Annotated in this window: 55 protein-coding genes (1 of these 55 only partly in view); 19 read left to right on the forward strand and 36 right to left on the reverse strand. The window is 71.1% G+C overall.

Features of this window, described 5'->3' with window-relative positions; all coding sequences use genetic code 11:
* The first annotated feature begins 158 nt into the window (after window positions 1-158).
* Together I4Q55_RS39125 and I4Q55_RS39130 are read left to right on the forward strand one after the other, a co-directional pair.
* Window positions 159-1,253, forward strand: coding sequence for a DNA glycosylase AlkZ-like family protein (locus I4Q55_RS39125; RefSeq protein ID WP_206795533.1), 1,095 nt, complete (start codon window positions 159-161; stop codon window positions 1,251-1,253).
* Between the two features lie 7 nt (window positions 1,254-1,260).
* Window positions 1,261-2,022 (forward strand): hypothetical protein, encoded by a 762-nt coding sequence (locus I4Q55_RS39130; RefSeq protein WP_206795535.1) that lies wholly within the window; start codon window positions 1,261-1,263, stop codon window positions 2,020-2,022.
* Between the two features lie 31 nt (window positions 2,023-2,053).
* On the opposite strand, the gene I4Q55_RS39135 is transcribed toward I4Q55_RS39130, so the two are convergent.
* The 12 genes from I4Q55_RS39135 to I4Q55_RS39190 form a co-directional block, all read right to left on the reverse strand.
* Window positions 2,054-2,716 (reverse strand): DUF4097 family beta strand repeat-containing protein, encoded by a 663-nt coding sequence (locus tag I4Q55_RS39135; RefSeq protein WP_206795537.1) that lies wholly within the window; start codon window positions 2,714-2,716, stop codon window positions 2,054-2,056.
* Window positions 2,717-2,827: 111 nt separating this feature from the next.
* Complete coding sequence (locus I4Q55_RS39140) at window positions 2,828-3,931, reverse strand: uroporphyrinogen-III synthase (RefSeq protein WP_206795538.1); 1,104 nt, start codon at window positions 3,929-3,931, stop codon at window positions 2,828-2,830.
* Entirely contained in the window at window positions 3,928-4,272 is a 345-nt protein-coding gene (gene nirD / locus I4Q55_RS39145; RefSeq protein WP_206795539.1) for a nitrite reductase small subunit NirD, read from the reverse strand. The genes I4Q55_RS39140 and nirD overlap by 4 nt, the downstream gene beginning before the upstream one ends.
* Window positions 4,269-6,776: a nitrite reductase large subunit NirB gene (gene nirB / locus I4Q55_RS39150; RefSeq protein ID WP_206795540.1), complete on the reverse strand. Its 2,508-nt coding sequence runs from the start codon at window positions 6,774-6,776 to the stop codon at window positions 4,269-4,271. The genes nirD and nirB overlap by 4 nt, the downstream gene beginning before the upstream one ends.
* Window position 6,777: 1 nt before the next feature.
* The gene (locus I4Q55_RS39155; protein ID WP_206795541.1) at window positions 6,778-8,172 is read right to left on the reverse strand and encodes a NarK/NasA family nitrate transporter; all 1,395 of its coding nucleotides are present in this window, start codon (window positions 8,170-8,172) and stop codon (window positions 6,778-6,780) included.
* Window positions 8,169-9,596 (reverse strand): FAD-dependent oxidoreductase, encoded by a 1,428-nt coding sequence (locus I4Q55_RS39160; protein WP_206795542.1) that lies wholly within the window; start codon window positions 9,594-9,596, stop codon window positions 8,169-8,171. Before I4Q55_RS39160 ends, I4Q55_RS39155 begins: the two co-directional genes overlap by 4 nt.
* Window positions 9,593-11,641, reverse strand: coding sequence for a molybdopterin oxidoreductase family protein (locus I4Q55_RS39165; protein WP_206795543.1), 2,049 nt, complete (start codon window positions 11,639-11,641; stop codon window positions 9,593-9,595). The genes I4Q55_RS39160 and I4Q55_RS39165 overlap by 4 nt, the downstream gene beginning before the upstream one ends.
* 195 nt (window positions 11,642-11,836) lie before the next feature.
* A complete protein-coding gene (locus I4Q55_RS39170) occupies window positions 11,837-12,166 on the reverse strand; it encodes a hypothetical protein (protein WP_206795544.1) in 330 nt (109 codons plus the stop codon).
* A gap of 307 nt (window positions 12,167-12,473) precedes the next feature.
* Window positions 12,474-13,271, reverse strand: coding sequence for a TIGR02569 family protein (locus I4Q55_RS39175; RefSeq protein ID WP_206795546.1), 798 nt, complete (start codon window positions 13,269-13,271; stop codon window positions 12,474-12,476).
* 85 nt (window positions 13,272-13,356) lie between these two features.
* Window positions 13,357-14,532, reverse strand: a complete 1,176-nt coding sequence (gene moeZ, locus I4Q55_RS39180; protein ID WP_206795548.1) for an adenylyltransferase/sulfurtransferase MoeZ — start codon at window positions 14,530-14,532, stop codon at window positions 13,357-13,359.
* A 95-nt stretch (window positions 14,533-14,627) separates the two neighbouring features.
* Window positions 14,628-15,785 (reverse strand): DUF3152 domain-containing protein, encoded by a 1,158-nt coding sequence (locus I4Q55_RS39185; protein ID WP_206795550.1) that lies wholly within the window; start codon window positions 15,783-15,785, stop codon window positions 14,628-14,630.
* An 81-nt stretch (window positions 15,786-15,866) separates the two neighbouring features.
* Window positions 15,867-16,781: an alpha/beta fold hydrolase gene (locus I4Q55_RS39190; protein ID WP_374194526.1), complete on the reverse strand. Its 915-nt coding sequence runs from the start codon at window positions 16,779-16,781 to the stop codon at window positions 15,867-15,869.
* 173 nt (window positions 16,782-16,954) lie between these two features.
* Here I4Q55_RS39190 and I4Q55_RS39195 point away from each other — a divergent pair, with 173 nt between their 5' ends.
* Window positions 16,955-17,581 carry a TetR/AcrR family transcriptional regulator gene (locus tag I4Q55_RS39195; protein ID WP_206795554.1) on the forward strand — a complete coding sequence of 209 codons (627 nt, stop codon included), beginning with the start codon at window positions 16,955-16,957 and terminating at the stop codon, window positions 17,579-17,581.
* A gap of 94 nt (window positions 17,582-17,675) precedes the next feature.
* Here the strand turns inward: I4Q55_RS39195 and I4Q55_RS39200 are convergent, their stop codons facing one another.
* Together I4Q55_RS39200 and I4Q55_RS39205 are read right to left on the reverse strand one after the other, a co-directional pair.
* Window positions 17,676-18,569 (reverse strand): alpha/beta fold hydrolase, encoded by an 894-nt coding sequence (locus I4Q55_RS39200; RefSeq protein ID WP_206795555.1) that lies wholly within the window; start codon window positions 18,567-18,569, stop codon window positions 17,676-17,678.
* The gene (locus tag I4Q55_RS39205) at window positions 18,566-19,474 is read right to left on the reverse strand and encodes a diiron oxygenase (protein ID WP_206795556.1); all 909 of its coding nucleotides are present in this window, start codon (window positions 19,472-19,474) and stop codon (window positions 18,566-18,568) included. The genes I4Q55_RS39200 and I4Q55_RS39205 overlap by 4 nt, the downstream gene beginning before the upstream one ends.
* A 55-nt stretch (window positions 19,475-19,529) precedes the next feature.
* Between I4Q55_RS39205 and I4Q55_RS39210 the strand changes: the two genes are divergently transcribed.
* Window positions 19,530-20,300 (forward strand): TetR/AcrR family transcriptional regulator, encoded by a 771-nt coding sequence (locus I4Q55_RS39210; RefSeq protein ID WP_091304344.1) that lies wholly within the window; start codon window positions 19,530-19,532, stop codon window positions 20,298-20,300.
* Window positions 20,297-20,614, forward strand: coding sequence for a DUF4873 domain-containing protein (locus I4Q55_RS39215; RefSeq protein ID WP_206795557.1), 318 nt, complete (start codon window positions 20,297-20,299; stop codon window positions 20,612-20,614). Before I4Q55_RS39210 ends, I4Q55_RS39215 begins: the two co-directional genes overlap by 4 nt.
* Before the next feature lie 104 nt (window positions 20,615-20,718).
* Here the strand turns inward: I4Q55_RS39215 and I4Q55_RS39220 are convergent, their stop codons facing one another.
* Window positions 20,719-20,949: a DUF3107 domain-containing protein gene (locus I4Q55_RS39220; RefSeq protein WP_013223016.1), complete on the reverse strand. Its 231-nt coding sequence runs from the start codon at window positions 20,947-20,949 to the stop codon at window positions 20,719-20,721.
* 119 nt (window positions 20,950-21,068) lie between these two features.
* The gene (locus I4Q55_RS39225; protein ID WP_206795558.1) at window positions 21,069-21,722 is read right to left on the reverse strand and encodes a ferritin-like fold-containing protein; all 654 of its coding nucleotides are present in this window, start codon (window positions 21,720-21,722) and stop codon (window positions 21,069-21,071) included.
* 554 nt (window positions 21,723-22,276) lie between these two features.
* Between I4Q55_RS39225 and I4Q55_RS39230 the strand changes: the two genes are divergently transcribed.
* Window positions 22,277-23,740 carry a DEAD/DEAH box helicase gene (locus tag I4Q55_RS39230; RefSeq protein ID WP_242547561.1) on the forward strand — a complete coding sequence of 488 codons (1,464 nt, stop codon included), beginning with the start codon at window positions 22,277-22,279 and terminating at the stop codon, window positions 23,738-23,740.
* A 25-nt stretch (window positions 23,741-23,765) separates the two neighbouring features.
* Complete coding sequence (locus I4Q55_RS39235; protein WP_206795559.1) at window positions 23,766-25,070, forward strand: hypothetical protein; 1,305 nt, start codon at window positions 23,766-23,768, stop codon at window positions 25,068-25,070.
* Window positions 25,071-25,242: 172 nt separating this feature from the next.
* Here I4Q55_RS39235 and I4Q55_RS39240 read toward each other — a convergent pair whose 3' ends face one another.
* The 7 genes from I4Q55_RS39240 to I4Q55_RS39270 form a co-directional block, all read right to left on the reverse strand.
* Complete coding sequence (locus I4Q55_RS39240) at window positions 25,243-25,758, reverse strand: hypothetical protein (RefSeq protein ID WP_206795560.1); 516 nt, start codon at window positions 25,756-25,758, stop codon at window positions 25,243-25,245.
* A 12-nt stretch (window positions 25,759-25,770) separates the two neighbouring features.
* Window positions 25,771-26,622, reverse strand: coding sequence for a PD-(D/E)XK nuclease family protein (locus I4Q55_RS39245; protein WP_206795705.1), 852 nt, complete (start codon window positions 26,620-26,622; stop codon window positions 25,771-25,773).
* An 83-nt stretch (window positions 26,623-26,705) separates the two neighbouring features.
* The gene (locus I4Q55_RS39250) at window positions 26,706-29,168 is read right to left on the reverse strand and encodes an alpha-L-rhamnosidase C-terminal domain-containing protein (RefSeq protein ID WP_206795561.1); all 2,463 of its coding nucleotides are present in this window, start codon (window positions 29,166-29,168) and stop codon (window positions 26,706-26,708) included.
* A 124-nt stretch (window positions 29,169-29,292) separates the two neighbouring features.
* Entirely contained in the window at window positions 29,293-29,922 is a 630-nt protein-coding gene (locus tag I4Q55_RS39255; RefSeq protein ID WP_206795563.1) for a MarC family protein, read from the reverse strand.
* A gap of 1 nt (window position 29,923) precedes the next feature.
* Complete coding sequence (locus I4Q55_RS39260; RefSeq protein WP_374194521.1) at window positions 29,924-30,787, reverse strand: PHP domain-containing protein; 864 nt, start codon at window positions 30,785-30,787, stop codon at window positions 29,924-29,926.
* Window positions 30,788-30,834: 47 nt separating this feature from the next.
* Complete coding sequence (locus tag I4Q55_RS39265; RefSeq protein ID WP_003095467.1) at window positions 30,835-31,395, reverse strand: PH domain-containing protein; 561 nt, start codon at window positions 31,393-31,395, stop codon at window positions 30,835-30,837.
* 21 nt (window positions 31,396-31,416) lie between these two features.
* Complete coding sequence (locus tag I4Q55_RS39270; RefSeq protein WP_162146229.1) at window positions 31,417-31,581, reverse strand: hypothetical protein; 165 nt, start codon at window positions 31,579-31,581, stop codon at window positions 31,417-31,419.
* A 186-nt stretch (window positions 31,582-31,767) separates the two neighbouring features.
* Here I4Q55_RS39270 and I4Q55_RS39275 point away from each other — a divergent pair, with 186 nt between their 5' ends.
* Window positions 31,768-32,181, forward strand: a complete 414-nt coding sequence (locus I4Q55_RS39275) for an NUDIX hydrolase (protein WP_206795567.1) — start codon at window positions 31,768-31,770, stop codon at window positions 32,179-32,181.
* 146 nt (window positions 32,182-32,327) lie between these two features.
* On the opposite strand, the gene I4Q55_RS39280 is transcribed toward I4Q55_RS39275, so the two are convergent.
* Together I4Q55_RS39280 and I4Q55_RS39285 are read right to left on the reverse strand one after the other, a co-directional pair.
* On the reverse strand, window positions 32,328-33,422 hold the full coding sequence (locus tag I4Q55_RS39280; protein ID WP_206795569.1) for a DUF2332 domain-containing protein: 1,095 nt from the start codon (window positions 33,420-33,422) through the stop codon (window positions 32,328-32,330).
* 7 nt (window positions 33,423-33,429) lie between these two features.
* Window positions 33,430-33,933: a MaoC family dehydratase gene (locus tag I4Q55_RS39285; RefSeq protein WP_206795571.1), complete on the reverse strand. Its 504-nt coding sequence runs from the start codon at window positions 33,931-33,933 to the stop codon at window positions 33,430-33,432.
* A 307-nt stretch (window positions 33,934-34,240) separates the two neighbouring features.
* On the opposite strand from I4Q55_RS39285, the gene corA reads away from it, so the two are divergent.
* The 3 genes from corA to I4Q55_RS39300 all read left to right on the forward strand — a co-directional run bounded on the left by corA (window position 34,241) and on the right by I4Q55_RS39300 (window position 36,990).
* Entirely contained in the window at window positions 34,241-35,323 is a 1,083-nt protein-coding gene (corA, locus tag I4Q55_RS39290; protein ID WP_206795573.1) for a magnesium/cobalt transporter CorA, read from the forward strand.
* 180 nt (window positions 35,324-35,503) lie between these two features.
* Entirely contained in the window at window positions 35,504-36,154 is a 651-nt protein-coding gene (locus tag I4Q55_RS39295; RefSeq protein WP_206795574.1) for a metallophosphoesterase, read from the forward strand.
* A complete protein-coding gene (locus I4Q55_RS39300; RefSeq protein ID WP_206795575.1) occupies window positions 36,151-36,990 on the forward strand; it encodes a chromosome partitioning protein ParB in 840 nt (279 codons plus the stop codon). The genes I4Q55_RS39295 and I4Q55_RS39300 overlap by 4 nt, the downstream gene beginning before the upstream one ends.
* On the opposite strand, the gene I4Q55_RS39305 is transcribed toward I4Q55_RS39300, so the two are convergent.
* Window positions 36,976-37,737 (reverse strand): helix-turn-helix transcriptional regulator, encoded by a 762-nt coding sequence (locus tag I4Q55_RS39305; protein ID WP_206795576.1) that lies wholly within the window; start codon window positions 37,735-37,737, stop codon window positions 36,976-36,978. The two genes, I4Q55_RS39300 and I4Q55_RS39305, sit on opposite strands and share 15 nt — an antisense overlap.
* Window positions 37,738-37,805: 68 nt before the next feature.
* On the opposite strand from I4Q55_RS39305, the gene I4Q55_RS39310 reads away from it, so the two are divergent.
* The 4 genes from I4Q55_RS39310 to I4Q55_RS39325 all read left to right on the forward strand — a co-directional run bounded on the left by I4Q55_RS39310 (window position 37,806) and on the right by I4Q55_RS39325 (window position 41,586).
* A complete protein-coding gene (locus I4Q55_RS39310) occupies window positions 37,806-38,852 on the forward strand; it encodes a zinc-binding dehydrogenase (protein ID WP_242547562.1) in 1,047 nt (348 codons plus the stop codon).
* Between the two features lie 141 nt (window positions 38,853-38,993).
* On the forward strand, window positions 38,994-39,824 hold the full coding sequence (locus I4Q55_RS39315; RefSeq protein WP_206795577.1) for a CPBP family intramembrane glutamic endopeptidase: 831 nt from the start codon (window positions 38,994-38,996) through the stop codon (window positions 39,822-39,824).
* Window positions 39,821-40,930, forward strand: a complete 1,110-nt coding sequence (locus tag I4Q55_RS39320; protein ID WP_206795578.1) for a sensor histidine kinase — start codon at window positions 39,821-39,823, stop codon at window positions 40,928-40,930. The genes I4Q55_RS39315 and I4Q55_RS39320 overlap by 4 nt, the downstream gene beginning before the upstream one ends.
* The gene (locus I4Q55_RS39325; RefSeq protein ID WP_206795579.1) at window positions 40,927-41,586 is read left to right on the forward strand and encodes a response regulator transcription factor; all 660 of its coding nucleotides are present in this window, start codon (window positions 40,927-40,929) and stop codon (window positions 41,584-41,586) included. Before I4Q55_RS39320 ends, I4Q55_RS39325 begins: the two co-directional genes overlap by 4 nt.
* A gap of 28 nt (window positions 41,587-41,614) precedes the next feature.
* Here I4Q55_RS39325 and I4Q55_RS39330 read toward each other — a convergent pair whose 3' ends face one another.
* On the reverse strand, window positions 41,615-43,114 hold the full coding sequence (locus tag I4Q55_RS39330) for an MFS transporter (RefSeq protein ID WP_206795581.1): 1,500 nt from the start codon (window positions 43,112-43,114) through the stop codon (window positions 41,615-41,617).
* 118 nt (window positions 43,115-43,232) lie between these two features.
* Between I4Q55_RS39330 and I4Q55_RS39335 the strand changes: the two genes are divergently transcribed.
* Window positions 43,233-43,898: a TetR/AcrR family transcriptional regulator gene (locus I4Q55_RS39335; RefSeq protein WP_206795583.1), complete on the forward strand. Its 666-nt coding sequence runs from the start codon at window positions 43,233-43,235 to the stop codon at window positions 43,896-43,898.
* A gap of 1 nt (window position 43,899) precedes the next feature.
* Here the strand turns inward: I4Q55_RS39335 and I4Q55_RS39340 are convergent, their stop codons facing one another.
* A complete protein-coding gene (locus tag I4Q55_RS39340) occupies window positions 43,900-45,759 on the reverse strand; it encodes a HEAT repeat domain-containing protein (RefSeq protein ID WP_206795585.1) in 1,860 nt (619 codons plus the stop codon).
* Between the two features lie 39 nt (window positions 45,760-45,798).
* Complete coding sequence (locus I4Q55_RS39345) at window positions 45,799-45,993, reverse strand: PspC domain-containing protein (RefSeq protein ID WP_206795587.1); 195 nt, start codon at window positions 45,991-45,993, stop codon at window positions 45,799-45,801.
* 286 nt (window positions 45,994-46,279) lie between these two features.
* Between I4Q55_RS39345 and I4Q55_RS39350 the strand changes: the two genes are divergently transcribed.
* Window positions 46,280-47,146, forward strand: a complete 867-nt coding sequence (locus I4Q55_RS39350) for a hypothetical protein (RefSeq protein ID WP_206795709.1) — start codon at window positions 46,280-46,282, stop codon at window positions 47,144-47,146.
* A gap of 52 nt (window positions 47,147-47,198) precedes the next feature.
* Here the strand turns inward: I4Q55_RS39350 and I4Q55_RS39355 are convergent, their stop codons facing one another.
* The 6 genes from I4Q55_RS39355 to I4Q55_RS39380 form a co-directional block, all read right to left on the reverse strand.
* Window positions 47,199-48,374 (reverse strand): ABC transporter ATP-binding protein, encoded by a 1,176-nt coding sequence (locus I4Q55_RS39355; RefSeq protein WP_206795589.1) that lies wholly within the window; start codon window positions 48,372-48,374, stop codon window positions 47,199-47,201.
* 4 nt (window positions 48,375-48,378) lie between these two features.
* A complete protein-coding gene (locus I4Q55_RS39360; RefSeq protein ID WP_206795591.1) occupies window positions 48,379-49,218 on the reverse strand; it encodes a carbohydrate ABC transporter permease in 840 nt (279 codons plus the stop codon).
* Window positions 49,218-50,180: a carbohydrate ABC transporter permease gene (locus tag I4Q55_RS39365; RefSeq protein WP_206795593.1), complete on the reverse strand. Its 963-nt coding sequence runs from the start codon at window positions 50,178-50,180 to the stop codon at window positions 49,218-49,220. The genes I4Q55_RS39360 and I4Q55_RS39365 overlap by 1 nt, the downstream gene beginning before the upstream one ends.
* Entirely contained in the window at window positions 50,177-51,499 is a 1,323-nt protein-coding gene (locus I4Q55_RS39370) for an ABC transporter substrate-binding protein (RefSeq protein ID WP_206795595.1), read from the reverse strand. The genes I4Q55_RS39365 and I4Q55_RS39370 overlap by 4 nt, the downstream gene beginning before the upstream one ends.
* 244 nt (window positions 51,500-51,743) lie before the next feature.
* Window positions 51,744-52,268 (reverse strand): general stress protein, encoded by a 525-nt coding sequence (locus I4Q55_RS39375; RefSeq protein WP_206795711.1) that lies wholly within the window; start codon window positions 52,266-52,268, stop codon window positions 51,744-51,746.
* A 111-nt stretch (window positions 52,269-52,379) separates the two neighbouring features.
* A complete protein-coding gene (locus I4Q55_RS39380) occupies window positions 52,380-53,576 on the reverse strand; it encodes an acyl-CoA dehydrogenase family protein (RefSeq protein ID WP_206795597.1) in 1,197 nt (398 codons plus the stop codon).
* Between the two features lie 140 nt (window positions 53,577-53,716).
* Here I4Q55_RS39380 and I4Q55_RS39385 point away from each other — a divergent pair, with 140 nt between their 5' ends.
* Together I4Q55_RS39385 and I4Q55_RS39390 are read left to right on the forward strand one after the other, a co-directional pair.
* Window positions 53,717-54,109 (forward strand): DUF4190 domain-containing protein, encoded by a 393-nt coding sequence (locus tag I4Q55_RS39385; protein ID WP_206795598.1) that lies wholly within the window; start codon window positions 53,717-53,719, stop codon window positions 54,107-54,109.
* A 109-nt stretch (window positions 54,110-54,218) separates the two neighbouring features.
* The gene (locus tag I4Q55_RS39390; RefSeq protein ID WP_206795599.1) at window positions 54,219-54,884 is read left to right on the forward strand and encodes a DUF4190 domain-containing protein; all 666 of its coding nucleotides are present in this window, start codon (window positions 54,219-54,221) and stop codon (window positions 54,882-54,884) included.
* Here I4Q55_RS39390 and I4Q55_RS39395 read toward each other — a convergent pair.
* Window positions 54,881-55,656: the 3' portion of a slipin family protein gene (locus I4Q55_RS39395; protein ID WP_206795600.1), read on the reverse strand. 91 nt of this gene lie beyond the right edge of the window; 776 of the gene's 867 nt are visible here — the last part of the coding sequence; its start codon lies off the right edge, out of view; its stop codon occupies window positions 54,881-54,883. The two genes, I4Q55_RS39390 and I4Q55_RS39395, sit on opposite strands and share 4 nt — an antisense overlap.

Here is a 55,656-nt window from a genome sequence, read left to right on the forward strand (position 1 = left end):
AGCGGCTGCGCCGGCCTGACCCTCTACGTGACCATCCGCGAACTGCAACTGCTCCTCGCGACCTGGACCGGCGTGTGCCTGACCTGCCACCAAACGGTGAAACCCTTACACCGCAACAACCGCCACCAAACATAACAAAGTACTACTAGGAGCCGCACGTGGACCGCCGTCAGGTACTCGCCTACCGCATCGCCGAGCACGGCCTGCACCGCTCGGCGCGGGACGTCGCCGACCTCGCCGTCGTCCGGGCCGGGCTGCAGGACAGCATGCGCGACACGGCGTTGCTCGCCCTGGCGGCCCGGCTCGACGGCCCGGTGTCCCTGGACGGGCTCGTGCTGGCCTGGACGCTGCGGGGCGCGCCGCACTACCACCTGCGTGCGGACCTGCCCTCGACGATCCGGGCCCTGGTGCCCTTGGACGACGCCGACGCGCTGGCCCGGATGTTGTGGCAGCGCAAGGAACTGGCCGCGACGGGCCTGGCCGCGTCCGAAGTGGTGTTCACGGCGGCGGCCGCGTTGCGCGAGGTGGTGAAGGCCCCGATGACGAAGGGCGCGGTGTCGACGGCGGTCACCAAGCGCCTGCCGCCGTCGTTCGCCCGCTGGTGCCGAGGTTGCCACGCCACGCACATCCACGAGCAGCTGATGCGCATCGCCGCCCCGCTCGGCGGCCTCCGCCTGGTGGCGGGGGCGTCCCCGGCGACCCTGGCGCCGCTGGAAGGCCGCGGCCGGCTGCGGACGAAGCCGGACCCGGCCGCGGCGACGGCGGTGCTCGAGCGGTACCTGCGGCTCAACGGCCCGGCGTCCCCGGGCGACGCGGCGGAGTTCGCGGGCACGGCCCGGGCGGTGGTCGACCGGACGTGGCCGGCCAACCTGACCGAGGTGCAGGTGGAGGGCAAGGTGAGGTACCTGCCGGAGGACAGGCTCTCCGCTTTGGAGAACCCGCCGGAGCCGGAACCGGTGCGGTTGCTGCCGCCGCTGGATCCGTTCATCCAGGCCCGCGACAAGGCGTTGCTGATCCCGGACCCGTTGCGGCGCAAGGAAGTCTGGAAGATGCTGGGCAACCCGGGCGTGCTGCTGGCCGATGGCGACATCGCGGGAACGTGGCGCACCAAGGGAAGCGGCGCGAAGCTGACGATCACGGTGACGGCATTCGACCCGCTGCGCCCGGCGGCCCGCGAGGAAGCGGAAGCCGAGGCGGCCCGGATGGCGGCGGTGCGGGGGTTCGAGAAGCACGCCGTCACTTGGGTAGGCTGACCGGCTCATGGCGATCACCGACGAGACGATCACGGGGCTGCGGACCGCCGCGGTGGCCGGCGATGCCGGCGCCGCCCTGGAGCTGGGGCGGCTGCTGTGCCTGACGGCAGCGGATCCGCAGGGATCCGGTGACCTGACCTGGCCCGAGGAGCGCTGGCTTCGCGCCGCTGTGGCGGCACGCCCCGACGACGTCGAGGCTTTGATGACGCTGGCCGGACGGCTGGCCCAGCGGATCTGGTACTGGCAGAGCGTGCGGGAAACGAATCCCGGCGCAATGGCGGAGCACGGGGTGGGCGAGGGCACCATCCGGCAGCTGCGGATCGAAGCCGAGGAGCTGTACGCCCGGATACGCGCCGCCGGTCCCTCCGGCGATGCGGAGCCGGGACTGGACGAGCTGGCTGTGGTGCTCGGGGTGAGCGACACGTCCCCCGCGGAGGACGTGTACAGCTTCCATGTGCTGGAGGACGAGGACGGGAGCGGATCCATGGTGTACCGCGTGACCGTCGTCGCGTCCGGCACCGACGAGATTCGCTGGGCCTGCGATGCGTGGCTCGCCCAGTCCGATGGCGGGTTCAGTGGTGCGCCCACCCTGACCACCTACGTGGACGGCGCCGAGGTCGGTTCGATCGATCTCGGTCGGTACATCGTCGACGGAGCTGTGTCCTGGGACGCGGTCGCCGTGCCCGAGCTGACCGGCCCGCGGCTGCCACCGGGGCTGCCCGCACCGGGCCTTGGGCTGTACTACGGCTTCTCCGCCGGAGCCGAGTGACAGGCCGCGAGCGGGCAACGCCCGGCCGGGCTCACAGGCTGCGGGCGTCGATGTCGCCGTAGGACGTGGTCGCGTGGATCGTCAGGTCCGGCGTGCCCTCGTTCTTCAGGGCGTTGCGGATCCGGCCGTACGTCGTCCCCGCGTCCAGCGACGCCGAGACGCCGGGCGCCGCGCCCACCGAAACGTCGCCCGCCTGGGTGCTCAGCACCAGCTTTCCGCTCGCTGCCTCGGCGATCCGGATGTCGCCCTTGCCCGTGGTGACTTCCGCCGGGCCCGTCAACCGGCCGACCGACACGTCACCCGCGTGGGCCGTCAGGCGCAGGCTCGCGGCCTCGTCGATGACCACCTCGCCGTGGGCGCCCTCGACGATCACGTCGCCGAGGCGGCCGACGCCCCGCAGCTCCACGCTGGCGGACTTGGCCTCGACCGACGACCCGGCGGGCAGCGAAACGACCACGTCGAGCGCGCCCGACGGGCCGAAGTACTGGTTCTTCGCCGCGAGCGAGACCCGCAGGACGCCGTCCTCGAACGAAACCGACGCCTGCGAAGCCGCCTTCACGTCGCGGCTCTTCGCCGGGTCGGCGGGGAGCACCTGAACGACCGTGTCGGAGCGGAGCGAGGCGTCGAACCGGACTCGGCCGGCCGGGATGTCGAGGACGGTGGCGATCGGGGCGGGGGTGGTGAAGTTCTGCATCGGATTCTCCTTGTCGAAGTGGGTGTGAAACCACCTTCGCCAAGCCCGCTGACACCGGACGGCCACCGCACTGACACGGCCGCTGACAAAGCTGACACAGCTGACACGCCGTCAGGCGTCCACCGCCAGCCGGTACCCGCGCTTCACCACCGTCTGGACCACCTTCCCGCCGCCCAGTGCCGTCCGCAGCCTTCCGATCGCCGTCTCCACCGCGTGCTCCTCGCCGCCCCCGGGCAACGCCGAAATCAGCTCGCGCCGGGACACCACCCGGCCCGGTGACGCCGCCAGTGCCCGCAACAGCGCCATCGGGGCCGGGGCCACTTCGCGCCACTCGCCGTCCACGATGGCCGCCTGGCCGCGGAGCTCGATCGACCGTCCGCCCGCGCGCAGGCGCGGCGAACGGTCCACCAGGGTCTCCGCCACCGTGCGGGCGAGCGCGCCGATCCGCGCACGGTGGGGCTGGACCGTCGGCACCCCCAAAGCCGCCAACGGTCCAGCCGTAATGGGTCCGACGCAGGCCGCCACCACCGGGCCGGACAGCGCCGTGACGAGCCCCGGCAGCCGGCCCGTGCGCCGGGCCAGGGCGATGAGCGACGCCGCCGCCGGCGCGCTGGTGAACGGCAGTGCGTGGATCGAGCCGTCCAGGACGCCGTCGAGCAGCCGGTCCACCGGGCCCGGGTCCACCGGGCCGACCCAGCGGTAGACCGGGATCTCGATGACCTCCGCGCCCGCCGCGCGCAGCGTGTCCACGAAGTACGGCAACGGCTCCCCGTGCAGCTGCACCGCGATCCGCAACCCGTCGACCCCCGACGAGAGCAGGTGCTGCAGCAGCTCGGCGTTGCTCTCCGAAGCCGGCGAGTACGACTCCGACAGCCCGGCCGCCCGCAGCGCGCCGGTGACCTTCGGCCCGCGGGCCAGCAGCGACGCCGACGAGAGCCGCGTCAGCAGTGAATCCCCCAGCCCCCAGCCCTCGGCCGCCTCCAGCCAGCCTCGGAAGCCGATGCCGGTGGTCGCGACGACCGCGTCCACCGGCGCTTCGAGCAGCCGCGACGTCGCCGCGTGCAGCTCCGTGTCGTCCGTCAGCGGCACGATCCGGATCGCCGGGCCGTAGCGGACGCTCGCCCCCTTGCGCACCAGCAGCGCGCCGAGCTCGTCAGCCCGGCGCGCCGCGGTGATGCCGATCACGAAACCGGCCAGTGGGAGCACATCGGTCACGGACTCTCCACTTCGACGAAGCCTTCCCGCACGCGCACCTCGTACACCGGCACCGAGACGTCCGGCGCGTCCAGGCACTGACCGCTGTCGAGCGCGAACCGCTCCTTGTAGACCGGCGAAGCGACCACCGGGACGCCGCCGGTGTCGCCGACGATGCCGCGCGACAGCACCGCCGCGCCGCTGCACGGGTCCCAGTTGGACAGGGCGTAGAACCGCTCGCCCGGCAGCCGGAAGATCGCCACCTGCACGCCGCCGTCGAGCAGCGCCGCCACCCCGGCGTACTCGGGCACCGCGCCGACGGGGCAGACCGCCGTCCAGGTTCGTTCGATCGACGTCGTCATCGCCGCACCTCCGGAACTCCCAGCATCACGGGCACTTTCTGCTCGCGCTCTTCGCGGAACGAGATGGCCGGGTCGGGGGCGCCCGGCGCGTTGACGAAGGAGGTGAAGCGGGCCAGCTTCTCCGGGTCCTCCAGGACGCCCTTCCACTCGTCGGCGTAGTTGTCGACGTGCTTGGCCATCGCCGCGTCGAGGTCTTCGCAGATGCCGAGGGAGTCGTCGACGATCACCGCGCGCAGGTGGTCGAGGCCGCCCTCCATCTCCTCGATCCACGGCGCGGTGCGCTGCAGCCGGTCGGCGGTGCGCACGTAGAACATGAGGAACCGGTCGATCGTGCGGATCAGCGTCGCGGTGTCCACGTCGGACACCAGCAGGTCGGCGTGCCGCGGGGTGGTGCCGCCGTTGCCGCCGACGTAGAGGTTCCAGCCGTTCTCCGTGGCGATGATGCCGAAGTCCTTGCTCCGCGCCTCGGCGCACTCCCGGGCGCACCCGGACACCGCCGACTTGAGCTTGTGCGGCGACCGCAGGCCGCGGTAGCGCAGCTCCAGCTCGATCGCCAGCCCGACGCTGTCCTGGACGCCGTAGCGGCACCACGTCGACCCGACGCACGACTTCACCGTCCGCAGCGCCTTGCCGTAGGCGTGCCCGGACTCGAACCCGGCGTCGACCAGCCGCCGCCAGATCAGCGGCAGCTGGTCCACCGTCGCCCCGAACAGGTCGATCCGCTGGCCGCCGGTGATCTTGGTGTACAGCCCGAAGTCGCGGGCCACCTCGCCGATCACGATCAGCTTGTCCGGCGTGATCTCGCCGCCGGGGATCCGCGGCACCACCGAGTACGTGCCGTTGCGCTGCAGGTTCGCCAGGTACCGGTCGTTGGTGTCCTGCAGGGTCATCTGCTCGCCGCCGAGCACGTGCCCGTTGCCGAGGGTGGCCAGGATGGACGCCACCGCCGGCTTGCAGATGGCGCAGCCGCTGCCCGAGCCGTAGCGGCCGATCAGCTCGCTGAACGTCGTGATCTGCGTCGCCTGGACGATCTCGAACAGCTCCGCGCGCGACTGCGGGAAGTGCTCGCAGACGGCCTTCGACTGCTCGACGCCGGCCGCGGTGAGCAGCCTGCCCAGCAGGGGGACGCACGAGCCGCACGCCGTGCCCGCGCGGGTGCACGCCTTCAGCTTCGGGACGCTGTCGCAGCCGTCCTCGTGGATGGCCTTCGTGATCGCGCCCTTGGTCACCGCGTTGCACGAGCAGATCTGCGCCGCGTCGGGCAGCGCGTCGACGCCGACCGCGGCCCCGCCGCCCGCCGGGGCGAGGATCGCGCCGGGTTCGGCCGGCAGCGGACGGCCGACCAGCGCGCGCAGGGTGTTGTACTCGGTCGCGTCGCCGACCAGCACGCCACCGAGCAGCGTCTTGCCGTCGTCGGTGACCACGAGCTTCTTGTACGTCCCGGCGACCGCGTCGTTGACGGCGACTTCCAGCGCGCCTTCGGTCGTCGCGTGCGCGTCGCCGAAGGAAGCGACGTCGACGCCCATCAGCTTCAGCTTCGTGGACGTGTCCGGCTCCGGGAACGTCCCCGAACCACCCGTGAGCTGCGCGGCGACGATCTCCGCCATCGCGTACCCGGGCGCCACGATGCCGTAGACCTTGCCCTCGACCGCGGCGCATTCGCCGATCGCGTAGATCGCCGGGTCGCTGGTGCGGCAGGACGCGTCGGTGAGGACGCCGCCGCGCGGGCCCAGCTCCAGGCCGGACTGCCGGGCGAGGTCGTCCCGCGGCCGGACGCCGGCGGAGAACACGACGAGGTCGACGTCGAGCTCGGTGCCGTTGCCCAGCTTGGCCAGCAGCCGCGAGCCGTCGGCCTCGATGGCGTCGGTGGACGTTCCCGTGTGGACGGTGACGTCCAGCGCCGTGATCATCCGGCGGAGCATCGACCCGCCGCCCTCGTCGACCTGCAGCGGCATCAGCCGCGGCGCCATCTCGACGACGTGCGGGGACAGGCCCATGTCCCGCAGCGCCTTCGCGGCCTCCAGGCCGAGCAGGCCACCGCCGATGACGACGGCCGAGCGGCGGCCGCGGCCCGGCTTGTCGACCGCGGCCGCGCGGATCGCGTCGAGGTCCTCGATGGTCCGGTAGACGAAGCAGCCGTCCAGGTCGTGCCCGGGCACCGGCGGCACGAACGGCCGCGAGCCGGTCGCCAGCACCAGGGCGTCGTAGGAAACCGAAGCACCGGACGCCGTGGTGACCGTCTTCGCGTCCCGGTCGACCGAGACGACCAGCTCACCGAGGCGGAGGTCGACGTGCGGGTCGTCCGCGTAGTCCGCGCCCGGCAGGGCCAGCGAAGCCGGGTCCCAGGTGTCCACATAGGACGTCAGTGCCACCCGGTCGTACGCCGGGCGCAGCTCCTCGGCCAGCACGACGACGCGCCAGGTTCCCTGTGGGTCTTCCGCGCGCACCGCCTCCACGAGCCGATGGGCGACCATGCCGTGTCCGGCGACGACCAAGGTGGGCATCTCAGACCTCCGCTCCCGCGAGCGCCAGACCGCGCTCACTCGTGGGCTGTTCGGCGGGCTTCCGCAGGTAGACCGCCCAGGTGACGGCGAAGCAGAGCCCGTAGAAGATCAGGAATCCGACGAAGGCGGGCACGCCGCTCTTGGCGTCGGCGAACGACTGCCGGAAGGCGAGGTTGATCAACAGGCCGCCTTCGGCCCCGATCGCTCCGGCCAGGCCGATCAGCGCGCCGGACAGCCGCCGGGACTTGAGCAGCTCGGCCGCCTCCTCGGCGCCGTTCGCGATGGCGATCTTGGCCTTGGCGCGGAAGATCGCGGGAATCATCTTGTACGTCGAGCCGTTGCCGATGCCGGCCAGCACGAACAGCACCACGAACGCGACCGTGAACAGCACCAGCGACTTCGACGTCGAGGCCAGGATCAGCACGACCGTGGCCGCCGCCATCCCGATGAAGGTGGCGAAGGTGATCTTGCCACCGCCGATCCGGTCGGACAGCCAGCCGCCCACCGGCCGGGAGAGCGAGCCGAGCAGCGGGCCGAGGAACGTCACCGCGGCCGCCTGCAGCGGGGTGCGGCCGAACTGGTTCTGCAGCACCAGGCCGAAGGCGAAGCTGTAGCCGATGAACGAGCCGAACGTGCCGATGTAGAGGAACGACATCACCCAGGTGTGCGGCTCCTTGACGACCTCGCGCATCGCCTTGGTGTCGCCCTTCATGCTGGCGAGGTTGTCCATGTAGAAGTACGCGAGCACGGCGGCGACCACGATCAGCGGGATGTAGATGTAGAGCACGAGCCGCGGCGCGGTCGCGCCCGCCGTGCCGATCACCAGCAGCCCGACCAGCTGGATCGCCGCGACGCCGAGGTTGCCGCCGCCGGCGTTGAGGCCGAGGGCCCAGCCCTTGTGCTTCTCGGGGTAGAAGGCGTTGATGTTCGTCATCGACGACGCGAAGTTGCCGCCGCCCACCCCGCCGAGGGCGGCGACGAGCAGGAAGGTGCCGAGCGACGTGCCCGGGTGCAGCACGACCGCGGCCAGCACGGCCGGGATCAGCAGCAGCACCGCGGAAACGACCGTCCAGTTGCGGCCGCCGAACTTCGCCACGGCGAAGGTGTAGGGCAGCCGCATCAGGCCGCCGATCAGCGTCGGCGTCGAGACGAGGAGGAACTTGTCGGCGGCGGAGAAGCCGTAGTCCTTGCCCATGAACAGGACGATGACCGACCAGAGGGTCCAGATCGAGAAGCCGATGTGCTCGGCGAAGACGGAGAACCAGAGGTTGCGGCGGGCGATCTTCTTGCCCTTGGACTCCCAGAACTCCTCGTCCTCGGGTTCCCAGTGTTCGATCCAGTACTTTCCTTGGTGGGCCACGGCGTGCTCCTTCGTGCGGCGGTTCAGGTCGGTCATTGCGCGGCGAGCCAGTTCGCGATGCCGCCGACGGTGTCCGTGCACCCGCCGCATCCCGTCGTCGCTCGCGTGGCCCGCGCCAGTGCGGGAGTGTCGGTGGCCCCGGCCTTCCAGGCCTCGATCAGCCGGCCCTTGGTGACGTTGTTGCAGCGGCAGATCACCGCGGTCGCCGGCAGGTCGGCCGGGCTGGCCGCCGGAGTGCTGCCGCTGGGCAGCGCGCGGCCGAGCAGGACGGCGAGCCGGTCTTCCGGCAGCTGCGTCCCGCGGTCGTGGAACTGCGTGATCGTCGCGGCCGCGTCGGGCAGGCCGAGCAGGATCGCCCCGGTGACGCGGTTTTCGCGGACCACGAGCTTCCCGTACCGGCCACCGGTGGGGTCGTTGAAGGTGAGCACCTCGGCGCCGTTGTCGGATGCTTCGAGCTGGGTCTCGCCGAGCGCGGCGAGGTCGATGCCGCGGGCCTTGAGCCGGGTGACGGCCGTGGTGCCGCGGTAGCGGGCCGCCGCGTTCGTCCCGGTCAGGACGTCGGCGAGGACTTCGGCCTGTTCCCAGGCGGGCTGGATCAGCCCGGCCGGGGCGCCGGGGTGGCGGGCGCAGTCGCCGAGGGCGTGGATGCGGCCGTCACTGGTGCGCAGCGTGTCGTCGACGAGGATGCCCATGTCGACGTCGAGGCCGGCGTCGGCGGCCAGGCTCGTCTCGGCACGGACACCGGCGGCGACCACGACCAGGTCGGCCGGGACGAGGCTGCCGTCGTCGAGCTTGAGCCCGTCGCCGGGCAGGTAGCGGGCGGCGGTGGCGCCGAACTTGAACGTCACGCCCATGTCGGTGAGCTGCCGGGCCAGCACGTGGCCGGCGGCCGGGTCGAGCTGGCGTTCCATGACGTGCCCCAGCGGGTGCACGACGGTCACCTGATTGCCGCGCCCGGCCAGGCCGCGGGCGGCTTCGAGGCCGAGCAGGCCACCGCCGAGCACCGCGACGGGCGCGCCGAAGCGGGCGGCGTCGAGGATCTTGGCGCAGTCGTCGAGGCTGCGGAAGGCGACCACGCCCGGCCCGGCTTCGAGGCCTTCGACCGGCGGGATCCACGGGTTGGCGCCGGTGGCGAGGACCAGGGCGTCGTAGTCCACAGTGGAGCCGTCGCCGAGTTCGACGCAGCGCTTCTCGCGGTCGATGCGTTCGACGTCGACACCGAGCCGGAGGTCGATGTTGTGCCGCTGCGCCCATTCGTCGTCGTGCAGGCGAACGCTTTCGGCGCTCATCCCGCCCGCGACGACGGCGGACAGCAGCACGCGGTTGTAGGCGGCGTGCTTCTCGGCGCCGAGCACGGTCAGCCGCACCCGCTCGGCGATCGGGTCGCGACGGCGGATCTCGTCGGCCAGCCGGGCTCCGGCCATGCCGTACCCGACGATGACGACTTCACGGGGGCTCATGCGGCACCATCCACAGTAGACAGGGAAACGGCACACACCTTGAACTCCGGCATCCGGGAGACCGGGTCGAGCGCCGGGTTCGTGAGCAGGTTCGCGCGCTGCTCACCGGGGAAGTGGAACGGGAGGAAGACCAGGTCGGGCTTGAGGTTCTGGGCGAACCGCACCTTGGCGATGGTCTCGCCGCGGCGCGACCGGACCAGCGCCCGGTCGCCCTCTTCGAGCCCGGCGCGCTTGGCGGTGTCCGGGTGGACCTCGACGAAGGCCTCCGGGACGACGTCGTTGAGTTCGTCGACCAGCCGCGTCTGCGCGCCCGACTGGTAGTGCTGCAGCACGCGGCCGGTGGTGGCCTGCAACGGGAACTCCTCGTCCGGCGCCTCGGCCGGGCCGGTGTGCTCGACCGGCACGAACCGGGCGCGGCCGTCCGGGTGGGCGAAGGCGTCGAGGAACATCCGCGGCGTGCCGGGGTGGTCGTCGGCCGGGACCGGCCAGTGCAGGGCCTCGCCCGCGCGCAGCCGGTCGTAGGTGACGCCGGAGTAGTCGGCGATGCCGCCCTTGGACGCGATCCGCAGCTCTTCGAAGATCGTCTCGGCGTCGGTGGGGAACCGCTCTTCCGGCTGCCCCAGACGCTGCGCGAGCCCGTTCAGGACGTCGAGGTCGGACCGGACGCCCGGCGGCGGCGTCAACGCCTTGCGCCGCAGCAGGACCCGGCCTTCGAGGTTGGTGAGCGTGCCATCTTCTTCGGCCCACTGGGTGACCGGCAGGACGACGTCGGCCATCGCCGCGGTCTCGGACAGCACGAAGTCGGCGACGACGAGGAAGTCCAGTTCGGCGAGCCGGTCCTGGACGCGCTGCGAACGCGGCGCGGAGACGACGACGTTGCTGCCGAACACCATCAGCGCCTTCGGGCCGTTCTCCTGGCCGAGCGCTTCGAGCAGTTCGGTGGCCGAGCGGCCGGGACCGGGCAGGCTTGCGGTGTCGACGCCCCAGACGCCGGCGACGTACTCGCGCGCGGCCGGGTCGTCGAGCTTGCGGTAGCCGGGCAGCTGGTCGGCCTTCTGGCCGTGCTCGCGCCCGCCCTGGCCGTTGCCCTGGCCGGTGAGGCAGCCGTAACCGGAGCCCTTGCGGCCGGGCAGGCCGAGGCTCAGCGCGAGGTTGATCCAGGCGCCGACGGTCGCGGTGCCGGTGGCGTGCTGTTCGGTGCCGCGCGCGGTGAGGACGTAGGCGTTGCGGGCACCGGCGAGCTTCTCGGCGGCGAGGCGCATGTCGGCGGCCGAGACACCGGTGACGCGTTCGGCACGCTCCGGCCACCAGCTCGCGGCGATCCGCCACATCTCGGCGAACCCGCTCGTCCGGTCGTCCACATAGGACTGATCGAGGTGGCCGCCTTCGACGACGGCGTGCAGGATGCCGAGTGCCAGCGCGAGATCCGTGCCGGGCGCGGGCGCCAGGTGCAGGCTCGCCAGCTCGGCGGTCGGGGTGCGCCGCGGGTCGACGACGATGAGGTCGGCCCCGCGCAGGTGCTGGGTGAACGGCGGCATGGTCTCGGCCGGGTTCGCCCCGGCGAGCAGCACGACGTCGGCTTGTTTCAGATCCGTGACGGGGAACGGCATCCCGCGGTCCGCGCCGAAGGCCTTGATCCCCGCGGCGGCGGCCGACGACATGCACCACCGGCCGTTGTAGTCGATCTGCGAGGTACCGAGCGCGACCCGGGCGAACTTGCCGAGCAGGTAGGCCTTTTCGTTGGTCAGGCCGCCGCCGCCGAAGATGGCGACACCGTCCGGACCGTGGGTCTCCTGCGTTTCGCGGAGCTCGCGGGCGACGTGGTCGAGGGCGAAGTCCCAGCTGACCGGTTCGAGCGCGCCGCCGACGCGCAGCATCGGGGTGGTCAGCCGCTTCGGGTTCGTGAGCAGGGAGCCGGAGGTCCAGCCCTTCTGGCACAGGCCGCCGGCGTTGACGGGGAAGTCCCGCGGCGTCACGCGGTCGCCGTCGAGGCTCATCCCGCACTGCAGGGCGCAGTACGGGCAGTGGGTGTCGACCTGCGGCATCGGGCACCTCCTCGGCGTTTCGGGCTTGCCCTGACGCTAAGGAGGCCTTGTTAACCGGATTCGACCAAATGTTTCAGGCAGTTGACATTGCGGCGGTGTTTCCGCCGCCCGGCCGGTGAGATCCGCGTCCACGGACCGGGAGTCCGGAGGTCAGCGGGGCCAAACCGGACATGACGCCCGATCTTGCGACGTCGGTCACAAAGGGCCCCAGCCGTACTGGTCGGCGAACCGTCGTTCGAACCACCAGGGCGATGCGGCGAACGGGTCGGGGAGTGTCCGCGCCAGGAACCGGCGGTCGGCTTTGGCGAGTTCGGCCCCGACCAGGGCACGCTCCCGGCGCGACAGTGCGCTCAGCAGCTCGGCGAGATCGAGCCGGTCATGGAGCGGATAGCAGCCAAGGCAGGGGCAGTCCGGCATCCAATGGCGGAAGGGCGGCCGGGTTCGGTACTGCCAGCCCCGGAGGGCACTGGCGACGGCACCGGGCGACAGGCCGGCGTCCGCTTCGGCGAAGGCGAGCTGTCGCATTGCGCGGCGGGAGACGTACGGGATCTTGGCCGGCGGTGGGCCCGCGACGTCGAGTCGGCGGGTTCGGCGCAGGCTTCCGGGGCGCCTACGCGGCATGGGCCTTTCGGTTGGTGATCACCCGGTTATCATCTCAGCCGCGTCAATGCCTTTCGGCCGGCTTCCTCGCTCGCTGACCACCATCCCGACGCCCGATTGTGACTACGGCCGGCAGCACCGCGTCAAGGCGGGAAAGCGTGCCTTGACCCGGCACTACCGGCCGTGTTCGGGCTTCGGATCGGGGTTGCGGGGAGGTCTGGGTTGGTGCCCGTCACAAGATGCCGGACACCTCGCGTGCCGCCGCGCGCAAGCCGTCCAACGACGCCTGCGTCGATCGCGGGTTCAACGCATTCGATGCCAGCCGGAACAGGACCGCGCGCAACAACAACTGCGGCCACTCCGGTAGGTGGGCCCAGCGCTCCAGCAGGTCCCGCCCGGCCCCACCCCAGGCCAGCGCGTCCACCGCCACGATCGCCGCCCCGTACTCGCCCGGGCGGTAATACGGGACGAAGTCGACCAGGCCGGGGCTGGAATCGCCGTCGAACAACAGTCCTGCCAGCAGCTCGCCGTGCGCCACCTGCGACGGCAACCGGATCGGGCGGCGGGCTCCGGCCAGGACCTCGAACCAGCGGCCGCCCTTCGTCTCCGCCAGGGGGACCTCGAGTTCCTCCCAGGCCACGCGGTCGGCGACCGCGTCGATGTCGGTGCGGGTGTCCAGGAAGTCCGGGCGGGGCAGGCCTACCGTGGCCCGGTGGAGCTTCACCGCCGCCAGTACCGATGCGTCGCCGCGGTGCTCCGGCGTTCCCGGGATGAACCGGGATGCCGTCCAGCCGCCGACGATCCAGCGGCCGTCCGTCGACCGGACCGGCTTCCCGACGCGCAGCCCCGGCTCTCGGACGTAGTCGAGCGCGTGCGCCGTCCACAGCGTCCTGACCTTGTCGGTGACCGGCTTGAGCACGAGGTCGCCGCAGTGCCACGCGGTCGAGTCCGGCAGCCGCTCGCCGCCGTCGGCGGAGCCGCCGAAGGCCGCGCAGACGTGCGCCGGGGGACGTTCGAGGGTTGACCGCACGGGCGTGACGTTACCCGGCCGGGTGTTCCACGATCGAGAAGACTCGCTGGTCACACACGGTTTCCCGGCCGGGTAAACCACACTGTCAGTAGGTCGGCAGGCTCGGGTCGATCTGCTTCGCCCAAGCGAGCACGCCGCCGCCGAGGTGCGTCGCGTCCTTGAAGCCGGCCGCGTGCAGGGCGGCGAGGGCCTCGGCCGACCGGGCACCCGACTTGCAGTGCAGGACGATCGGCTTGTCCTGCGGCAGCTCCGCCAGCGCCTCGCCCGAAAGGATGCGGTCCTTCGGGATCAGCGTCGCGCCCTTGATGTTGACGATCTCGTACTCGTGCGGCTCGCGGACGTCGATCAGGGCGAAGTTCTCGCCGCTGTCGAACTTGGCCTTGAGCTCCGCCGGGGTGATCGTGCTGCCGGAAGCCGCCGAAGCCGCCTCGTCGGAAACTACGCCGCAGAACGCCTCGTAGTCGATCAGCTCGGTGATCTTCGGGGTGTCCGGGTCCTTGCGGATCTTGACCTCGCGGTACTTCATCTCCAGCGCGTCGTAGCTGATCAGGCGGCCGAGCAGCGGCTCGCCGATGCCGGTGATGAGCTTGATCGCCTCGGTGACCATGATCGAGCCGATGGACGCGCACAGCACGCCCAGCACGCCACCCTCGGCGCAGGAGGGAACCATGCCCGGGGGCGGCGGCTCCGGGTAGAGGTCGCGGTAGTTGAGGCCCTTGCCGTTCGGCGCGTCCTCCCAGAAGACGCTGACCTGGCCCTCGAACCGGAAGATCGAGCCCCAGACGTACGGCTTGCCGAGCAGCACGGCGGCGTCGTTGACCAGGTAGCGCGTGGCGAAGTTGTCGGTGCCGTCGACGATCAGGTCGTACTGCTCGAAGATCTCGAGGGCGTTCGACGAGTCCAGCCGGTCGGTGTGCAGGTGCACCTTGACCAGCGGGTTGATCTCCGCGATCGACTCCTGCGCGGACGCGGCCTTGAGCTTGCCGACGTCGGACTGGCCGTGGATGACCTGGCGCTGCAGGTTCGACTCGTCCACGACGTCGAAGTCGACGATGCCGAGCGTGCCGACCCCGGCGGCGGCCAGGTACAGCAGCGCGGGGCTGCCGAGGCCGCCGGCCCCGATCACCAGGACCTTGGCGTTCTTCAGCCGCTTCTGCCCGTTCACCCCGACGTCGGGGATGATCAGGTGACGGCTGTACCGGGCCACCTCTTCCTTGGTGAGCTCGGCAGCCGGCTCGACGAGCGGCGGCAGTGCTGACATGGGTCCTCCATCTCGCGCGCGTATCGCGTCCATCCCACTATGCACAACGCGCGCGGGCAAATAAGCCTTCCCAGGTCCAGATGCTGGGACAACCCTTACGGCGGCGTCGGGTTCGGCCAGGCGTTGGTCACGCAGATGCGGCCGTCCTTGGCCACCTTGCCCTTGTCGCCGCCCGGGATGTCGTTGAGCATCGCGACGTAGTCGTCGTTGACGCCGAACGACTGCTGCATCATCACCGGCGCCGGCTGGCCCGTGCCGCCGCAGCCGACGTGCTTGTTGCCCAGCGCGTGGCCGACCTCGTGGTTGATCGCGTACTGCCGGTAGCCCGTCATGTCGGCGCCGTAGGCCTTCGCGCCGCGGACCCAGCGCGCCAGGTTGATCAGCACGCGGCCCATGCTCTTGCGGTAGCAGGACGCCTCGAACTTGATCTGGAAGCCGCAGGCGTCCGCGCGGTGCGTGGTGTCCGGCGTGGTGAGGCTCACCCGGAACGAGGGGTTCGGGAAGCTGGCGTCGACGCGCTGGAAGGCGACCTTGCCGTCCCACGTCCAGCTCTTGGGGTCGGACAGGGTGCCCTGGACGGCCGTCGCGAAGGCGTCGTCGCCGGCGTAGCTCGACGGGTCGATCCCGTCCTCGACCTCGACGGTGTAGGTGTACAGCTGCCCGGTGCCGATCTTCGGGCCGCTGCCCGGCACCACGTGCCAGGTGCCCTTTCCGGTCTGCGTGTACGGGCTGCCGTTGGGCAGGTCCGCCGTCGGCACCTTGAGGTCGACCGGCGTGGCCGGGTTCTCCGGGATGCCCTGTTCGCCGCCGCTGTCGACGGCGCCGCCGGAGGTGTCGCCGCCCGCCGACTCGGCGCCGGGCGCGCCGGCGCCGGTGCCCTGCTCGGCGATCGGCTGGGCCGGGCTGTTGGCCGTGTTGACCACCACGAGCACGGTCAGCACGACCAGGATCGGCAGGGCGTAGACACGCCAGCCGTAGGTCTTCGTCAGCTTCGTGAGGCCGGACTTCGGCGGCGGGTCCGCCTTCTCCCGCGCGACCGGCACCTCCGGCTTCCAGGAGGCGCTCAGCGGCTCGGCGCTGGTCCGCCGGCCACCCGGCCGGTAGCGGTCCTCGTCGACGCGCTGCGCCGACGCCTTCGCCGGGCGGTACTGCCCGGTGCGCGGCGGGTCTTCGGGCTGCGACGCCCGGCGGGCCGACGCGCGGTGCGGCGGCCGCCGATCTTCACCTCGCGCGTCCTGCTTCACCCGGTCCACCGCACCAGGGTGCCACAGCGCCACCGAACCGTTATCAGCGACTGGCGGATCATCGAGTGAACTCGCCGTCACCCGATCGGCCTACCAGGTGCCCGCTTCGACGTGCTCCCACATGCCCAAAACGGCCTTCGCTACGACGACCGGGCGTTCCATCTGCGCCACGTGACCGGTGCGCGGGAGCACCAGCAGCCGGGCCCGCGGGATCGCCCGCGCGGTCCGCACCGCGCGCTTCACCGAGATGACGCGGTCCTCCCGCCCCCAGACGACCAGCGTCGGCGCCTTGACGAGCGGCGCGACCGACCACAGCGACGCCTTCCCCAGCGTCGACCACGCCCGGAAGATGGCGAACGTGCTGCGCGCCATCGCGGGCGCGGCCCAGGCGAACCCGGCGCGGGCGCCGTGTTCCTCGGCCAGCTCGTCGAGCCGGCTCTCCGGGAAGCGGGACGGGTCGGCGAAGCACAGCTTGATGACCTGCGAAGCCCGTTCCCGCGGCCCGAGCGCGGCCAGCTGGGCCCGCACGCGCGCGCCGACCAGCGGCAGGTAGGCGAACGCCATCCGCGGGTCCGACAGCCGTCGCGGGTCGAGGCGCAGGTCGGGCACCGCCGGCGAAATGAGCGTCAGCGTCTTGACCAGCTCCGGCTTCTGCGCCGCGACCAGCAGCGCGATCGCGCCGCCCATCGAGTTGCCGAACAGGTGCACCGGGCCGCTTTCCCCGATGTGCCGCACGACGACGTCCGCGTGCGCCTGGAGCGTGAAGTCGAAGCCCTCCTCGGGCTCGGAGTAGCCGAACCCGGGCAGGTCGGGGGCGGTCCCGCCGGCGACCGGCGCGAGCAGCGCGGCCAGGTCCGTCCAGTTCGTCGACGAGCCGCCGAGGCCATGGACGTAGACGGCGGGCACGCCGTCCGGGCCCGGCGTGCGGCGGACGTGGAGCCGGGCGGTGCCGACCTCCTCGAAGGCGGCGGGCCACGGCGGCGGGACCGGGTCGAGCGACGGCAGGGCCCTGGTCGAGAGCGGCACGTGGGTCAGCGGCGGCCGCGTCGGCGCGGGGGTGTTCACGGGTCCAGAATGCCCGACCCTTGGCGCGGCACACGTACCGGCGAGTAATCTTCAGGGCGACTTCACGCGGTGGCGACCCCGCCCGTCGAAGAAACGATGACGGGAGGACGAGCATGACGGAGATGACGCGGGTGCAGCAACGTGGGGTGCGGCTGCCCCGGACCGAGCGCCGGGCTCAGCTCCTCGCCGCGGCGCAGCGGGTCTTCGCCGAAAACGGTTACCACGCCGCCGCGATGGACGAGATCGCCGAGGTCGCGGGCGTCTCGAAGCCCGTGCTGTACCAGCACTTCCCCGGCAAGCTCGACCTGTACATCGCGCTGCTGGAAAGCCACGTCGACGAGCTGGTCAAGCGCGTCCAGAACGCCCTCGACTCGACGACGGAGAACAAGCAGCGCGTCCCGGCGACGGTCGGCGCGTTCTTCGACTTCGTCAGCAACGACGCGGGCGCGTTCCGGATGGTGTTCGAGTCCGACCTGCGCGGCGAGCCGGCGGTCCAGGAGGCGGTCGACCGCGCGACGTCGGCCAGCGTGGACGCGATCACGGAGACGATCACCGCGGACGCGGGCCTCGACGAGGACAAGGCGCGCCTGCTGGCGGTCGGCCTGGTCGGGATGAGCCAGGTCAGCGCCCGGTTCTGGCTGGCCCACCACCAGTCGATGAGCCGCGAGGAAGCGGTGGCCCTGACGGCCAACCTCGCCTGGCGCGGCATCGGCGGCGGCTTCCCCCTCAAGGACGCCTGACCCCGAGCGCCCCAATGTGGCCTTGGTTGCGTTGAACGCACCCAAGGTGGCCTTCGGTGCGTTGAACGCACCGAAGGCCACATTGGGGCGCTTGTCAGCGGGCGGCGACCCGGACCAGGGCTGAGATCCGCCGGGCCACTTCGTACGGCCGTTCTTGCGGCAGCATGTGCCCGGCGCCCGGAAACCGGACGAACTCCGCGTGCGGAAGCTCGTCCGCGATCACCTTCGCGTGGTCCAGCGGGCACAGCCGGTCCTTCTCCCCCGCCAGCACCACCGACGGCACGTCGCACAGCGCGCCCAGCCCGCCGACGCCGCGGTGGGCCGCGATGGCGTCCAGGAACATCCCCGCGCTCGCCGGATGCGCGCACAGCAGCTGCTCCACCACGCTGTCCACCTGCTCACGCCCCGGCCGGACGCCGAAGACCAGCCGCCGCGCGACCGACCGGACCAGCCCCGGCCGCAGCCGCAGCGTGTCGCTCCGCAGGCGAGCCAACAAGCGAGCCACCCGCGGCTCGAAGCGCGTCACGCTCCGGCCGACCAGCCCCGGGAACCCGAGCGTCAGCTTGTCCATGTCCCCCGACGACGTCGCCACGAACGCCGCCCCGGCCAAGCGCGAAGCCACCAGCGAAGGGTGCCGTTCGGCGAGCACCATCAGCGTCATGCCACCCATCGAGTGCCCGGCCAGGACCAGCGGCCCGGCCGGAACGCGGGCGGCGATCAGCTCCGCAAGGTCGTCGGCCAGCCGCGCGATCGTGGCGCCGCCGGGCCGGGCGGGCGCCGAACCGCCGTGGCCGCGCAGGTCGTAGCGCAGTACGCGCAGGCCGGGATCGAGGTGCGGCAGGACGAAGTCCCACGTCCGGTGGTCCTGCGTCCAGCCGTGGACCAGCACCAGCGTGACGGCGGAATCGGCCGGCCCCGACTGCTCGACGTGGAGCGCGGCGCCGTCACTCGCGACGAACCGGCGCCCGGGCGCGAGGACGGTGGTCATCGGCCCGCCGGGAGCAGGAACGACTTGCGCCAGAAGTACTTCCCCGGCAGTCCCACGAGCCCCGACTCCTGCAGGAACGGCATGATCTTCTCCCCGGCCCACGCGATCGTGCCCTGCCAGTGCGGGTTGGTCAGCGCCGCCTCGACGCCGTCGCGCGGCCGGATGCCGACCGCCTTGTAGACGTCCGGGTTGATGAACGTCCGCGTCACGAAGTAGGAAATGAGCGCGATGATGAACTGCTGGTAGGCGATCTCGGCCTTCGACAGCTTCGCCATCCCGCGCGTGACCTCTTCGCGGGCGAAGGTGACGTGCCGGGCTTCTTCGAGGACGTGGATCCGGTTGACCATCCGGACCAGCGGCTGGACGCCTTCGTCGTTCATCTGCTCGCGCTGCAGCCGGTCGAGGACCTCTTCGGCGACCAGGATCGCGCCGTAGCGAGCCGGGCCGTAGGAGATCGTCGGCATCAGCTTCGCGAGGCGCCGCAGCCACGGCACCGGGCCGTAGGCGGGGCAGCCGATCCGAGCCGCCATCCGCGCGAACATCGTCGAGTGCCGGCATTCGTCGGCGATTTCGGTGAGCGCGAACTGGGCGTGCGCGGACGTCGGGTCCTCTTCGTAGACCTCCTTGAGCAGCATCTGCATGAGGAGGATTTCGAACCACAGTCCGGTGGTCGCGACGCTCGCGACCTCGTGCTTGCCCAGCTCGATGCGCTGTTCGGGGGTCAGCTTGTCCCAGAGTTCGGTGCCGTAGAGCGACGAGCGCTCTTCGAGGATGAACCGCTTGCCCTCGACCAGCGGCGCGGTCCAGTCGATGTCGACGTCGGGGTCGTAGAACTTGTTCGCCGACGACTTCAGCAGGCGGTCCGCGGTCTTTTCGCGATCCGGTTCCTTCAGCGTCCGCGTCATTGCCGACACCCCTTCCGCGATGTGTAACTTGAGGTAACAGTTACCTCTGCGTAGCATGACCCTGGTGATCGAACGTGTCAAGCGCTCCAGCAAGCAGGCCGGCAAGTCCTCCCGCGGCGAGGAGGCGACGGGCGACGCCCGGCGCGACCGCTGGCGCAAGCACCGCATCGCCCGGCGCAAGGAGTTCGTCGAGGCGGCGCTGCGGGCGCTCGACACGCACGGCCCCGACCTCGGCATGGAGGACGTCGCCGCGGAGGCGGGCGTCACGAAGCCGGTGCTGTACCGGCACTTCGACGACAAGGCCGACCTGTACGTGGCCCTCGGCCAGCGCGGCACGGAAATCCTCTTCGAGCGGCTGATCCCGGCGATCAACGCCGAGCTGGCGCCGGTCCCCCGGATCCGGATGGCCCTCGACGCGTTCTTCACGGTGATCGAGGAGCACCCGAACCTCTACCGGCTGCTGGCGCACGGCCGCCCGGAGAAGCCGGTGTCCTCGGACGTCGTGGCCGAGGACAAGGAGCTGATCGCGACGGCGCTGACGGCCCTGCTCGGCGACTACATGCGGATGTTCAACATGGACTCGGGCGCGGCCGAGCCGTGGGCGCACGGCATCGTCGGCATGGTCCAGAACACCGGCGAGTGGTGGCTGGACCGCCGTTCGATGAGCCGCGACGCGGTGGTGGAGTACCTGACCCAGATCATCTGGGCGGCGATCGACGGGCTGACCCGCCAGAACGGCGTGGTCATCGACCCGAACCTGCCCCTGGAAGTCAACAAGGTGGTCCAGCTGGGCCGCGCCCCGGAGTCGTTGGAGGAGACATCGTGAGCGAGCACGACGAAGACGGCTACAGCGGTTCGGCCACCCTGGTGGTGGCCGGGGTTTCGCTGCCGGTGACGGTCGAGCTGCGCGGCTACTTCCAGCCGATCGACGGCTATTACCGCTGGTACGGCCGGGTGGCGGTGAACGAGGAGCTGACCAGGCTGGCGGGCGGCAAGAAGAAGCCGGTCACCATCCAGGCGGGTTCGTACACGGCGTCGGGCGAGCTTTCGGACCCGGACCCGTGGGGCCGCTACCGGATCATGGGCACGAGCACGCCGCCGTTCCACGTCCCGACGACCCTCAAGGAACTCAACGCCTGACCCGAGCGCCCCAATGTGGCCTTCGGTGCGTTCAACGCACCCAAGGCGGCCTTCGGTGCGTTGAACGCAACCAAGGCCGCCTTGGGGCGCTTGCCTGAAGCCCGTCAGTCGCCGACGCCGAAGCCGACCTTGCGGACGTCGGAGGGGGCGATCTCCACGTACGCGATGCGGTCGGAGGGGACGATGTACTTGCGCCCCTTCTCGTCGTTGATGCGGAAGAGCCCGTCACCGGCCGTCAGGGCCTCGGCGACCAGCTTCTCCACCTCTTCGGGAGACTGGCCACTGGACACCACCAGCTCGCGCGGCGTGTCCTTGATGCCGATCTTGACCTCCACGTGGGACCTCCGCTGGAAATTCGTAAGGGATGTGCCGGCCAAGGCTAACCGAACCGGCTCGTTCCGGTGGCGCATGTCCGCGCCGGACCGCGTTGTCACTTCCGGGTACTCCATCGGGTTCAGCCCAGGCCGAGCGCCTGCATGCGCTTGGTGTGCCCCTGTTGCAACCGCCGGAACAGCGCCGCAATTCCGGAGAGGTCGCCCGAGCCGTTGATGATCAGCTCGGCCAGCCCGTCGCGCTCGGCGACGACGTACTGGGCCTGGGTCAGGGCCTCGCCGAGCAGGCGGCGGCCCCACAGGGCGAGCTTGTCGCGAGTCTTGGGGTCGGCCTCGATACCGGCCGCGACCTCGCGTTCGGCGAAGGCCGAATGGCCGGTGTCGGCCAGCACGGTCAGCACCAGGTCCTTGGTCTCCGGGTCGAGCCAGCTGGCGATCTCCCGGTAGAGGTCGGCGGCCAGCCCGTCGCCGACGTAGGCCTTGACCAGTGACTCCAGGTACGACTTCGGGGGCGTCGAAGCGTGCCAGGCATCGATGTGGTTCACGAACGGCGCCATCGCGTCCTCGATCTTGATGCCGTTCGCGGCCACGTGCTTGGCGAGCTGGCCGTAGTGACCGATCTCGGCGGCCGCCATCGCCGCCAGCGCGGCCCGCCCGGCCAGGGTGGGGGCGCTGCGCGCGTCCTCCGCCAGGCGGTCGAACGCGGACAGTTCGCCATAGGCGATCACACCGAGAAGGTCGACTACGCCTTCACTGATCTCTTTCGGCTCGGTCACGGGGGCAGGGTATCGCCGAAGCACCCGGACGTGGCGGGACGAGACCGATCACACTGGTTCCGGCGCGCCGGGTACTGTCCAAAAACTGCTGACCAGGTACACTGGCGTTCGATATCAAGCTTCCGTACGCCATACCGGCGTCGGGAAACAGGCAGGTCACGTGGCTTGCCGACGTACTGCAATGTGCGTGCACGCCTCTTCCGGCATTCCCGGGACGGACCGGTTCCGCGCTCCAGATCAGCGCCAGGGACCAGGGTTTACTCCCGGTCGAGTGTCGAGCGGACCCACGGCTGTGCGCGCTGGTCACGAGAGAGGCGATCACCCTGACCGCAGAAATTCCCACAACCGAACAGACCCCCGCCGTCGCGCTGGAACACAGCGAGACCGGCCCGGCCACGCTCGACACGTCGCACCCGCTGCAGGCGGGCGCCCCGGTCGAGCCGGAGGCCCCGACGTTCGCGTCCTTCGGCGTCAAGCCCGAGATCGTCAAGGCCCTCGGCGAGGCCGGCATCGAGCGTACCTTCGCCATCCAGGCGCTGACGCTGCCGCTGGCCATGGCCGGCGACGACCTGATCGGCCAGGCCCGCACCGGCATGGGCAAGACGCTGGGCTTCGGCGTCCCGCTGCTGCACCGCGTGCAGGTCCCCGGCGACGGCACCCCGCAGGTGCTCGTCGTGGTCCCGACCCGCGAGCTGTGCATCCAGGTCGCCAACGACCTCAAGGGCGCCGGCAAGCACCTGGGCATCCGGACCCTCGCCATCTACGGCGGCCGCCCGTACGAGCCGCAGATCGAGGCGCTCCGCAAGGGCGTCGACGTCGTGATCGGCACCCCCGGCCGCCTGCTCGACCTGGCCGAGCAGCAGCACCTGGTGCTCGGCAAGGTCCGCGGCCTGGTGCTCGACGAGGCCGACGAGATGCTCGACCTGGGCTTCCTGCCCGACATCGAGCGCATCCTGCGGATGGTGCCGGACGAGCGGCAGACCATGCTGTTCTCGGCCACCATGCCCGGCCCGATCATCACGCTGGCCCGCACGTTCCTGCGGCAGCCGACGCACATCCGCGCCGAGGAGAACGACGCCGGCGCGGTCCACGAGCGCACCACCCAGTTCGTCTACCGGGCGCACTCGATGGACAAGCCCGAGGTCATCGCCCGGGCGCTGCAGGCCGAGGGCCGCGGCCTCACGATGATCTTCAGCCGCACCAAGCGCACCGCGCAGAAGGTGGCCGACGACCTGGTCGAGCGCGGCTTCGCGGCCGCCGCCGTGCACGGCGACCTGGGCCAGGGCGCCCGCGAGCAGGCGCTGCGCGCGTTCCGCTCGGGCAAGGTCGACGTGCTGGTCGCGACCGACGTCGCCGCCCGCGGCATCGACATCGACGACGTCACCCACGTGATCAACTACCAGTGCCCGGAGGACGAGAAGACCTACGTCCACCGGATCGGCCGCACCGGCCGCGCCGGGCGCACCGGCGTCGCGATCACCCTCGTCGACTGGGACGAGGAGCCGCGCTGGAAGCTGATCTCCGACACCCTCGGCCTCGACATGCCGGAGCCGGTGGAGACGTACTCGTCGTCCAAGCACCTGTTCGAGGACCTGGGCATCCCGGAGGGCACCACCGGGCGGCTGCCGCTGGCCAAGCGGACCCGCGCCGGCCTGGCCGCCGAGGAGGAAGAGGACCTGGGCGGCAAGAAGCGCGGCCGTCGTCGCGGCGAGCCCACCTCGGAAGACGCGCCGCGCAAGCGCACCCGGGCCCCGCGCAAGCGCACCCGCGGCGGCTCGCGGGCGGCCGAGGCGATCGAGGCCGCGGACAACGCCGCCGCTGCCGCTTCTTCGGAAGAGGCTCCGGCCGCTTCGGAGGGCCGCACCCGGACCCGCCGCCGCACCCGCAGCGGCAACGCCCCGGAGACGACCGGCCCGGCCGTCGAGAAGGAGGCGGGCGAGAACGCCGAGCGCCCGGCTCGACGGCGCCGCCGTCGCCGCCCGGCCGCGACGTCTGATACACCTGCGTCGGCAGACTGAGGCCTACGCAGCGGGGGTCGGGTAAGTGAACGACGAGGAGAAGGCGGATTCCGGCTACGGGTCGGAAGACGTCCTCGAAGACGCGCCCCCCGCTGCCCCGCCCGCCCCGCGGGTCAAGGCGCGCAGGTCGCCGTGGAACCGCGGGCGGGACAGGGCGATCGCCGCGCTGATCGCGGTGGGCGTGGTCGCCGCCGCGCTGGTCATCGGCGCGACGAGCGACAGCGCGGCCACCGACCGCACGCGGGCGGCACCGCCCCCGCCGTTGCCCGCGGCCCCGGACAAGGTGCCCGGATCGATGGCGGAGATCTGGAGCGCCCCCAGCGGCGCGACGCCGGTCCCGGTCGTGGCCGGCGACTCGGTGGCCACCGCGGACGGCGGCGAGGTCGCCGCCCGCGACCCGCTGACCGGGCAGATCCGCTGGCACTACACGCGTGACCTGCCGTTGTGCACGCTCGACCAGGCGTGGGGGCGGCTGAACGCCGTCTTTTCGAAATCGACGAACTGCAGCGAAGTCACGCAGCTCGACCCGGGCACGGGCCGGATCACCGCGCAGCGCAACGGCAACGCGGAGCTGGGCACCCAGCTGGTCAGCGACGGCTCCCACGTCACGGCGACGGGCAAGAAGCTCCTCACGACGTGGCGCGACGACCTGGTGCAGAGCGCCGAGTACGGCCAGGTCCCGGCGCTGGTCAACGCGGGCAAGCAGCCTCGGACGGGCTGCACGTACGGCACGGTCGAGGCGGCGTCGGGCAAGATCGGCGTGATCGAGCGCTGCCCGGGCGACCCGGCCGACCGGTTGACGGTGTACAAGTCGGCGCCGGAGAAGGACGACGAGCCGCAGGTCAGCTTCAGTTCGGTGCTGGCGGGCAAGCGGGCCCGCGTGATCGCGATGTCGGGCGACCTGACGGCGGTGGTGTTGCCGGACCAGAAACTCCTGGTGGTGTACAACGGCGACGGAACCCAGCGCGCGGCGTACCCGCTGGACGTGCCACCGGGCGATCTGGCGGCCGACCCCCCGGCGGGCGTCGAGGCGACAACCCAGACGGCCCAGAACATGTACTGGTTCAGCGGGTCGAAGGTGGTGGCCCTGTCCCGCGACGACCTGTCGCCACGCTGGACGTTGAGCAGCGCGATGGGCCCGGGAATCACGTTCGCCCAGCAGCTGGTGGTCCCGATCAAGGGCGGCTTGGCGGTGCTGAACGAAAACGACGGCTCGACGATCCGCACGGTCGGCGTCGAGCGCCGCGGCTACACGGGAGTGGTACGGCTGGGCGCGGCGGGCCCGGTGCTGCTGGAGCAGCGCGGCCCGACCCTCACGGCCCTGAGGTAACCGCCCGGCGGGGTTGTGATGCCCGCCTGATCACGCGAGATACCCCACCAGACACGCGAGATACCCACCGGATCACGCGAGTTCCGCCCCCAATCACGCGAGTTCCGCCTCGGATCACGCGAGATCCGGCCTCCCCGCCCCCTGCCCGGAGGCGGGACCGATCCTCCCGGGCTCAGGTGAGCCAGAAAAGGGACACCGCGGAGACCGTGAACAGCACGACCGCGATCCCCGCACCCACGGCGGACGGCCCGTCGCGGCGATCGGCGACGCGCTGGGCCAGCAACGCCAGCGCCGCCGCCACGGGGTGGCCGATCAGCAGGGTCGCTCCGGGGCCGGGCATGCCGGTGTAGAGGCCGATCGCCCCCACCAGGAGCACGCCGAGCGCCAGGACCGCGAGGCCGGCCGCCAGTGAGCCCGTCAACCCGCGCCACCACCGGCCGCGCACCGGAGCGGCTGCCGGCTCGGTCTCCGGACCGGCGTCGGCCGGTTCGATCCGCTCTGGCTCGATCCGCCTCTGCTCCACGGTCGGCGCCTCGGCCGCACCCACCCCGGCGTCCGGCGCCTCGGGTCGCTCGCCCTGACCGCGCCTCCGCCGAACCGTTCCCGGCTCGTCCGGGCGCGGGCGCGCCGCCGGATTCCCCGCCGGCAGCGGGACCGTCGCCAGTTCGTCCGTGTCCGGTGAAGCCACTTACCCTCCCGTCTAGGGCGCGAGCAGGTCCCACGGCTGCGCAGCCGGGGCCGCTTCCTGGCCCGCCGCGCAGCTCGGCCTGAAGTCGCACCAGGCGCAGCGCCGGTCCGGGCGGGCCGGGAACAGCACGTCGCCGTCGCCGCCCGCGTCCAGGGTATCCGTGGCCAGGCGCAGGTCTCCGGCAGTCTCCTCCGCGCGTTGCAGGTGCCGCTGCAGGCTCTCCGGGGTGTGCTCCGCCGCCGCGATCGTGCCCGTCGGGACGTGGTGCAGCTCCACCGTCGTGCACGGCATCCGCAACGTGCGCGCCGCCGCCACCGCGTACAGCGCAAGCGCTTGCGAGGCCCGGGCCTCGTACTCGTCCGGTGGCCGCCGCCCCGTCTTGTAGTCGACGATCACCAACTCACCCGATCGGGCGTCGATGCGGTCCGCGCGGCCCTCGATGATCATCGACGGCCGCTCCCCCGGCGTCCCGCTGACCGGCGCCGACACCCAGCGCTCCAGCCCGACCGGGTCGTGCGTGACGTCGTTGTCCTCGACGTACTCCGCCACCCACCCCTTGGCCCGCGCCCGGTACCGCGCCGCCTGCTCCTCGCTTTCGAAGCCCGCGTCCTTCCAGAACTCGGCCACCAGCGCCACCGCCCGCTGCGGCACCCGCTTGAGCACCGGCAGGTCGAACAGCGCCCGCAGCGCGTTGTGCACCACCGCGCCCAGCGTGCTGTGCGCCCACGGCCCGGTGCGCTGCGGTGTCGGCCGCTGCAGGTACGCGAGGCGGTACCGGCGCGGGCAGTCGTCGAAGGTCGCCAGCCGCGCCGGCGAGACCTTCGTGAGCCGCACCGGTTGCGCGACGCCGAAGTCGAAGCCCATCTGCTCCTTCACGCTGCCCACGCTACGCACCACCACCGACACTTTCCGCGCGGGGCGAGCGCGCCCCGCGCGGAAAGCCCGGTTCACCGCACGACGAGCACCGTGTGCGTGCCGCCGGAAACCGTCAGCGGGCCCGCGGTCCGCACCGCACGGCCGTCCAGCAGCACGAGACGACCCGAAGGCACCACCAGCGACCCGGACGTCCCCCGCGGCGCCGTCACCGTCAACGAGAACACCGAACCCTGCTGCGACCACGAAGCCGACAACGTGCCCTTCGGCGTCGGCACCGCTCCGCGCGCCCACGAGACCGAGCCCGGGTGCGGCGCCACCGTCCAGGTCGCGAAGCCCGGCGACGTCGGCGAGACGCCCAGCAGCTCGTTCGTCAGCGCCGGCACGACGCCGGTCGACCAGCCGTGCGCGGCCGACGTGTAGCCCTGCTGGTAGTGCGAGCCGCCCTCGCCGATGCCCTCCCACGCCGTGATTCCCGGGTCGTGCGTGGCCATCCAGCCGTACATCCGCTTGATCTGGTCGATCGCGGACGCCGTCTGCCCGGTCCGGAACCGCGCCTGCAGCTCGGGGAACGACGTGAACGCGTACACGCGCTTCGTGCCGTCGCCCACCAACGTGTCGTTGTCCATGAACGGGTTCCCGTACGGCAACGCGCCCGCCGCGAGCCGCGCCAGCGCCGAAGCAGCCTGCGCGGGCGAAGCGATGCCGGCGAGGATCGCGTGGCTGTTGCCGTCCTGGCCGTGGCGCACCGGGCCCGTCGCCGAGTCGAGGTACGCGCCCGCCGCCGGGTCCCACAGGTACTGGTTCACGGCCGCGGAGACGCCCGAAGCCCGCGAAAGCCACCGGTCCGCGTCGGCCGGGTGCCCCGTCGCGCGCGCCAGACCCGCAGCGCCCTGAAGCGCCCGGACGTACAACGCGTTGTAGTACGTCACTTCGCCCGTGCGCGGCAGGAACGCGTAGTCGCCGTAGCCGCCTGTGCCGTTGAGGCCCTTCGCGAGCAACCCGCGCGAATCAGTCACCGACGGGTACCACGTGTCGAGCGTCTTCACGAGGTGCGGGTAGTACGAAGCCGCGTACGCGGTGTCGCCCGTGTAGAGCACGTAGTCCCAGCTCGACGTCACCCACCAGAGCGGATAGTCGAACAGCGGCAGCGTGTAGTTGTTGATCGACGCGGGCGGGATCCAGCCGTCCGCCCGCTGGTGGTCGGCGAGATCGGCGAGCACATTCCGAGCCGCCGTGCCGTCCTGGTGCGTCAGGTACTGCGTCAGGCCGGACACCGCGACGTCGCCGACGTACGGGTCCCGGTCGCGCTTCGCGCCGTCGTGCAGCACCAGCTTCCCGTCCAGCGACGGCGAGAAGGCGCCGCGAGGGTCCACATCGGACTCACGGAAGGTGTCCATGCCCAGCTCGTTCGTGTACGACGCCGCGTACCAGTACTTGTTCAGGTCTTCGTCGGACGACTCGAACCACCCGCGGTAGGTCGACGGCGTGCCGAGGAACGGCGTGAAGTCGAGCGAGACGCCGCTGACGCGCACCTCGCCGGAGGGCTGGGCGAGCGGCGCGTCCGACGCCAGCGCGTCGAGGCTGATCCGCAGGTAGCGGAAGCCGTGCAGGCCGTCCGCGCAGACCTGCGTCCCGGACGCGCAGCCCTGGGTGTCGCGCCACACGGTCGGCGTCGCCGGCACGGCGAACTGGTCGGTGCCCGGCCCGCCGGAGAAGTCCGAGCGGGTGAAGTCGGAGCGTTCGCCCAGGTACTGGAGGGTTTCCGAGAACGCGAGCCGGACGCCCGGCCGGTTCGCCGACGCGCCCGCGAACGCGATCTTCGGGTACCCGGCGACGACCTTGCCGAAGTCGACGACGGCGCTCGGCACCGGCGGGTCGGCGACCAGGCCGGGCCACACCTCGGCGACCCGGCTGAACTCGCCGGACGGGGTGTTCTGGTCCTTGGTCACGGTGATCCGCACCTGCGCGGTCGTCACCGGCCGGTCGAAGGTGACCGCGCGCTGCACGGCCGTGTTGCCGCTGACCGTGGCGGCCACCCGCCACAGGCCGCCGTCCAGCACCTCGACCGTGAAGTCCTGCGGCACGCCGTCCACATTGGACATCACAGTCACGCCGGGCAGCGCGACCGGCGCGCCCGCGGTGATCGTCAGGACGTCGGGATAGGCGCCGATCGTGTCGTCGTTCCAGAACGTCTCGGTGTTGCCGTCGATCGCGTTGCCGGGGTCGTAGGTCCGGGGTTGCCCGTTCCCGCCGTTGTTCGGCGCGTGGAACGACGACGCGGCCGCGGTGGTGCCGGCGGGCCACGCCGGCTTCGGCGGCGGCGCCTGCCGCTTGAACGTCGCCACGCCCCGGCCGAGCAGGCCGTTCGGGTTCGTGACGTCACCGGTGGTGGACAGCACCCGCACCGGCCGGACGTCCCGGCTCGAGGGTGCGACGACGTACTTCTGCCAGCCGGGCGCGGCGCCGGCGGGCGCGGCCACCACACCGCTCGCCACCAGCACCGTGACCGGCAGGATTGCTCTGAGCCACTTCATCGAGGCCTCCGCAGGGCGTTGAATCGTTTCAAACGCTGAGCTGAGCTTCAGGCTGCGGGAGCGGTGCCAACGATGTCAACGAACCGGGCACATCCTGTCCGGCAGGACAACCCGGGTGGCGGCGTCAGCCGGCGCCGGAGATGAACCCGCGGACGGAGTTCGCGACGAGCTCCACGGCGATGGCCGCGAGCAGCAGGCCGGCCACCTTGGCCAGCAGCGTGATGCCGCTTTCCTTGATCAGCCGGATGACGAGGCCGGAGTAGCGCATGCAGAGGTAGATCACGAAGTGCGTGGTGACGATCGCCAGCGCCAGGGCGATGTACGCGCCGACGTGCCCATCTGCCTGCCGGACGAACACGATGGTGGCGGCGATCGCGCCGGGCCCGGCCAGCAGCGGCGTGCCGAGCGGCACGAGGGCGACGTTGACGTCTTCGGCCGCCGCCTCGGGCTCGTGGCCGTTGCTGGTGAGCAGCTGCAGCGCGATCAGCAGGAGCAGCAGCCCGCCCGCGCCCTGCAGCGCGGGGATGCCGATGCCGAGGTAGGACAGGATCGCCTGGCCGGCGATCGCGAACAGGCTGATGACCAGCAGCGACACCAGCACGGCCTGCCGGGCGGCGCGCGCCCGGGTCGCCATCGGCTTGCGGCCGACGAGGCTCAGGAACACCGGTACGGTGCCGGGCGGGTCCATGATGACGATCAAGGTGATCGTCGCGCTCATGAAGAGCTTCGCGTCGAAGACGTCGGCGAGCGCCATGTCAGCCCTTCACGACTTGGAAGCCCGTGGCGCGCGACATGAGCTCCTCGAACTGCCCGGGATCGGTGGTGCACTCGCCGAGTTTGATCGTCTTGTTCGTGCCGTGGTAGTCGCTGGATCCGGTGACCAGCAGGCCGAGCTCGCCGGCCAGCTCGCGGGTGCGGGCCCGCGTCGGCGCGTCGTGGTTGGGGTGGTCGGCCTCGACGCCGGTGAGCCCGCGCGCGGCCAGGCCGGCGAGGGTGTCCTCGCTGATGGTGGCGCCGCGGCTGAAGGCGAAGGGGTGCGCGACGACGGTGACGCCGCCGGCCGCGGTGATCATGTCGATGGCTTCTTCGACGGGCGTGTCGCGCCGGGCGACGTAGTAGCCGCGGCGGGGGCTGAGGTAGTCGGCGAAGGCCTCGTCGACGGACTTGACCAGCCCCGCGCGGACCAGCGCCTGCGCCAGGTGGGGGCGGCCGGGCGGGGAGTCCTCGGGCAGCAGGCCGAAGATTTCGTCGGCGTCGATCGGCAGGCCGTCGGCGGCCATCCGCTCGGCCATCCGCCGCAGCCGGGTGCGGCGCTCGAGCCGCAGCCGGGTCTGCTCGGTGACGACGGCTTCCGACGTCGGGTCGAAGAGGTAGGCGAGCAGGTGGACGCTGATCTGCCGGCCGGTCTCGGGGTCGATCGACACCGTGGAGAGCTCGGCGCCGGGGACCAGGGTCAGGCCGGACGACACCGCTTCGGAGGCGGGCGCCCAGCCCGCGGTGGTGTCGTGGTCGGTGATCGCGACGACGTCGAGCCCGGCTCTCGCGGCCGCGGCGACGAGCCCGGCCGGCGTGTCGGTGCCGTCGGAAGCGGTGGAATGGGCGTGCAGGTCGATGCGCATCGTGTCCATTGTCGACGATGCGCTGGGTCACACGCGCGGCGGGACTCCTACCCGACCGGCTTCTTCCCGCGGGCGGCCCGCTGGGCCTTGATCATGGAGAAGCGTTCGGCCTGCTTCTGCTTGTCGCCGAAGACCAGCTCCGAGATCGTGTCGTAGAACTCTTCGGGCCGCGGCAGGAAGTCGATCTTGTTCAGCGCCTGGATCTGACCGGCGGACTCGACGACCATCGTGCCGTAGCCCATCATGCGGCCGGTCGCCGTGCGGACGTAGCTGAGGTCGGTGACCTTGCTGATCGGCATCATGAGCACCTTGGTGGTGAACACCCCGGTGGTCATGACGAACCGCTTGTCGGTGACCACCAGGCGCTCGACCCACCACTCCATCACCACGTAGGCGAACCGCAGGACGACGAGCAGCGCGACGTACCAGAGGATGTTCTGGCCGATGTACAGCGCCGGTGGCAGCAGGTAGGACACCAGCACGCAGACGGCCAGCAGCGCGGCCGCCTCGAAGGTGTCCCACAGCAGCACCGCCCAGTGGCGGCGGATGCGGATGACCCGCCGCTCGGTGTCGAGGAGGTACTCGTCGGGGTCGCGTGGCGCGAACATGGTTCGAGGGTAACCCCGCGATCAGCCCTTGAACACGTTGCTGACGAAGGTGATCACCGATTCGGCCGAGCTACGGAGGAAGTCGATGATGTTGCCGACGAGGCCGGCGGCCTGCCCAGGCTGGGCGATGACGAAGAACAGCACCAACGCGATACCGGCGAGGCCCGCAATCTTCTTCACGTTCACCGCGATCAAATCCCGTCTCTTACGGTGACACCGGACAACAGCAGTTTCTACGTTGTACCGCACTGAACAGGCACAGGGGAGGTAAGTCCCGCGCTTGGGTCAGCACGCGGTCCGAAGTGTACCGTACGGCTACTCTCCGTGTACAGGACATCGGTTTTCAACTCGGTTACGTCTACCCTTCGGGACATGGAGGGCTTGACCAGCACCACGATCCGCTGTGTCGGCGGGGTCGCGTTCGACCCGCACGGCCGTTTGCTGCTCATCCGGCGCGCGAACGACCCCGGTTCGGGTCAATGGTCGCTGCCGGGCGGCCGAGTCGAACCGGGCGAAACGGACAAGGAGGCCGTGGTCCGCGAGGTTTTCGAGGAGACCGGCCTCGACGTGATTCCGGGCACACTGGTGGGCTCGGTGCGGCGGGGGCCGTTCGAGATCTTCGACTACGCCTGCGAGGTGCGGGGCGGCGTTCTCACGGCTGGTGATGACGCGTCGGAGGCCCGCTGGTCCGATGCGGCGGACCTTGCCGCGTTGGAGGCCGGTGGAGAGTTGGTGGAGCTGCTTTTTGTGACGCTGCGTGAGTGGGGGGCTTTGCCGCGGGCCTGAGGCTGCTTCCCAGCCGCCCGCCACGGCGCAGGTCTCAACCGCCCCAATGTGGCCTTGGTTGCGTTCAACGCACCGAAGGCCGCCTTGGGTGCGTTCAACGCACCGAAGGCCACATTGGGGCGCTTGGGGCGGGTGTCGGGGTCTGGCTACAACGGCAACCAGGTCATCCGCTGCCCGTGCGGCGCGGTCCGCGCCAGGGCGTGCGCCTCGGCCTTCCCGTCCTCCCACCGCACCACGCCCAGCGTCGCGAGCCCGTCCGAACCCGCCAGATCCGAACGCCCCGGCAGGACCAACTCCAGCCCGGCCCCGTAGAACTCCTCCGAAACCCACCACACCGGCCGTGAGGCGGCCAGCGAAGCCAGCTCCGAAACGAACGCCGCCCGTCGCGACGCGGAGAAGTACGCCAAGACGTGGCTGGTCAGCACCACCAACGGCCCCTCCAGCGACGCAGCTGCCGTCGCCAGGTCGTCGACGCCGTCCCCGGTGATCAACCGCGGGCGGTGGCGCGCCTGCTCGGCCGCCGCCGTGCGCAGCAACCTGATGCGGTCCGGCTGGTCCGCCCAGACGCAGGCCTCCAGCCAGGCCAGCTCGTCCTCGTCCGACAGGTCCACCGGTGCCCGGTCCAGCCCCGCCCGGTCGATCAGCGCGAGCTTCTTCGGCAGCTTCGGCACCGTCGCGCCCGGCGCCAGGTCCAGCGCGCAGTGCAAGCCGACCGCCGCCTTCGCCGGGCCCGCCGTCAGCTGGTCGCCGCCGTCGCACTGGTAGCGGTAGCCGAAGCGGTCCAGGCCCAGCAGCAGCCCCGCGCTGCAGCCGACCTCCAGCAGCGAGACCTTCCCGCCCGCTTCGCGCGCCGCCCGCGCCACACCCGGGTACAGCAGCGCCGCCCGGCGGACCTCGTTCGTCTGCGTGTACCGCGAGGCGATCAGCTCCCGCGCCTTCGAAGCGCGGTCCAACAGGAACGACCGGAACAGCGGCCACGTGTCCGAATCCACCCCGTCGAAGCCGCCCAGCGAGGGGTAGTAGCGAGACAGCGGGTGGATCGGGTCGGCCTGCACCAGGCGGTGCGCCGCCGCCATCAGCAGCGTGCCGCGCACCTCGCCGTCGCGGGCGACCGACAGCAGGCCGGCGACGTCGTCGTCCGCCGCGGCCCGCAGGGCCAGGTGCTCGTACAGCGGTGAGACCCCGCGGGCCTCCGTTTCCGCGAACGTGCGGAGTATCCCCTTGATCGCGTCCAGGTCCATCAGAGCCTCATTCGTGCGGCACCGGCCGGCCCGGCTGCTCCCCGCCCCGAGTCTCCCCGTACGACCGCTTCGGCACCATCACCTTCCGCCGGAAGGTGCACACGATCAGGCCGTCCTGCTTGTAGCCGCGCGTTTCGACGTACACCACGCCGCGGTCGTCCTTGGACCTCGACGGCGTCTTGTCGAGCACCTCGGTCTCGCCGTAGATCGTGTCGCCGTGGAACGTCGGCTTGACGTGCTTGAGGGACTCGACCTCGAGGTTCGCGATGGCCTTGCCGGAGACGTCGGGCACGGACATGCCCAGCAGCAGCGAGTAGACGTAGTTCCCGACGACGACGTTCTTGCCGAAGTCGGTCGTCTCCTCGGCGTAGTGCGCGTCGAGGTGCAACGGGTGGTGGTTCATCGTGATCAGGCAGAACAGGTGGTCGTCGTATTCGGTGACCGTTTTGCCCGGCCAGTGCTTGTAGACCGCACCGACCTCGAACTCCTCGTAGTACCGACCGAACTGCACTCGTCTTCTCCTGTCCGCGTAACACCGCGTGAGGCTGGTACGACACGCATCCGTAGTGAGGAGTACCCTCAACCATCGGTGTTCGCGCGTCAACGCGAGCCCCGCCACTGTTGCCCCCGGCCCGAAGGAGGTGAGGAACCCGATGAGTAGTGGCGATAGTCCGCTCCCTAGTAGTCCCAGCGTTCCCACCTCACGGGTCGTCTCCAGGTAGGCCTTCTCACTCCGGAACGCTGGTGTGTCGCCGGGCGGACGCTTTCCGCCCCTGGTCCGTCGTCTCGCACGACCACGCACGACACCAGGAGATCCCATGCCTGCCATTCCCTCGCTCGGCGGCCTCCGCGGCCGCGGCAACAAGGGCGCCGTCCCGGTCCGCCCGGTTCCGGTGCCGCTGTCGGCGTACGTCGTCGACTGCGCCGTGTACGTCGCCGGCGAGCGCCTGCCCGGCCGCTGGACCCACTCCGAGGCCATCAAGGAGGTCCGGAAGCGGCACGAGGGGTTCGTCTGGATCGGGCTGCACGAGCCGGACGCCCAGCAGATCCAGGGCGTCGCGGACACGTTCGGGCTGCACGAGCTGGCGGTCGAGGACGCCCTCGAAGCGCACCAGCGGCCGAAGCTGGAGCGCTACGACGACACGCTGTTCCTGGTGGTCAAGACCGTGCGGTACGTCGAGCACGAGTCGCCGACGACGGCGAACGAGATCGTCGAGACCGGCGAGCTGATGGTGTTCCTCGGCCGCGACTTCGTGATCACCGTGCGGCACGGGAACCACTCGGGGCTGGCGCGGCTGCGCCGCGAGCTGGACGACGACCCGGAGCGGCTGCAGCTGGGGCCGTCCGCGGTCGTGCACGCCATCACCGACCACGTCGTCGACCACTACCTCGACGTCACCGGGCGGATCGAGACCGACATCGACGAGATGGAGGCGCAGGTCTTCGCGCCCCGCTCGCAGGTCAGCGCCGAGCAGATCTACCTCATGAAGCGGGAGGTCCTCGAGCTGCGCCGGGCGGTCATGCCGCTGGCCACGCCGATCCAGCGCCTGGCCGAGGGCTACACGCGGCTGGTGCCGGACGAGGTCCGCTCCTACTTCCGCGACGTCGCCGACCACCTCACGACCGTGTCCGAGCGGGTCGCGGCGTTCGACGAGCTGCTGTCCACCCTGGTCGACGCGACCGTCGCGAAGATCTCGCTCCAGCAGAACACCGATATGCGCAAGATCACGTCGTGGGCGGCGATCATCACCGTGCCGACGATGATCGCCGGCATCTACGGGATGAACTTCGACTACATGCCCGAGCTGCACTGGAAGTTCGGGTACCCGCTGGTGATCACCGTGATCCTCGGCATCTGCCTGTTGCTGTACCGAATATTCCGGAAGAACGGCTGGCTCTAGTCCCCTTCCTCCCCACCGGATTCTTCGGAGAACCCGTCATGTCCAAGATGCTGTCCAACCTGAAGTTCTGGGCGCTCGCGCTCAGCGTGCTGTGGATCGTCGTCATCACCTTCGTCATCGCCGCCGACCCGGGATTCGCGCACGGGATGAAATGACGGCGTCGCGTCCTATCCTGGGCGCATGCCGAAAGCGCTGGTCGTCTCCGACGAGGTCGACGAGCGGTTGTGGACCGACGCGGTCCGCGCCGTCTCCGTCGACCTGGTCATCGGCGCCGGCGACCTGCCCTACGACTACCTGGCGTTCCTGGCGAGCGCGCTCGACGTGCCGTGCGTGTTCGTGCCCGGCAACCACGACCCGGACCTGAGCGGCTACACCCGCTACGGCGGCCTGTCCATGAAGGACGGTTTCCCGACGGTCTGGCCCGGCCCGGCGGGCGGCGTCAACGCCGACGGGCGGCTCGTCGACGTCGCCGGCCTGCGGTTCGCCGGGCTCGGCGGCTCGGTCCGCTACAACGACGGGCCGAACCAGTGGACGCAGCGCCAGCAGGCCCGGCGGGCCCGCGGGCTGGTCCGGCGCGCCCGCTTCCGGCGGTGGCGCGACGGGCGCGACGTCGACGTCCTGCTGACGCACGCGCCACCGCGGGGCCTGGGCGATCGCGAGGACCCGCCGCACCGCGGGTTCGCGTGCCTGCACCGCACGATCGAGGCACTGCGCCCGAAGTGGCTGCTGCACGGGCACATCCACCCCCACGGCGAGCCGGTGCCGGACCGCGTCGCCGGCACGACCCGGATCCGCAACGTGGTGGGCCACCGGATCATGGAGATATCGTGAAAGAGACGGGATTCCCCCGCGCCGACGCGGAGAACGACTTCCTCCGCGCGCGCCGGGGCCAGGTGCTCTCGCGGCTGTCGACGTGGCTGCGGCGCGAGCCCGACGACGTCAACATCATGCTGCCGTTCCACGAGGTGGTGGAGGCGCTCGGCTACCTCGGCGAGCACCGGATCGGGCTGCGGGTGATCAAGCTGGAGTCGATCGTCGGCACGGTCGACCGCAGCCGCGACTTCGACCGCCGCTTCCGCCCGACGTCGGCCCGCGTCCGCGAACGCTGGGAGCGCCTGGCCCTGGCCGCCCGCCGCGGCGAGGAGATCCCGCCGATCGAGGTGTACCGCGTGGGCGAGCTGCACTTCATCATCGACGGCCACCACCGCGCCTCGGTGGCGATCGCGCAGGGACTGTCCACAATAGAGGCCTCGGTGACGGTCGTGCGGACCAAGCTGGACCCGAGCGGCATCCGCCACCGCGGCGACCTGATCGTCAAGGACTACCGCCGGCTGTTCCTGGAGCGCGTCCCGCTGACGGGCCACGCCCGGGCCTCGGTGATCGTGTCGGACCCGTGGAACTACGCGAAGCTGGGCGAGCACGTGGAGGCGTGGGGCTTCCGGCTGATGCAGGACGAAGGCAAGTTCTGCGACCGGGCGAGCGTGGCGCAGCGCTGGTTCGAGGAGGAGTTCGTGCCGGTGGTGGGCATGTTGCGCCAGGCGGGGCTGATCGGCGACCGCACGGACGCCGAGGCGTACATGTGGGTGGCGGCGGAGCGGTACCGCCTGATCCGCACCCACCGCTGGGACGACGAGGTGATCGAGACGCTGCGGTCACGACGGCACTAGGTGGTAGACCACCAGCGTCTGCTCGGGCCGCTCGGCGACGTGGAACGCGGCGTGCGGCACGGTGATCACGCCCAGCCGGGGGTGCCGCAGGCGCTTGTGCCCCGCGTGGCTGAACTGGACGTCGTACCGCGGCCACCACGCGCGCACCTCGGGGCTGGCCTCGGTCAGCTCGGCCACCAGCCGGGTCACGCGCGGGTGGCCGGGGTGCCGCCCGGCGATCGCCCGCAGCCGGGCCAGGACCCCGCGCGCCTCCGGCTCCCAGTCGACCAGCACCTCCCGGGCGGCCGCCTCGGTGAACAGCCAGCGCACGACGTTCCCACCCCGCCCGATGCCCCGGAACAGCTCCTCGGCGGCGTCGTTGAGCGCGAGGACGTCGTAACAGATCCCGGTGACGTACGCGGGGTTGCCGCCCAGCAGCGCCGGGACGCCCGCGACCTCGGGCGCGGCTTCTTCGCCGGCGCTCTCCCCCGGTGACACCCCGCCGCCGGCGAGGCGGTGCAGGTGCTCGTGTTCGGCGCCGGTCAGCCGCAGCGCCCTGGCCAGTGCGTCGAGCACCTGGCCGGACGGACGGACGTCGCGGCCCTGCTCGAGGTAGGTGAGCCAGGTGGCGCTGATGCCGGCCAGCAGGGCCAGTTCCTCGCGGCGCAGCCCGGGGGTCCGGCGGCGCCCGGTGGCGGGCAGGCCGGCGTCGGCCGGGGTGAGCCGTTCCCGGCGGCTGCGCAGGAACGCGCCCAGTTCCGTGCCCACCCTGGAACCTCCAGTACCAGAATAAAGCAATTCTGGATACCAGCTTAACCCGGCGCGAGGCTGGTGCCATGCAAGCTTGGATCGCGACCGCGCAAGACGTCCGCCGCGCCGAAGTGCCGGAGCCCACGCTCAAGGGCGGTGGGGTGCTCGTGGAGGTGCTCGCCGCGCACCTCCCGGCGTACACGAGAGCGGTGGTGCGGGGGAACCGCGGCGGCCTGCCGGTCCCGCTGGTCCTGGGTCCGTCCTGCGTCGGGCGCGTGCTCGACGTCGCCCCGGACGTCTTCCACGTCGAGCCGGGTGACCTCGTGCTGAACACGGCGCTGCTCGACGCCGGCGGCGGCGACGAGATCCTGGTGGGCTGGGTCGGCCTGGGTGGTTCCGGTGCCGGCAGCGCGCGCACGGACCGGATGCGCAGCGTGTGGCGCGACGGCGTCTTCGCGGAGAAAGCCCTGTGCGCCAAGGAAACCCTGGTCAAGCTGCCCGGGGCGGAAACGTACCCGGAACCGGCCCGCCTGGCGTTCCTGCCGTGGCTCTGCGTCGCCGCCACGGGCCTGCACGCGGCCGGCGCGGTGGCCGGTCGCGACGTCGCCGTGATCGGGGCGACCGGTCAGCTGGGCGGCGCGGCGGTGCTGACGGCACTGGCGGAAGGCGCGGCGACGGTGACGGCGGTGGGCCGCAACGAGGACGCCCTCGGCCGGCTGGCGAAGCTCGATCCGCGCGTGCGCACCCACCGGCTGACCGGCGACCGCGCGACGGACGCGGCGGGCATCGGCCCGGTGGACGTGGCCGTCGACACGCTCGGCGCCGCACCGTCGGCGGAGGCGACCATGGCCGCCTACGACAGCTTGCGGGTGCGCGGCACCCTGGTGCTCGTCGGCGGGGTACGCGAGGAGCTGCCCGTCCCGTACGGCGACCTGATGCACCGCAGGCTCACCCTGCGCGGCTCCTGGATGAGCGACGAGCGGACGGTGACCACGGCGTGGCACCTGGTCCGGTCCGGGGTGCTGGACCTGTCGGCGATCGAGCTGCTGACGGCCGGCCTCGACGACCCGGCGGCCGCCCTCGACCTGGCCGAGCGCACGACCGGTCTCGGGTTCGTCGCCCTCGTCCCTTAGCAGGCCGGGCCCGGCGGCGGGTGTCCCCCGTGCGAGCTACGCGCAGGTGTCCACCCGCAGGGGACGATTCCCGCCCGCCGCCTCCCTAGCGTTCGTTCCACACCGCGACAGCGCGCCGCGGGTCGACGTGAAGGGATCCCCATGAGAGTCGTGTGGCAGCTGCTGGCCGTGGCCGCGGTCGCGTTCGCCGGGCAGCAACTCGTTGCCCTCACCGGAAATCCGTGGCTCACACTGCTCTTCGGCGGGCTGACCGCCGTGCTCGCGGTGCTCGCCTACCGGTGGGTCGTGCGGAAGACCGAACACCGGCCGGTCGACGAGCTGGCCGGGCCGGGTGCCGGGCTCGCGCTCGGCCGGGGGACGCTGGTCGGGCTCGCGCTGTTCGGGCTCGTCATCGCGAACCTCGCCCTGCTCGGGGCCTACGACGTCCGTGGCTGGGGCAGCTTCCCCGGCGCCGTCGGCCTGGTCGGCTTCATGGCCGCCGCCGCGGTCACCGAAGAACTGCTGTTCCGCGGCATCCTGTTCCGCGTCGTCGAGAAGTGGCTCGGCACCGGGCTCGCGCTGGTGCTGACCGGCCTGCTGTTCGGCCTCGCCCACCTGTTCAACCCGCACGCGAGCCTGTGGGGCGCCCTCGCCATCGCGATCGAGGCCGGCGGCCTGCTGACCGCCGCGTACGTCGCCACGCGCAGGCTGTGGGTGCCGATCGGCCTGCACTTCGGGTGGAACTTCGCCGCGGCCGGCATCTTCGGCACCGAGGTCTCGGGCAACGGCACGCCGCAGGGCCTGCTCGACGCCGTCACGTCGGGGCCGTCGCTCATCACCGGCGGCAGCTTCGGCCCGGAAGGCTCGCTCTACTCGGTGCTGTTCTGCGTCCTGGGCACGGGCGCGTTCCTGTGGCTCGCCCACCGGCGCGGCCGCCTGGTGCCGCGGCGGCGTTCCGAGCGGGCTGCCGACGTCACTACACTTTCCCGGTGATCGAGTGGCGCCGGCTCGACGTCGTGGTCCGGGACCTCCCGCTCGGGCTGCTGTTCCTGGCGGCCTCGTTCCTGCCGGTGCTCCAGAGCCACGGCACGCAGCTCGGCGGTGTGCCGGCGCGCCCGTTCGACGCGCTGGCCGTCGTGGTGGTCGCCGTCGAAAGCCTCCCGCTCGCCGTGCGGCGGCGGTGGCCGGCCGTGTGCCTGACGCTGGTCGCGCTCGGCTTCGCCGTCGACCAGCTCCGCGGGTACCACTCGGTCGCCGGGACCGCGCTCGGCGTCGCGCTGGTGAGCGCCGGAGCCCACCTGTCACGACGCCGGCGCGCCACCGCACTCGGGTTCTCGGCGGCGTACGTGGTGCTGGCGATCGCCCTCGCGCGGTTCGGCTCGGAACCACCGTCGGAGTTCGTGACGTTCTTCCTGCTGCTGGTGTTCGCGTGGGGCATCGGGGCCTGGCTGCGCACCACCCGCGCCGCGGAAGCCGGGCGGCGCCGCCGCGTCGCCGAGGACACGCGGGCAGCCGAACGCGCCGCCATCGCCCGTGAGCTCCACGACGTCGTCACCCACCACGTGACGGCGATGGTGGTGCAGGCCGAGGCGGCCCGGTACCTGACCGCCGCGCCCGATCGGCTCGACGGGACGCTGACCGCGATCACCGACACCGGCCGGCGCGCCATCACCGACCTGCGGCACCTGCTCTACCTGCTCAACCCCGGGCACGAGACGCCGTCCCCGGGCGGGCTCGTCTCCCTCGTGGAGCAGGCCCGCCAAACCGGGCAGCCGGTGGAGTTCACCGAGGCGGGCACGCCCGCGGAGTCGGCGGGCAGCGCCGACCTGGTGGCCTACCGAGTGGTCCAGGAAGCCCTGACGAACGCCCTCAAGCACGCGCGCGGCAGCCACACCGCCGTCGAAGTGCACCACGGCGACCGGGAGATCACCGTGGCCGTGTCGACAGCGGGCTCCGGAAGCGCGGCACCCGGCGACAGCGGCCGCGGCCTCGCCGGGCTTCGGGAGCGGGTGAGCGTCCTGGGCGGCGACTTCAGCGCGGGCCCCGGCGACGCTGGCTTCGTCGTCCGCGCCCGGATCCCCACCGGGAACCCGGCATGAGCGCGCCGATCCGCGTCCTCGTCTGCGACGACCAGCTGCTCATCCGCACCGGGCTGGTGACGATCATCGGCGCCCAGCCGGATTTCGAGGTGGCAGGCGAGTGCGGCGACGGGCGCACCGCGGTCGATCTCGCGGCGCGGCTGCGCCCGGACGTCGTCCTGATGGACGTGCGGATGCCGGTGCTCGACGGCATCGAGGCCACCCGGCGGCTGGCCGGGGCCGGGGTGCCGCACCCGGTCAAGGTGCTCGTGCTGACGACGTTCAACCTCGACGAGTACGTCTACGAGGCGCTGCGCGCGGGCGCGAGCGGGTTCCTGCTCAAGGACGCGCCGCCGGACCGGCTGCTGCACGGCATCCGGACCGTGGCCACCGGCGCGGCCCTGCTGGACCCGGAGGTGACGCGCAGGCTCGTCGGCAGGCACGCGGCCCGGATCCGGCCGGCGCCGGACAACGCACCGGACGTCCCGCTGACACCCCGCGAGCTGGAGGTCCTGCGCCTGCTCGCGGACGGCCTGTCCAACAGCGAAATCGCGGAACGGCTGGTGATCAGCCAGGAAACCGTCAAGACGTTCGTGTCGCGCATCCTCACGAAGCTGGATCTGCGCGACCGCGTCCAGGCCGTCGTCTACGCCTACCGGCACGGGTTGGTGACGTGACCGGGCAGCCCGGTCACGTCACCCGCGATCACATGTGCACGGCGCCCGGCGCCGCTTCACCCGCCGGGACGCCCGGGCGCAGCAGCAGGCCGCTGAGCACCGCGCCGGCCACGAAGATCACCGCGGCCCACGTGAACGCCGTCGTGTAGCTCTCGATGGCCGCCTCGGCCGCCAGCTGCGGCGTCGGGGTCTTGCCCGCCACGTACGCCGTGGCCGCGTTGCCGGCCAATGTCGACAGCAGCGCCGTGCCGATCGAACCGCCGACCTGCTGCGCGGTGTTCACCGCCGCCGACGCGACACCCGAGTCGTGCGCCTCGACGCCGAACGTCGCGACGCTCATCGCCGGGGCCATCGCCAGGCCGATGCCGAAGCCCATCACCAGGAGCGGGCCGAGGACGCCGGAGACGTACGTGCTGCCGAGGCCGATGCCGCTCAGCCAGAACAGGCCGGCCGCGGCGATCGCCATGCCGGTCGGCACCAGCGGCCGGGGGCCGAACCGCGGCAGCAGCACGGCCGTCGCCGTCGTGGCCGACAGCATCAGCGTCGCCACCATCGGCAGGAAGCCGACGCCGCTCTGGATCGGCGTGAACCGCAGGTTCTGCTGCACGTAGAACGTCAGGAACAGGAAGATCGCGAACATCCCGATGGCGAGCAGGAACATCGCCAGGTAGGAGCCGCCGCGGTCCCGGTCGAGCAGCACGCGCAGCGGCAGCAGCGGGTGTTCGACGCGCTGCTGCAGCCACACGAACACGCCGAGCAGCACCACGCCGGCGGCGAGGAAGCCCCAGACCGACGCCGACGACCACGAGTCCGACTCGGCGTTCGCGAAGCCGTAGACCAGCGCGAAGAGGCCGGCCGACGCCGTCATCGTGCCCGGCAGGTCGAGCTTCGGGCGCGGGCCCTCGTCCTTCTGGTTGCGCAGCAGGACCGAGCTGCCCGCGAACGCGACGACGGCGAAGATGATGTTCACGAACATGCACCAGCGCCAGTCGAGGTACTCGGTGAGCACGCCGCCGAGCAGCAGCCCGACCGCCGCGCCGCCACCGCCGATGGCGCCGAACACGCCGAACGCGCGACCGCGTTCCTTCGGGTCGGTGAAGGTCGTGGTCAGCAGCGCAAGCGTGGCGGGCGCGAGCAGCGCGCCGAACACGCCCTGTGCCGCCCGGGCGACCAGCAGCATCTCGATGTTGGTCGCGAAGCCCCCGAGCGCGGACACCGCGGCGAAGCCGGCCAGGCCGACGAGGAGCGCGTTCTTGCGGCCGAAGAGGTCCGCGAGCCGCCCGCCGAGCAGCAGCAGGCTGCCGAACGCCAGCGCGTAGGCGGTGACGACCCACTGCCGGGCGTCGTTGGAAAAGCCCAGGTCGGCCTGGGCCGAGGGCAGCGCGATGTTCACCACGGTCGCGTCCAGCACGACCATCAGCTGCGCGATGCCGATCATCACCAGGATCAGCCAGCGTCTGGCGTGGTGGGGGTTTTCGCCGGCGCGCGTGTCCCCCGACGGCGCGACGGCGAGTGTGGACTCGGGCATGGAGTGTCCTCACAGAAAGTGATCACAAGATTATGTGGAGTAGGTATCTCCCCTTACTCGCCCCAAGGTACACAAGAACCGGAGATGGCGCCTCTACTTCAGCGGTTAGACTGGAGCCATGGCACGGGACGCTGGTCCCGCCGCACCGGCGCGGCCGCTGCGGCGTGACGCTGAACTCAACCGCCGTCGCATCCTGGCGTCGGCCCGCGAAGTGTTCGGTCAGCGCGGGCTCGAAGCCACGCTGGACGACATCGCCCACCACGCCGGCCTCGGCGTCGGCACGGTCTACCGCCGCTTCCCCAGCAAGGAACACCTGGTCGAGGCCATGTTCACCGAGCGGATGGAAGAGATCGGCGACCTCGCCGTGGAGTCACTGAAGGCCGATGACGCGTGGCAGGCGTTCGTCGACTTCACGTGGAAGGCGGCCGAGCTGCACTCCGCCGACCGCGGGCTGCGCGAGATCATGCTGTCCAACAAGTTCGGCCACGAGCACGTCGCCGAGAAGAAGGCCCGCATGGTGCCCTTGATCACACAGCTCATCGAACGGGCCCAAGCGGCCGGCGGGCTGCGGCCGGACTTCGCACCCTCGGACATGGCGATGGTGCACATGATGATCGGTTCGGTGGTGGAGTTCACGTGCGCGGTGGACCCGGACCTCTGGCGGCGGTCCCTCACCATGCTGCTCGACGGGCTCCGCGCCGAGCCCGGCACTCCGTCGGTGCTGCCCCACCCGCCGCTCAGCGAGGACGAAGTCGACGAAGCGATGTCCTGCTGGCGTCCCTGACTCAGCCGCAGTTCGCGAGCAGCCGGGCGACGTCCCGGCGGAACGCCCGTTCCCGGGGGACGTCGCCCCACAAGGTCAGCCGCTCGTCCGTGGCCAGGATCCGGCGCAGTAGCGGTGCCGTCGCCGCGGGCAACGGCCCCAGCTCCAACAGCCCCCGCACCGCCGCTCCCTCAGTCTCGTAGGCCTGCTTCGGCTTCATCTCGGCGAGCACGCCGAGCAGCACCGGTACCGCCTCCGCGGCGTCGCCGGTCAGACGGGCCAGCGCGCGGGCGACCGCCACCTCGTCCGCCGGTCGAGAGCAGTCGAACGCCCGCAGGGCCGGGACGTGGTGCGCCGCGGCCGGGCCGAGGGCCGCGAGCCGTTCGACCGTGGCCCCTTCGCCCCGGGCGAGCCCCTCCGCCAGGAGTTCGTCGGCGGCCGCCTGGTCACCACCGAGGACGGCGAACGCGGTCGCGGCGGCACTGCGGGCGGCCCATGGCAGCTCCCTGCGGTGGGTCGCCTCGGCGAGCGCGTCCAGCACCTGCCCGTCCGCGACGCCGATCACCCGGAGCGCGTCGGCGCACCACTCCACGGCCCGTGGGTCTTCCGAGCCGAGCGCCGGCGCCAGCTGCGGCACCGCCGGGGCGGCCACCGGGCCCCAGTCGGTCAGCAGGCGCGTCACCTGCAGGACGACCATCGCGTCGCAGTCGGGCAGGAGGTCGAGAACCCAGGGCAGGACCTCGTCGGCGAACTCCGGCGCGTGCCCGAAGAGATCGCGCAGGATCGGCACTTCGCCCGGCGGCGACGGTAGCCACCCCGAGCCGATGAAGGGCCGTTCCGCCCGCATCCGTTCGGTGCACAGGGCAAGCTGCGGCGCCACCGCACGGCGATCACGCAGCTTCAGCAACGCCCACAACGCCATGTCCCGCACTTCGGCGACGACGAACTTCCCGAGCTTCTCCGCCGGGCCCGCGTCGTCGATCAGCGCGAACAGCCGATCGGCGTACCCGGCCGAAGCCGGTGCGAGGTCCCCGAGCCGGGCAGCGGCCCAGCCCCGCTCGGACGTCTCCAGCAATCGGCCGAACACCGGCACAAGCGCTTCGGCCGTTAGCGGCCGGTCGGTGGCGAGCTCGCCGGCTACGGTCCGCACCGCGGTGCTGAACGCCGGGTTCGCCGTCAGCGCGATCAGCACCTCCGTCTGCGACTCCGGAGTCAGGGGTTCGACCGCCCACTCCAGGAGGTCCGAAGAGCTGTCGATGCCGTGCAGGCCGTCATAGGGAGCCGGATCGCCGCACAACGCGTCGACGAACCGGTCCACCGGAACTTCGCCGCCGATCCGGGCGATCGACACCCACGCCGCGACGGCGAGCGCGGCCTCGTTCGTCCGCTCGGCCAGCCACGGCAGCACACTTTCACCGCCCACCTCGCCGATCGCGACCACGAGCCCGGCGCGCACGGAGTCAGCCTCTTCCCGGCTGAAGCGGTCGAGCAGGGCATCCAGCACGATCTCTGGCTCCGGTGCCTCTGCCAACGCAAGGCCGGCGGCGCGCCGGACCGCCTCGGCCGAGTCGTCCAGCAGGGCGATCAGCCGCTGGACGGCTTCCCCCCAGACCGCGGGCCAGCGCTCGTCGACCGTCGCCACGCGGGCGGCGCGCGCCACCATCTCGACGATGTAGAGCACCCGGGAACGCTCGGGGGCTCGCCCGTCTTCGACGTACCGCAGCACCTCGGGCACGGCGTCGGAGACCGCCGGGAGCCACTCCCCCGGCTCCATCTGCAGCGCGCCGGCCAGAATCAGGAAACCCATGAGAGGTTCGCCTTCGACCAGCTCGCGGAACCCGACGTCCCAGGGCTTCCGTTGTTCGTCCCCCCACTGCACCACCACCGCAGCGTAGCGGGATTTGCAGCCCGAGCCGAGGACTTACTCGGACGGGACGACCACCCACATGACCAGGTAGGCCACGAACTGCGGCCCCGGCAGCAGGCAGGACAGCACGGCCAGCAGCCGCACGGTGCCGGGCTTCATGCCGTACCGCCGGGCCAGGCCCGCGCAGACGCCGCCGATCATGCGGCCGTGGCGCGGACGGGACAGCCGTCGAGTGACCGGTGCGCTCATCGTCTTTTCCCTTTCCTCGAAGTTCCGATACCTCCACTTCACCACCGGAGTACCCGTTTCCGCATCGCCCACGGGGTGGACCGCCCCCTTAGGGGACGGCAAAGCCGAAAATCGTTCAGGAGACCGGGGAACCACGGGTAAACCAGGCGGAAATCCGATGACCTGCGCCTTTTGCCCGCGGCTGGGGAAAAATAGTGAGAGATGTCCCCGTCAGGGCTGGTTTTTCGGCCGGATGTGGTGATACTTGCACCCCGTGTACCCGCGTCCGAAAAGCTTGGCCGTCGCGATGCTCTGCGCCCTGCTGACCGCCGGCTGCGCCACCACCCAGGCCGCCCCCGAGCGGGATTCCGGACCCACGCCGCTGACCGCCGTCGACGCGCTCGGCGACTTCGGCAGCGTCGACTACTGCAGCCTGCTGAACGTGCCCGAAGTGGCGCCGGGCGCGGTCGCGGTGCCGACGTTCGAAAGCTGCCACGCCGAAGCCGGCCCGCGCACGATCCTCGTCGGGCCGCTGGCCTTCGAGGCCGACCCGAACATCAAGCCCTACGCCTACCCCGGGCCCGTACCCGACGGCGTGGCGATCCAGCAGTCGATGTTCAACGATCGCAGCGCGTGCACCCGCGCGATCACCTTCGCCGACGGCTACCGGCTCGACCTGTCGGTCACCGACGGCAGCGGCGACCAGGCCGCCCGCTGCGGCGTCGCGGACGCCGCCGTCGGCTCGGCGCTGACCGCGATCACCGCGCACAAGGTCGGGCGGCTGACGTTCCCGGACCGCTCGTGGGGCCGGGTGGCCCCGTGCGTCCCGCTCGACAGCCACGACGTCGACGCCGCCGCCGGGCCCGGCAGCCAGCCGACGGCCGGCCTGTCCGGGCACAGCTGCATCCGCGGCAAGGTGAGCTTCAAGCTGACAGTAGCGACGACGGAGTCCACCGGCCCGGTCGAGACGCTCGGCGGCCGCGAGGCACGCGTCCGGGTCGCGGGCGCGTTCTGCCTGGTCGACACCACCCAGCCGGCGCCCGGCCTGCCCGGCCGCCGGGAACTGGCGGAGATCAGCGTGGTCGAGACGGCGGGCACGGCGGGCGACGCCACGTGCGCGCTGGCCCGCGGGGCGGCCAACGCGATCCTCCCCCGCCTCCCCACGCCCTCGTGAGTGGTAATTCGGGTTAGAACCCGAATTACCACTCACGAGCGCTGCGGCAGACCTAGTCCTCGTAGGTCAGGTTCTTGCCGTTGGCCGGGTCGAACAGCTTGATCTTGTCCGCGTCGTACCAGACCTCGAGGTCGGCGTTCTCCGCCGCCGACGACTCCGCCGACAGCCGCGCCACGATCTGGGACTCCGCGCCCGGGACGTCCGAGGACCCGCTGTCCGCGGCGAGCTCGGCCAGCTCCTGCGCGGTGGCGGCCTCGCCCTCCACCGTGAAGTGGGCGAACTTCTCCGAGCCCATCGACTCGAGCACGTCGATGTGCGCGGTGAACGTCCCCCCGCCGCTCTTGTCGGCGACCAGCGCCGCGTCCTCGAAGTGCTCCGGCCGGATGCCGACGATCAGCTCGCGCGGGGCGTCGGCCCGCTCCACCAGCCGGCGGACCCGGTCGGTCAGCGGGGTCGTGCCCAGTGCGCTCCGCAGCTCGTTGTTCTCCAGCGTCGCCGGGACGAAGTTCATCGACGGCGAGCCGATGAACCCGGCCACGAACAGGTTCGCCGGGTTGTCGTAGAGGAACTGCGGCGAGCCGATCTGCTGCACGTACCCGGCCCGCAGCACCACGACCCGGTCGCCCAGCGTCATGGCCTCGGTCTGGTCGTGCGTCACGTACAGCGTCGTCGTGCCGAGCTGCTTCTGGATCTTCGAAACCGACGTCCGCATCTGGCCGCGCAGCTTGGCGTCCAGGTTGGACAGCGGCTCGTCCATCAGGAACGCCTTCGGGCTCCGGACGATGGCCCGGCCCATCGCGACGCGCTGCCGCTGGCCACCGGAGAGGTTGGCCGGCTTGCGGTCCAGGTGCGCGGTCAGGTCGAGGATCTTCGCGGCTTCCTCCACCTTCGCCCGCACGGTCTTGTCGTCGACCTTGGCCAGCCGCAGCGGGAAGGCCATGTTCTCCCGGACGCTCATGTGCGGGTAGAGCGCGTAGGACTGGAACACCATGGCGATGTCCCGGTCCTTCGGGGCCTTCTCGTTGACGCGCTGGCCGTCGATGCGCAGCTCCCCGGAGGAGATGTCCTCCAGGCCGGCCACCATGTTCAGCGTCGTCGACTTCCCGCAGCCGGACGGGCCGACGAGGATGATGAACTCGCCGTCGGCGATGGTGATGTCCACTTCGGACACGGCGAGGGCGCCGTCGGGGTACTTCTTCGACACCTTGTCGAGCACGATCTCTGCCATAGCGCTACCCCTTCACCGCACCGGAGGTCAGCCCCGCCACGATGCGACGCTGGAAGAACAACACGAACACAATGATCGGGATGGTGATCACGACCGCGGCCGCGCTCACCTGCCCGGTCGGGTCCTCGAACTGGGAGGACCCGGTGAAGAACGACAGCGCCGCCGGCACCGTGCGCGACGCCGTGGTCGACGTCAGCGAGATGGCGAACAGGAAGTCGTTCCAGCAGAAGATGAACACCAGGATCGCCGTCGTGAACACGCCCGGCGCGGCCAGCGGCGCGATCACCTTCCGGAAGGCCTGGGCCGGCGTCGCGCCGTCCATCTTCGCCGCTTTCTCCAGCTCCCACGGGATCTCCCGGAAGAACGCCGACAGCGTGTAGATCGACAGCGGCAGCGCGAACGTGATGTAGGGCAGGATCAGCCCCGGCCACGTGTCGAACAGCCCCAGGTTCCGCTCGATGTTGAACAGCGGCGTCACCAGCGACACCTGCGGGAACATCGCGATCAGCAGCGAGAGCCCGACCAGCAGCTGCTTGCCGGGGAAGTCCAGCCGCGCGATCGCGTACGCGGCCATCGTGCCCAGCACCACCGCGATCACGGTCGAGATGATCGCGATGCCGATCGAGTTCACCAGCGCCAGCAGGAACTCCGACGTCTGGAAGATGTCCGCGTAGTTCTGCCAGGTCCACGACCGCGGGATGAAGTTCCCGTCGGTCAGCGTGTCCTTGGTCTTGAACGACAGCGAGATCACCCAGAGCACCGGCACCAGCGCGAACACCAGCACGAGAATGTCGACGAGGCCCCACTTGACCTTGCGGCCCGTCGTGACGGTTCCCATCACCATCAGCGCTTACCCCCGTTGTCCGAACCCGGTGCGGCCGTGCCGAACACCTTGATGAAGATGAACGCGATGATCGCCACCGTGAGGAAGATCAGCACCGCCATCGTCGACCCGATCCCGAGGTTGAGGCCCTTGACCAGGTTGTTGTAGGTCTGCATGGACACCGAACCGGTGTCCTGCGCGCCGCCGGTGAGGACGTAGATGTTGTCGAAGATGCGGAACGCGTCCAGCGTGCGGAACAGCAGCGCCACCAGGATCGCCGGCTTCATCACCGGCAGCATCACCTTCGTGAACCGCTGCCACGCGCTCGCGCCGTCCATCGCCGCGGCCTTGAGCAGGTCGTCCGGCACCAGCGCCAGGCCGGCCATCAGCAGCAGCGCCATGAACGGCGTGGTCTTCCACACCTCGGCGCCGATGATGATGAACATCGACGGCCACTGCTGGGTCAGCGGGGCCGCGCCGTCGGCGAGGAAGTTCGCCAGGTAGCCGGTCTTCGGCGTCCACGCGTAGTACCACGAGAACGCCGCGACGACGGTGACGATGCCGTACGGGATCAGCGCGACCGTGCGGACCAGGCCGCGTCCGACCAGCGTCCGGTGCATCACCAGCGCCAGCGCCATGCCGAGCACGAACTCGATCGCCACCGACACCACGGTGAGGAACATCGTGGTGCCGAACGCGGTCCACCAGTACGAATTGGACAGCACGGCCGCGTAGTTGTCGAAGCCGACGAACTCCTGCTGCGCCGGGAAGCGCAGGTCGTACCGCTGCAGCGACAGCCAGATCGAGTAGACGATCGGGTAGCCGGTGACCGCGACCATGACGAGGAACGCGGGCGCGCACAGCCAGAGCCCGAGTCGTCTCTCGGCCTTCTTCCCTTCGGAAAGCGCTGGTTTGCCCTTTTTGGCCGGTGCCGTCTGTTCGGCGGCGGTCGCCCCGGCCGGGGTCGAGTCCTGGACGGTCACGGGATCACTCCCTTCGACTGGAGCGCGTCGCCGAGCTGTTCGCGCAGCTGGGCCGCGGTCGCCTGCGGATCGATTTCGGCCGGCGGCGAAAGGATCTTCGACATCACCGTCGACATGTTCTGGTAGGCCGGGGTCAGCGGCCGCACCGCGGCGTCCTTCAGCGCGTCCAGGATGGAGTCGCGCATCGGGTACTTGATCGCCATGTTCGGGTTGTCGGCGCTCGCCGGCTTGGCCGGGTCGAGCGGCGTGTCGTTGTGGTACACCGATTCGATGGTCGGCGGCACGCCGTCGTTGATCGCCGAGAACTTCTGGTTCTCCGCGCTCCGCAGGCACAGCGCCGCCTCGTACGCCTCGGGCTTGTGCGCCGACAACGAGCTGACCGCGAGGTCGTAGCCACCGATGGTGGTCTTGGCCGGTGTGCCCGGCTTCGCCTCGGGGTACACCGCCCACTTCATGTGCGAGACGTCCTGCGGCTTTTCCTTGGCGTAGGAGGCGTAGACGAACGGCCAGTTCAGTTCGAACGCGGCGTCACCGCGCTGGAACGTCTGCCGGACGTCGTCCTCCTTCGAGTTGGTCAGCGACGGGTCGGTGATCCCCGACGACGTGATCTCCTTCAGCAGCGCCAGCGCCTGCACCGCGCCGTCGTCCATCACCACGGACTTGCCGTCCTCGGACAGGATGTGCCCGCCCATCGACTCCACCAGCGTGTTGTAGAAGACGACGAGGCCTTCGTACTGCGCGCCGGTGAACACGATGCTGTACGGCTTGCCCTGCGCCTTCAGCTCCTTCGACTCGGTGATCATCTCCTGCCACGTCTTCGGCGGCGTCGGCGTGATCCGGTCGTCGTACCAGAGCAGCTGGACGTTCGTGTTCTTCGGGGCGGCGTAGAGCTTCCCGTTGTAGGTCGCCGTTTCCAGCGGTCCCTCCAGGACACCCTGCGACGCCGCGGCCTTGTTCTCGCCGGTCCACTCGTCGATCCACCCGGCTTCGGCGAACTCCGAAACCCAGGTCACGTCGAGCCCGAGGACGTCCATCGCGGTGTCGCCCGCGGCCAGCCGCCGCGCCATCTGCAGGCGCTGGTCGTCCGAGCCGCGCTGCAGCTTGTTGTAGACGATTTCGTAGCGTCCGCCCGCCGCCTTGTTGCAGTTGTCGACGACTTTCTGGAAGCTGTCCTCGGGCGCGTAGTAGACGTTGATCTTCAGTCCGCCGCCCGAGCCGCAACCGGCCAGCATACCGGTCACCAGTGCCCCTGCCCCCAGCAGGACGGCGGTGCGGCCGGGCGAACGTCCTCGTTTGCCCGCGCCGATCCTCTTCCCCATAAGGCCTCCTCACCCGCGTGCACGCCGGATGCCATGGCGCCCGGAGGGCACCACGACGCGATGAGGCGAAACCGCGCCAGCACCCCGACGTGCTAGTGCTCGGGCCGCCGCGCTGGTGGGGCGAGGCCGCCCGACTGGTGTCGGCCAACTTATGCCGGGCGATCACACCCCGCAAGCAGTATCGGTAACGATTCAGCGCACCGCGCGCCGAATCGTGATTTTCGCCTGGTAAGGGTCCTATTTCTCAGGGGTTCGCGGACGGCGGTTTCATGGCCAGCTTGGCGAGCAGTTCCCGGCCCCGTTCCGCCGAGCGCGGCTGGCACAGGACGTCGTACCGGCCGGCGACGAGCTGGCTCGCCGAGGAGAAGTCCCGGCGGCCGCGCGACATGCTGTAGCCGATCGCGGCGAACATCAGCCCGGACAGCACCCCGAGCACCAGCCCGGTGAGCACCTGCAACGCGAACCCCTGGTTGACGAACAACCCGAGCAGGAGCCCGGCGAACAGGCCGAACCAGGCACCGGACACCGCGCCGGTGCCGAGCACGCGGCCCCAGGACAGCTTCCCGATCACGCGCTCGACGAGCATCAGGTCGACCCCGACGATCGTGACGTCGCCGACGGCGAACTCGCTGTCGGCGAGGAAGTCGACCGCCTTCTGCGCCTCGCCGTAGGTCGCGTACGACCCGATCGGCCAGCCGGTCGGCGGGGTCGGCAGCCGCGGCAGGCCACCGGGCGCCCGCCCCCCGCCAAAGGGACTACTCACCATCATCACCTGCGCACTCGTTGTCCGGGCGTCCATCTTGTCAAGAACGCCCGGACCGTGCGAGCCGCTTACCCCGAAAGGCCCGGCCACTGTTTGTCGACAGAGCGACAAACGTGCTCAGGAGCGCGACTTGTACTCCCGCAGCAGGCCGCGGCTGATGATCGTCTTCTGGATCTCGCTGGTGCCCTCGCCGATCAGCAGGAACGGCGCCTCGCGCATCAGGCGTTCGATCTCGTACTCCTTCGAGTACCCGTAACCGCCGTGGATGCGGAAGGCGTCCTGGGTGACCTCGGCGCAGTACTCGGAGGCGATCAGCTTCGCCATCCCGGCTTCGACGTCGTTGCGCGCGCCGGAGTCCTTGAGGCGGGCCGCGTTCACCATCATCAGGTGCGCGGCCTCGACCTTGGTCGCCATCTCGGCCAGCTTGAACGCGACGGCCTGGTGCTCGGCGATGGCCTTGCCGAACGTCTTGCGCTGCTGGGCGTACTCCACCGCCAGCTCGAACGCCCGGATCGCGATGCCGCACGCCCGCGCGGCCACGTTCACGCGCCCGACCTCGACACCGTCCATCATGTACGCGAAGCCCTTGCCCGGCGCTTCGCCGAGCACCATGTCGGCGCCGATCTTGAAGCCGTCGAAGACCGCTTCGGTCGTGTCGACGCCCTTGTAGCCCATCTTGTCGATCTTGCCGGGGATGGTGAGCCCGGGCGCCACCTCGCCGAAGCCCTCCGGCTTCTCGACCAGGAACGTCGTGAGGTTCTGGTGGGGCTTCTCGGCGCCTTCGTCCGTCTTGACCAGCAGCGCGATCAGGTTGGACGAACCACCGTTCGTCAGCCACATCTTCGAGCCGTCGATGACATAGCCGTCGCCGGTCTTCTTGGCCTTCGTCTTGATGGCGGCGACGTCCGAGCCGAGGTCGGGCTCCGACATGGAGAACGAGCCACGGACCTCGCCGGTGGCCATCCGCGGCAGGAAGTGCCGCTTCTGCGCCTCGGTGCCGTGGCGGGAGATCATGTGCGCCACGATGAAGTGGGTGTTGATGACGCCGGACACGCTCATCCAGCCCCGCGCGATCTCCTCGACGACCAGCGCGTAGGTCAGCAGCGACTCGCCGAGCCCGCCGTACTCCTCCGGGATGGTGATCCCGAACAGGCCCATCTCCTTCATCCCCGCGACGATGTCGGCGGGGTAGGTGTCGGCGTGCTCGAGCTCCTGCGCGTGCGGGATGACCTCCTTGTCCACGAACTGGCGGACGGTCGCGAGGATCTCCGACTGCACGTCGGTCAGGCCGGCGGTCTGGGCGAGACGGGCCATCACGGCTCCCTTTCCGGAGTACGACGCCGCTCCCGGCGCTGGGTTACCGGTGAGTATGACCGGAAAGCCCCCACGCTGCTATGAGGGCGCTCACGCTGAGCGGGTCCGGGCCCGTAAAGTGCGCTGGGAGGGGAGAGATCATGACTTATCCGCAGGACCCGAACAACCCGTACGGCCAGCCGCCGTCGGGCAGCTACCAGCAGCCCGGTTACGGCCAGCAGTACCCGGCCGGCGGCTACCCGCAGTACCCGCCGACGCCCGGCTACCCCGGCATGCCCGGTCAGCCGCGGGAGGGCTCGGGGCTGGCGATCGGGGCGCTGATCTGCTCGATCCTCGGCATCTTCCTGTGCTTCCTGGTGACCGTGGCCGGCATCATCATGGGCCACATAGCCCACGGCAAGGCCAAGCGCGGCGAGGCCGACGGCCAGGGCGTCGCACTGGCGGCGATCATCACCGGGTACATCGGGATCGCCCTCAACATCGCGTTCATCGCGCTCGGACTGGCCCTCGGCTTCCTCGGCGGCTGGCGCTGAGCAGGCCGCCGGGGCGCCCCCCGTTTTCGACTCTACCGGCGACCACCGACAATTCCGCCGCGCCGGCGGCAGCGACGTCGGCCTCCCACCCGCACCGAGGGGACCCGTCATGACCGACCCGACCGGGGACAAGGACCGCCCAGCCGCCGACCCGACCGTGGCGTACGACCCGCCGCCGGCGGCGGACCCCGCGCCGTACGAGCCGGAGAACTACGACCCGCCGGCGGCCGACGCCACGATCGCCGCCTCGACGCCGACGGCCGACTCCGGCGACGCAGCCACCACCGCCGAAGCCGCCGGCTCCCCGGCGGAGGCCCCGGCCGCCGAGGCACCCGCCGCGGAGCCGCTCGGCCAGCTGCCGCCCGGGGCGTACGAGACACCGGCGGCCTACATCCCCGGCACCCCGTACGCGCCCCCGGGCCAGCCGGTCCCCCAGGCCTACCAGCAGCAGCCGTACCCGCCGGCCTACGGCCAGCCGTACGCGACGCCGGCACCGTACGGGCAGCCCACCCCCTACGCGACGCCGCAGGGGCAGGACAACGCGCTGGCGATCGGCGCGCTGGTGTGCTCGATCCTCGGCTTCTGCTCCGGCCTCACCGCGATCGCCGGGCTGGTCATGGGCCACATCGCGCTCGCCAAGACCAACCGCGGCGAGGCAGGCGGCCGCGGGCTGGCGACGGCCGCCGTGATCGTCGGCTACGTCGTCGTCGCGCTGTGGGTCGGGTTCTTCACCACCCTGATCATCCTGGGCGCGAACGGCTACCTCGGCCGCTAGTCCGCCGACGGCAGCACCGCGTCGCCCGGGCTGCGCGGTGACGGCGTCGCGTGGCCGTTCACCTCCGGCTTCGCTTCCGGCGAGGAGGCCTCGGCCTTCGGCGCCGCCGGCTTCGCGGTGTGCGAGTCGAGGAACCGCAGCAGCTCCACCGGGAACGGCAGCACCAGCGTCGAGTTCTTCTCCGACGACACCTGCACCACGGTCTCCAGCAGCCGCAGCTGCAGCGCCGAGGGGGTGTCGGCCATCGTCGCCGCGGCCTGCGCGAGCTTGTGCGACGCCTGCAGCTCGCCGTCGGCGGAGATGACGCGCGCGCGTCGTTCCCGCTCCGCCTCGGCCTGCCGCGACATCGAGCGCTTCATCGCCTCCGGCAGCGCGACGTCCTTGATCTCGACGCGGTCGATGTGGATGCCCCAGTCCAGCGCCGGGCTGTCGATCATCAGCTCCAGGCCCTCGTTGAGGCGCTCGCGGTTGGAGAGCAGGTCGTCGAGGTCGCTCTTGCCGATGATCGAGCGCAGCGACGTCTGCGCGACCTGCCCCACCGCCGACCGGTAGTCCTGCACGTTGACCGCGGCGACCACCGGGTCGATGACCTTGAAGTAGACGACCGCGTCGACCCGGACCGTGACGTTGTCGCGGGTGATGCCGTCCTGGGCCGGGATCGGCATGGTCACGATCTGCATGTTGACCTTCTGGAGCCGGTCCGCGAACGGCACGAGCACCGCCAGCCCGGGTTCGCGCACCCGGGCCCGCACCCGCCCGAACCGGTAGATCA

It is taken from the genome of Amycolatopsis sp. MtRt-6 (assembly GCF_017308975.1).
Lineage (GTDB): Bacteria > Actinomycetota > Actinomycetes > Mycobacteriales > Pseudonocardiaceae > Amycolatopsis.

Excerpts from the sequence above, each read along its gene's own strand:
- I4Q55_RS39250 (WP_206795561.1), bottom strand. The coding sequence starts at position 29,168 with ATGAAGTGGCTCAGAGCAATCCTGCCGGTCACGGTGCTGGTGGCGAGC.
- I4Q55_RS39230 (WP_242547561.1), top strand. The coding sequence starts at position 22,277 with ATGGCCGGCGACGACCTGATCGGCCAGGCCCGCACCGGCATGGGCAAG.
- I4Q55_RS39135 (WP_206795537.1), bottom strand. The coding sequence starts at position 2,716 with ATGCAGAACTTCACCACCCCCGCCCCGATCGCCACCGTCCTCGACATC.
- I4Q55_RS39255 (WP_206795563.1), bottom strand. The coding sequence starts at position 29,922 with ATGGCGCTCGCCGACGTCTTCGACGCGAAGCTCTTCATGAGCGCGACG.
- I4Q55_RS39260 (WP_374194521.1), bottom strand. The coding sequence starts at position 30,787 with ATGCGCATCGACCTGCACGCCCATTCCACCGCTTCCGACGGCACCGAC.
- I4Q55_RS39370 (WP_206795595.1), bottom strand. The coding sequence starts at position 51,499 with ATGGGGAAGAGGATCGGCGCGGGCAAACGAGGACGTTCGCCCGGCCGC.
- I4Q55_RS39170 (WP_206795544.1), bottom strand. The coding sequence starts at position 12,166 with ATGCGACAGCTCGCCTTCGCCGAAGCGGACGCCGGCCTGTCGCCCGGT.
- I4Q55_RS39355 (WP_206795589.1), bottom strand. The coding sequence starts at position 48,374 with ATGGCAGAGATCGTGCTCGACAAGGTGTCGAAGAAGTACCCCGACGGC.
- I4Q55_RS39200 (WP_206795555.1), bottom strand. The coding sequence starts at position 18,569 with ATGACCACCGTCCTCGCGCCCGGGCGCCGGTTCGTCGCGAGTGACGGC.
- I4Q55_RS39205 (WP_206795556.1), bottom strand. The coding sequence starts at position 19,474 with ATGACGCGGACGCTGAAGGAACCGGATCGCGAAAAGACCGCGGACCGC.
- I4Q55_RS39315 (WP_206795577.1), top strand. The coding sequence starts at position 38,994 with ATGAGAGTCGTGTGGCAGCTGCTGGCCGTGGCCGCGGTCGCGTTCGCC.
- I4Q55_RS39375 (WP_206795711.1), bottom strand. The coding sequence starts at position 52,268 with ATGATGGTGAGTAGTCCCTTTGGCGGGGGGCGGGCGCCCGGTGGCCTG.
- I4Q55_RS39295 (WP_206795574.1), top strand. The coding sequence starts at position 35,504 with ATGCCGAAAGCGCTGGTCGTCTCCGACGAGGTCGACGAGCGGTTGTGG.
- I4Q55_RS39210 (WP_091304344.1), top strand. The coding sequence starts at position 19,530 with ATGACCCTGGTGATCGAACGTGTCAAGCGCTCCAGCAAGCAGGCCGGC.
- moeZ (WP_206795548.1), bottom strand. The coding sequence starts at position 14,532 with ATGTCAGCACTGCCGCCGCTCGTCGAGCCGGCTGCCGAGCTCACCAAG.
- I4Q55_RS39280 (WP_206795569.1), bottom strand. The coding sequence starts at position 33,422 with ATGGACCTGGACGCGATCAAGGGGATACTCCGCACGTTCGCGGAAACG.
- I4Q55_RS39360 (WP_206795591.1), bottom strand. The coding sequence starts at position 49,218 with ATGGTGATGGGAACCGTCACGACGGGCCGCAAGGTCAAGTGGGGCCTC.
- I4Q55_RS39245 (WP_206795705.1), bottom strand. The coding sequence starts at position 26,622 with ATGGGCTTCGACTTCGGCGTCGCGCAACCGGTGCGGCTCACGAAGGTC.
- I4Q55_RS39130 (WP_206795535.1), top strand. The coding sequence starts at position 1,261 with ATGGCGATCACCGACGAGACGATCACGGGGCTGCGGACCGCCGCGGTG.
- I4Q55_RS39380 (WP_206795597.1), bottom strand. The coding sequence starts at position 53,576 with ATGGCCCGTCTCGCCCAGACCGCCGGCCTGACCGACGTGCAGTCGGAG.
- I4Q55_RS39385 (WP_206795598.1), top strand. The coding sequence starts at position 53,717 with ATGACTTATCCGCAGGACCCGAACAACCCGTACGGCCAGCCGCCGTCG.
- I4Q55_RS39195 (WP_206795554.1), top strand. The coding sequence starts at position 16,955 with ATGACGGAGATGACGCGGGTGCAGCAACGTGGGGTGCGGCTGCCCCGG.
- corA (WP_206795573.1), top strand. The coding sequence starts at position 34,241 with ATGCCTGCCATTCCCTCGCTCGGCGGCCTCCGCGGCCGCGGCAACAAG.
- I4Q55_RS39345 (WP_206795587.1), bottom strand. The coding sequence starts at position 45,993 with ATGAGCGCACCGGTCACTCGACGGCTGTCCCGTCCGCGCCACGGCCGC.
- nirB (WP_206795540.1), bottom strand. The coding sequence starts at position 6,776 with ATGCCCACCTTGGTCGTCGCCGGACACGGCATGGTCGCCCATCGGCTC.
- I4Q55_RS39325 (WP_206795579.1), top strand. The coding sequence starts at position 40,927 with ATGAGCGCGCCGATCCGCGTCCTCGTCTGCGACGACCAGCTGCTCATC.
- I4Q55_RS39165 (WP_206795543.1), bottom strand. The coding sequence starts at position 11,641 with ATGCCGCAGGTCGACACCCACTGCCCGTACTGCGCCCTGCAGTGCGGG.
- I4Q55_RS39330 (WP_206795581.1), bottom strand. The coding sequence starts at position 43,114 with ATGCCCGAGTCCACACTCGCCGTCGCGCCGTCGGGGGACACGCGCGCC.
- I4Q55_RS39275 (WP_206795567.1), top strand. The coding sequence starts at position 31,768 with ATGGAGGGCTTGACCAGCACCACGATCCGCTGTGTCGGCGGGGTCGCG.
- I4Q55_RS39265 (WP_003095467.1), bottom strand. The coding sequence starts at position 31,395 with ATGTTCGCGCCACGCGACCCCGACGAGTACCTCCTCGACACCGAGCGG.
- I4Q55_RS39390 (WP_206795599.1), top strand. The coding sequence starts at position 54,219 with ATGACCGACCCGACCGGGGACAAGGACCGCCCAGCCGCCGACCCGACC.
- I4Q55_RS39155 (WP_206795541.1), bottom strand. The coding sequence starts at position 8,172 with ATGACCGACCTGAACCGCCGCACGAAGGAGCACGCCGTGGCCCACCAA.
- I4Q55_RS39310 (WP_242547562.1), top strand. The coding sequence starts at position 37,806 with ATGCAAGCTTGGATCGCGACCGCGCAAGACGTCCGCCGCGCCGAAGTG.
- I4Q55_RS39335 (WP_206795583.1), top strand. The coding sequence starts at position 43,233 with ATGGCACGGGACGCTGGTCCCGCCGCACCGGCGCGGCCGCTGCGGCGT.
- nirD (WP_206795539.1), bottom strand. The coding sequence starts at position 4,272 with ATGACGACGTCGATCGAACGAACCTGGACGGCGGTCTGCCCCGTCGGC.
- I4Q55_RS39350 (WP_206795709.1), top strand. The coding sequence starts at position 46,280 with ATGCTCTGCGCCCTGCTGACCGCCGGCTGCGCCACCACCCAGGCCGCC.
- I4Q55_RS39160 (WP_206795542.1), bottom strand. The coding sequence starts at position 9,596 with ATGAGCCCCCGTGAAGTCGTCATCGTCGGGTACGGCATGGCCGGAGCC.